Annotated in this window: 49 protein-coding genes and 1 pseudogene (1 of these 50 only partly in view); 24 read left to right on the top strand and 26 right to left on the bottom strand. The window is 69.0% G+C overall.

Annotation, left to right across the window (positions count from 1 at the left end; all coding sequences use genetic code 11):
• Window positions 1-178, top strand: the 3' portion of a protein-coding gene (locus tag ABD05_RS27615; protein ID WP_047903136.1) for a DHA2 family efflux MFS transporter permease subunit. The gene continues 1,211 nt to the left of window position 1, outside the view; only the last 178 of its 1,389 coding nucleotides appear in the window; its start codon lies beyond the left edge, outside the window; it ends in the stop codon at window positions 176-178.
• A 9-nt stretch (window positions 179-187) separates the two neighbouring features.
• Here ABD05_RS27615 and ABD05_RS27610 read toward each other — a convergent pair whose 3' ends face one another.
• A complete protein-coding gene (locus tag ABD05_RS27610) occupies window positions 188-568 on the bottom strand; it encodes a DUF4377 domain-containing protein (RefSeq protein ID WP_047903135.1) in 381 nt (126 codons plus the stop codon).
• A 224-nt stretch (window positions 569-792) separates the two neighbouring features.
• On the opposite strand from ABD05_RS27610, the gene ABD05_RS27605 reads away from it, so the two are divergent.
• Together ABD05_RS27605 and ABD05_RS27600 are read left to right on the top strand one after the other, a co-directional pair.
• Complete coding sequence (locus tag ABD05_RS27605; RefSeq protein WP_047903134.1) at window positions 793-1,968, top strand: helix-turn-helix transcriptional regulator; 1,176 nt, start codon at window positions 793-795, stop codon at window positions 1,966-1,968.
• Between the two features lie 187 nt (window positions 1,969-2,155).
• On the top strand, window positions 2,156-3,349 hold the full coding sequence (locus tag ABD05_RS27600; protein ID WP_047903133.1) for a tyrosine-type recombinase/integrase: 1,194 nt from the start codon (window positions 2,156-2,158) through the stop codon (window positions 3,347-3,349).
• Between the two features lie 75 nt (window positions 3,350-3,424).
• Here the strand turns inward: ABD05_RS27600 and ABD05_RS27595 are convergent, their stop codons facing one another.
• The 8 genes from ABD05_RS27595 to ABD05_RS27555 all read right to left on the bottom strand — a co-directional run bounded on the left by ABD05_RS27595 (window position 3,425) and on the right by ABD05_RS27555 (window position 9,327).
• The gene (locus ABD05_RS27595) at window positions 3,425-3,823 is read right to left on the bottom strand and encodes a lysozyme inhibitor LprI family protein (protein ID WP_158361674.1); all 399 of its coding nucleotides are present in this window, start codon (window positions 3,821-3,823) and stop codon (window positions 3,425-3,427) included.
• Between the two features lie 169 nt (window positions 3,824-3,992).
• Window positions 3,993-4,211 carry a YXWGXW repeat-containing protein gene (locus tag ABD05_RS27590; RefSeq protein WP_047903131.1) on the bottom strand — a complete coding sequence of 73 codons (219 nt, stop codon included), beginning with the start codon at window positions 4,209-4,211 and terminating at the stop codon, window positions 3,993-3,995.
• A gap of 59 nt (window positions 4,212-4,270) precedes the next feature.
• On the bottom strand, window positions 4,271-5,428 hold the full coding sequence (locus ABD05_RS27585) for a DUF1501 domain-containing protein (protein ID WP_047903130.1): 1,158 nt from the start codon (window positions 5,426-5,428) through the stop codon (window positions 4,271-4,273).
• A 2-nt stretch (window positions 5,429-5,430) separates the two neighbouring features.
• On the bottom strand, window positions 5,431-6,834 hold the full coding sequence (locus tag ABD05_RS27580) for a DUF1800 domain-containing protein (RefSeq protein WP_047903129.1): 1,404 nt from the start codon (window positions 6,832-6,834) through the stop codon (window positions 5,431-5,433).
• 247 nt (window positions 6,835-7,081) lie between these two features.
• Entirely contained in the window at window positions 7,082-7,585 is a 504-nt protein-coding gene (locus tag ABD05_RS27575) for a periplasmic heavy metal sensor (protein ID WP_047903128.1), read from the bottom strand.
• Complete coding sequence (locus tag ABD05_RS27570) at window positions 7,582-8,001, bottom strand: hypothetical protein (RefSeq protein ID WP_047903127.1); 420 nt, start codon at window positions 7,999-8,001, stop codon at window positions 7,582-7,584. Before ABD05_RS27570 ends, ABD05_RS27575 begins: the two co-directional genes overlap by 4 nt.
• Window positions 7,998-8,783: an RNA polymerase sigma factor gene (locus tag ABD05_RS27565; RefSeq protein ID WP_082146239.1), complete on the bottom strand. Its 786-nt coding sequence runs from the start codon at window positions 8,781-8,783 to the stop codon at window positions 7,998-8,000. Before ABD05_RS27565 ends, ABD05_RS27570 begins: the two co-directional genes overlap by 4 nt.
• 244 nt (window positions 8,784-9,027) lie before the next feature.
• Entirely contained in the window at window positions 9,028-9,327 is a 300-nt protein-coding gene (locus ABD05_RS27555) for a YXWGXW repeat-containing protein (protein WP_034180189.1), read from the bottom strand.
• A 325-nt stretch (window positions 9,328-9,652) separates the two neighbouring features.
• Between ABD05_RS27555 and ABD05_RS27550 the strand changes: the two genes are divergently transcribed.
• Together ABD05_RS27550 and yddG are read left to right on the top strand one after the other, a co-directional pair.
• Entirely contained in the window at window positions 9,653-11,338 is a 1,686-nt protein-coding gene (locus ABD05_RS27550) for a purple acid phosphatase family protein (RefSeq protein WP_047903126.1), read from the top strand.
• 446 nt (window positions 11,339-11,784) lie between these two features.
• The gene (yddG, locus tag ABD05_RS27545; RefSeq protein WP_148669147.1) at window positions 11,785-12,735 is read left to right on the top strand and encodes an aromatic amino acid DMT transporter YddG; all 951 of its coding nucleotides are present in this window, start codon (window positions 11,785-11,787) and stop codon (window positions 12,733-12,735) included.
• A gap of 68 nt (window positions 12,736-12,803) precedes the next feature.
• On the opposite strand, the gene ABD05_RS27540 is transcribed toward yddG, so the two are convergent.
• Together ABD05_RS27540 and ABD05_RS27535 are read right to left on the bottom strand one after the other, a co-directional pair.
• On the bottom strand, window positions 12,804-13,436 hold the full coding sequence (locus ABD05_RS27540; RefSeq protein ID WP_047903124.1) for a LysE family translocator: 633 nt from the start codon (window positions 13,434-13,436) through the stop codon (window positions 12,804-12,806).
• A gap of 126 nt (window positions 13,437-13,562) precedes the next feature.
• On the bottom strand, window positions 13,563-14,459 hold the full coding sequence (locus tag ABD05_RS27535; protein ID WP_047903123.1) for a LysR family transcriptional regulator: 897 nt from the start codon (window positions 14,457-14,459) through the stop codon (window positions 13,563-13,565).
• 426 nt (window positions 14,460-14,885) lie between these two features.
• On the opposite strand from ABD05_RS27535, the gene ABD05_RS27530 reads away from it, so the two are divergent.
• Window positions 14,886-15,734 carry a sulfite exporter TauE/SafE family protein gene (locus ABD05_RS27530; RefSeq protein WP_047903122.1) on the top strand — a complete coding sequence of 283 codons (849 nt, stop codon included), beginning with the start codon at window positions 14,886-14,888 and terminating at the stop codon, window positions 15,732-15,734.
• A 409-nt stretch (window positions 15,735-16,143) separates the two neighbouring features.
• Here the strand turns inward: ABD05_RS27530 and ABD05_RS27525 are convergent, their stop codons facing one another.
• Window positions 16,144-17,094: a LysR substrate-binding domain-containing protein gene (locus ABD05_RS27525; protein WP_047903121.1), complete on the bottom strand. Its 951-nt coding sequence runs from the start codon at window positions 17,092-17,094 to the stop codon at window positions 16,144-16,146.
• On the opposite strand from ABD05_RS27525, the gene ABD05_RS27520 reads away from it, so the two are divergent.
• The 3 genes from ABD05_RS27520 to ABD05_RS27510 all read left to right on the top strand — a co-directional run bounded on the left by ABD05_RS27520 (window position 17,093) and on the right by ABD05_RS27510 (window position 19,434).
• Window positions 17,093-18,529: a D-serine ammonia-lyase gene (locus ABD05_RS27520; RefSeq protein WP_082146238.1), complete on the top strand. Its 1,437-nt coding sequence runs from the start codon at window positions 17,093-17,095 to the stop codon at window positions 18,527-18,529. The genes ABD05_RS27525 and ABD05_RS27520 overlap by 2 nt on opposite strands.
• A 53-nt stretch (window positions 18,530-18,582) precedes the next feature.
• Entirely contained in the window at window positions 18,583-18,840 is a 258-nt protein-coding gene (locus tag ABD05_RS27515; protein WP_006478949.1) for a hypothetical protein, read from the top strand.
• Between the two features lie 294 nt (window positions 18,841-19,134).
• Entirely contained in the window at window positions 19,135-19,434 is a 300-nt protein-coding gene (locus ABD05_RS27510) for a DUF4148 domain-containing protein (RefSeq protein WP_047903119.1), read from the top strand.
• Window positions 19,435-19,531: 97 nt separating this feature from the next.
• Here the strand turns inward: ABD05_RS27510 and ABD05_RS27505 are convergent, their stop codons facing one another.
• Complete coding sequence (locus ABD05_RS27505) at window positions 19,532-21,313, bottom strand: GGDEF domain-containing protein (protein WP_047903118.1); 1,782 nt, start codon at window positions 21,311-21,313, stop codon at window positions 19,532-19,534.
• On the bottom strand, window positions 21,310-22,440 hold the full coding sequence (locus ABD05_RS27500) for an extracellular solute-binding protein (protein WP_047903117.1): 1,131 nt from the start codon (window positions 22,438-22,440) through the stop codon (window positions 21,310-21,312). The genes ABD05_RS27505 and ABD05_RS27500 overlap by 4 nt, the downstream gene beginning before the upstream one ends.
• A 335-nt stretch (window positions 22,441-22,775) precedes the next feature.
• Between ABD05_RS27500 and ABD05_RS37965 the strand changes: the two are divergent.
• The 5 genes and pseudogenes from ABD05_RS37965 to ABD05_RS27480 form a co-directional block, all read left to right on the top strand.
• Window positions 22,776-22,964 (top strand): annotated as a pseudogene (locus ABD05_RS37965) (MFS transporter); the annotation flags it as partial.
• A 106-nt stretch (window positions 22,965-23,070) separates the two neighbouring features.
• Complete coding sequence (locus tag ABD05_RS27495; RefSeq protein WP_047903116.1) at window positions 23,071-24,504, top strand: aminotransferase-like domain-containing protein; 1,434 nt, start codon at window positions 23,071-23,073, stop codon at window positions 24,502-24,504.
• 106 nt (window positions 24,505-24,610) lie between these two features.
• The gene (locus ABD05_RS27490; RefSeq protein ID WP_047903115.1) at window positions 24,611-25,006 is read left to right on the top strand and encodes a hypothetical protein; all 396 of its coding nucleotides are present in this window, start codon (window positions 24,611-24,613) and stop codon (window positions 25,004-25,006) included.
• Between the two features lie 205 nt (window positions 25,007-25,211).
• Window positions 25,212-26,996 (top strand): nitrite/sulfite reductase, encoded by a 1,785-nt coding sequence (locus ABD05_RS27485; RefSeq protein WP_047903114.1) that lies wholly within the window; start codon window positions 25,212-25,214, stop codon window positions 26,994-26,996.
• Window positions 26,993-27,436 carry a DUF934 domain-containing protein gene (locus ABD05_RS27480; protein WP_047903113.1) on the top strand — a complete coding sequence of 148 codons (444 nt, stop codon included), beginning with the start codon at window positions 26,993-26,995 and terminating at the stop codon, window positions 27,434-27,436. The genes ABD05_RS27485 and ABD05_RS27480 overlap by 4 nt, the downstream gene beginning before the upstream one ends.
• Window positions 27,437-27,515: 79 nt before the next feature.
• Here ABD05_RS27480 and ABD05_RS27475 read toward each other — a convergent pair whose 3' ends face one another.
• The 3 genes from ABD05_RS27475 to ABD05_RS27465 form a co-directional block, all read right to left on the bottom strand.
• Entirely contained in the window at window positions 27,516-28,799 is a 1,284-nt protein-coding gene (locus ABD05_RS27475; RefSeq protein ID WP_047903112.1) for a virulence factor family protein, read from the bottom strand.
• The gene (gene mprF / locus ABD05_RS27470) at window positions 28,796-31,390 is read right to left on the bottom strand and encodes a bifunctional lysylphosphatidylglycerol flippase/synthetase MprF (protein ID WP_047903111.1); all 2,595 of its coding nucleotides are present in this window, start codon (window positions 31,388-31,390) and stop codon (window positions 28,796-28,798) included. Before mprF ends, ABD05_RS27475 begins: the two co-directional genes overlap by 4 nt.
• A gap of 508 nt (window positions 31,391-31,898) precedes the next feature.
• Window positions 31,899-32,813, bottom strand: a complete 915-nt coding sequence (locus ABD05_RS27465; RefSeq protein WP_047903110.1) for a LysR family transcriptional regulator — start codon at window positions 32,811-32,813, stop codon at window positions 31,899-31,901.
• 95 nt (window positions 32,814-32,908) lie between these two features.
• Between ABD05_RS27465 and ABD05_RS27460 the strand changes: the two genes are divergently transcribed.
• Together ABD05_RS27460 and ABD05_RS27455 are read left to right on the top strand one after the other, a co-directional pair.
• Window positions 32,909-33,346: a GlcG/HbpS family heme-binding protein gene (locus ABD05_RS27460; RefSeq protein ID WP_047903109.1), complete on the top strand. Its 438-nt coding sequence runs from the start codon at window positions 32,909-32,911 to the stop codon at window positions 33,344-33,346.
• A gap of 4 nt (window positions 33,347-33,350) precedes the next feature.
• Complete coding sequence (locus tag ABD05_RS27455; protein WP_047903108.1) at window positions 33,351-34,127, top strand: SDR family oxidoreductase; 777 nt, start codon at window positions 33,351-33,353, stop codon at window positions 34,125-34,127.
• A gap of 135 nt (window positions 34,128-34,262) precedes the next feature.
• On the opposite strand, the gene ABD05_RS27450 is transcribed toward ABD05_RS27455, so the two are convergent.
• From ABD05_RS27450 to ABD05_RS27435, 4 genes are read right to left on the bottom strand one after another with little or no spacing between them, the layout of a single operon-like run.
• Window positions 34,263-38,450: a bifunctional nitrate reductase/sulfite reductase flavoprotein subunit alpha gene (locus ABD05_RS27450; RefSeq protein WP_047903107.1), complete on the bottom strand. Its 4,188-nt coding sequence runs from the start codon at window positions 38,448-38,450 to the stop codon at window positions 34,263-34,265.
• Between the two features lie 16 nt (window positions 38,451-38,466).
• Window positions 38,467-38,811 carry a nitrite reductase small subunit NirD gene (gene nirD / locus ABD05_RS27445; protein WP_047903106.1) on the bottom strand — a complete coding sequence of 115 codons (345 nt, stop codon included), beginning with the start codon at window positions 38,809-38,811 and terminating at the stop codon, window positions 38,467-38,469.
• A 38-nt stretch (window positions 38,812-38,849) separates the two neighbouring features.
• The gene (gene nirB / locus ABD05_RS27440; protein ID WP_047903105.1) at window positions 38,850-41,441 is read right to left on the bottom strand and encodes a nitrite reductase large subunit NirB; all 2,592 of its coding nucleotides are present in this window, start codon (window positions 41,439-41,441) and stop codon (window positions 38,850-38,852) included.
• Between the two features lie 21 nt (window positions 41,442-41,462).
• A complete protein-coding gene (locus tag ABD05_RS27435; RefSeq protein ID WP_047903104.1) occupies window positions 41,463-42,791 on the bottom strand; it encodes an MFS transporter in 1,329 nt (442 codons plus the stop codon).
• Window positions 42,792-43,432: 641 nt separating this feature from the next.
• Here ABD05_RS27435 and cobA point away from each other — a divergent pair.
• The 7 genes from cobA to ABD05_RS27400 all read left to right on the top strand — a co-directional run bounded on the left by cobA (window position 43,433) and on the right by ABD05_RS27400 (window position 49,424).
• Window positions 43,433-44,194 (top strand): uroporphyrinogen-III C-methyltransferase, encoded by a 762-nt coding sequence (gene cobA, locus ABD05_RS27430; RefSeq protein WP_047903845.1) that lies wholly within the window; start codon window positions 43,433-43,435, stop codon window positions 44,192-44,194.
• Between the two features lie 165 nt (window positions 44,195-44,359).
• The gene (locus ABD05_RS27425; protein ID WP_047903103.1) at window positions 44,360-44,953 is read left to right on the top strand and encodes an ANTAR domain-containing response regulator; all 594 of its coding nucleotides are present in this window, start codon (window positions 44,360-44,362) and stop codon (window positions 44,951-44,953) included.
• Window positions 44,954-44,958: 5 nt separating this feature from the next.
• Entirely contained in the window at window positions 44,959-46,011 is a 1,053-nt protein-coding gene (locus tag ABD05_RS27420; RefSeq protein WP_047903844.1) for a CmpA/NrtA family ABC transporter substrate-binding protein, read from the top strand.
• A gap of 112 nt (window positions 46,012-46,123) precedes the next feature.
• Complete coding sequence (locus ABD05_RS27415; RefSeq protein ID WP_047903102.1) at window positions 46,124-46,723, top strand: uracil-DNA glycosylase family protein; 600 nt, start codon at window positions 46,124-46,126, stop codon at window positions 46,721-46,723.
• 61 nt (window positions 46,724-46,784) lie between these two features.
• Window positions 46,785-47,567: a YkgJ family cysteine cluster protein gene (locus ABD05_RS27410; protein WP_047903101.1), complete on the top strand. Its 783-nt coding sequence runs from the start codon at window positions 46,785-46,787 to the stop codon at window positions 47,565-47,567.
• A gap of 90 nt (window positions 47,568-47,657) precedes the next feature.
• Entirely contained in the window at window positions 47,658-48,599 is a 942-nt protein-coding gene (locus tag ABD05_RS27405; protein ID WP_047903100.1) for a helix-turn-helix transcriptional regulator, read from the top strand.
• 126 nt (window positions 48,600-48,725) lie between these two features.
• Entirely contained in the window at window positions 48,726-49,424 is a 699-nt protein-coding gene (locus tag ABD05_RS27400) for a fumarylacetoacetate hydrolase family protein (protein ID WP_047903099.1), read from the top strand.
• A 98-nt stretch (window positions 49,425-49,522) separates the two neighbouring features.
• Here ABD05_RS27400 and ABD05_RS27395 read toward each other — a convergent pair whose 3' ends face one another.
• From ABD05_RS27395 to pdxR, 4 genes are all read right to left on the bottom strand, one after another.
• Entirely contained in the window at window positions 49,523-50,068 is a 546-nt protein-coding gene (locus ABD05_RS27395) for a DUF4303 domain-containing protein (RefSeq protein ID WP_047903098.1), read from the bottom strand.
• Window positions 50,069-50,194: 126 nt separating this feature from the next.
• The gene (locus ABD05_RS27390) at window positions 50,195-51,406 is read right to left on the bottom strand and encodes an MFS transporter (RefSeq protein ID WP_047903097.1); all 1,212 of its coding nucleotides are present in this window, start codon (window positions 51,404-51,406) and stop codon (window positions 50,195-50,197) included.
• A 227-nt stretch (window positions 51,407-51,633) separates the two neighbouring features.
• Window positions 51,634-53,226: a trypsin-like peptidase domain-containing protein gene (locus tag ABD05_RS27385; protein ID WP_047903096.1), complete on the bottom strand. Its 1,593-nt coding sequence runs from the start codon at window positions 53,224-53,226 to the stop codon at window positions 51,634-51,636.
• A 215-nt stretch (window positions 53,227-53,441) separates the two neighbouring features.
• The gene (gene pdxR, locus ABD05_RS27380; RefSeq protein WP_047903095.1) at window positions 53,442-54,914 is read right to left on the bottom strand and encodes a MocR-like pyridoxine biosynthesis transcription factor PdxR; all 1,473 of its coding nucleotides are present in this window, start codon (window positions 54,912-54,914) and stop codon (window positions 53,442-53,444) included.
• A 244-nt stretch (window positions 54,915-55,158) separates the two neighbouring features.
• On the opposite strand from pdxR, the gene ABD05_RS27375 reads away from it, so the two are divergent.
• Window positions 55,159-56,361 (top strand): GNAT family N-acetyltransferase, encoded by a 1,203-nt coding sequence (locus tag ABD05_RS27375; protein WP_047903094.1) that lies wholly within the window; start codon window positions 55,159-55,161, stop codon window positions 56,359-56,361.
• 24 nt (window positions 56,362-56,385) lie between these two features.
• Here ABD05_RS27375 and ABD05_RS27370 read toward each other — a convergent pair whose 3' ends face one another.
• Entirely contained in the window at window positions 56,386-56,871 is a 486-nt protein-coding gene (locus tag ABD05_RS27370) for a DUF3331 domain-containing protein (protein ID WP_047903093.1), read from the bottom strand.
• Window positions 56,872-57,204 lie beyond the last annotated feature (333 nt).

The raw sequence follows: 57,204 nt of genomic DNA, 5'->3' as shown, positions 1-57,204 counted from the left end.
CGTGTCGATCGGCGGCGGGCTCGTCAACCTGTTCGCGGCCTGGTGGGGCTCGATGGGGCGCGGGTTCATGCTGTCGTTCGCGTGCATGGGCGCCGTCACTCTGCTGTCGTCCGTCGTGTTCCGGCGGATCGATACGGCCGCGCCGCCGGCCGGTGCGGCGGCACGATCGTCCGCGTGAACGCGACCGTCAGTTCGCCTGGCGGCGCTCGACAACGCGCTTGAGCACCCAGCGGATCGACGAACCGTCGGCCGGCGGCTGCGCGACGCGGTATTCGTCGATTTCGAGCGTGTACAGGTAACCGGGCTGGTACGCGAAGCCCTCGATGCCCGCGTACCACAGGCTCCACGGCTCGCCCGGGCTGCTGCGCACCTGCAGGCATTCCATCGGCGCGACGCCCGTGCAGCGTGCGGATTGCGGCGCGACATAGACGGTCTTCGTCACGGGCCGGCTGTCGGCCGGGCGGCCCGTGTTCGACGCCGTGGCAGCCGCGTCGGTCTGGCATCCGGCGAGGAGCATGGTGCCGGCAATGACGGCGGCGCCGAGCAGCGCCCTGGATTGGCGAATCATCTGGTGTTCCTCTGGAAGCGTTGGAGGGGCGTTTAGACGGACAGCGCGGCGGGAAAGTTCACAAATAGCTTACAGAAGGCGATCCGCCACCCTCATTCGTGCGATGTCGCGCGTGCGCCGACACGTTACCGTGTTCCCGTTCAGCCGCGCGCATCGCCGCCGGCGGTCCGCACATGCACGCCGGGCGCCTCGCGGCCCGTCGGCCGCAACAGGAGACAACCCGAATGACCACGGCGCCCCCGGCCCTTCCGCCGCACCTCGCCCGATCGAAACTGACGCTCGAACAGTTCGACACGCTGCTCACGACAATCTACGAAGGCCCGCTGGAAAACGTGCCGTGGGGCGGCGCGCTGGAACAGATCCGCGCGCACCTGCACGCGAACTACGTGACGATGATCCTGCGCTGGCCGGCCAGCGGCCACGCGGGGCTGATGATCAATGCGTCCGAGCACAGCGCGCCGCTGACGGGCGTCGCGTCGTACAACAATTATTACTACGCGCTCGATCCGTTCGTGAACCTGCCGACCGACCACGTCGTCACCGTCGACGAGCTGCTCGGCCTGGGCGTGTGGCGCAGCAGCACCATGTATCGCGAGTTCATGAAACCGCACGACGTCGGCTACCTGATGGGCGCCGACCTGCGCACGCATGACGGCATCGAGTGCCGTTTCCGCGTGTGCCGTCCGCATCGCGGCGACGCGTTCTCGGCGACCGACAAGGCTGCCTGCAACGCGCTGCTGCCGCACCTGAAGCGCGCGGTGCGGCTGCACGCGAAGTTCGGGATGGTCGAATCCGAACGCACGCTGTATGCGAGCACGATCGACCGCATGCTCGTCGGCACCGCGATTCTCGACGAGCGCGGCGCGATCATGAAAACCAATTCCGTCGCGGACGAGATCTTCGCCGAATGCGACGGCCTGCGCGTGCGCGGCGGCGCGCTCGAGGCGTCGTATCCGCTGGAGGACCGCAAGCTGCAGAAGCTGATCCGCCAGGTGCTCGCGGAACGCGCGGGCGGCGTGCCGTCGGTCGTGCAGGCGATCGCGGTGCCGCGCCCGTCCGGCAAGGCGCGGCTCGGCGTGCTGATCCGCGCGGTCCCGTTGAGCGAATGGTCGGAGGACAATCCGCGCCGGCCGGCGTGCGCGGTGTTCATCCGCGATGCCGAGCGCAAGTCGCAGGCGTCGCACGACATCGTGCGCAAGCTGTTCGACCTCACGCCGGCCGAAACCGCGCTGGCGCTCGCGCTCGTCAACGGGCAGACGCTCGAGGAAGCGGCCGACGCGCTCGCGATCAGCAAGAACACCGCGCGCTCGCACCTGCGTGCGATCTTTTCGAAGACCGGCGTCACGCGACAGGCGACGCTGGTGCGGACGTTGCTGAACAGCGTGCTGTCGCTGGGGTGAGGCGTTCGCGCCGCGCGATACGTTCGTCGTGCGGTCGCGTCGCTCATGTCGCCGGTCTGTCAATCGCCGTCGGCGGCCGATTCACCGCATGACGATCGTGTACCATCGGCGCTTCCCGATACGCTTTGTCGCGCTGCGTTCGTCCGCCTGACCACGCCCGCGCGGCATGCACTGCGCTCCCCTCCGCATGACCTCACCCGTTCCGTCCGACGCCGCGCTGCGTCCGTTGCCGATCGATACGCTGACCGTGCCGGCCGCACTCGACGGACGCGCGGGCACCAACCGCTCAAACAGCGCGCATCCGCAGATCGCCGCGACCAACGATCTCGACGCCGTGCGCGCATGGCTCGCGCGCTTCGTCGATACGCCGACCACATTCCAGAACTACCGCAAGGAAGCCGAGCGCCTGCTGCTGTGGGCCGTGATCGCGTGCGGCAAGCCGCTGTCGTCGCTCACGCGTGAAGATCTCGTCGTCTACCGGCAGTTCCTGTTCGCGCCGGCGCCGGCCGACGTATGGTGCGCGAACGGCGGCCGCAAGCACCCGCGCGACGACCCGCGCTGGCGGCCGTTCTACGGGCCGCTGTCGCCGGCCAGCCAGCGGCAGGCGCTGGTGATCCTGAACGTGATGTTCTCGTGGCTCGTGCAGGCCGGCTACCTCGCCGGCAATCCGCTGGCGTTGTCGCGGCAGCGGCAGCGTCGTCCCGCGCCGCGCGTCACGCGCCATCTCGGGCAACCGCTGTGGCAGTCGGTCAAGGACACGATCGCCGCGATGCCGCGCGACGACGCGCGTGCGTGCTTCCACGCGGATCGCGCGCGCTGGTTGTTCACGGTGCTGTATCTCGGCGGGCTGCGCATCACCGAAGCGGCCGACACGACGATGGGCCAGTTCTTCTGCCGGCGCGACGCGAACGGGCACGATCGCTGGTGGCTCGACGTGACGGGCAAAGGCGGCCGGCAGCGGCTCGTGCCGGCCACCGACGAGATGATGGCCGAACTGTCGCGCTACCGGCGCGCGCACGGCCTGCCCGCGCTGCCGTCCGACGGCGAACCCACGCCGCTCGTGCTGCCGCTCGGCCAGGCGCGCAAGCCGCTCACACGCGCGGCGCTGCACCGGATCGTGAAGCAGGTGTTCCGGCACGCGGCCGACCGGCTGCGCGCGAACGGCGCAGCCGGCGACGAACAGGCGCGCGTGCTCGAACAGGCGTCCGCGCACTGGCTGCGCCACAGCGCGGGCTCGCATATGGCCGACGGCCGTGTCGACCTGCGGCTCGTGCGCGACAACCTCGGTCACGTGTCGCTCACGACGACGAGCCAGTACCTGCACGCGGATGACGACTGGCGGCATCGCGAGACGGAGGAGAAGCACCGGATCGGGTGGTAGGTTGCAGACGCTCCGCGTGCTGCGCGCGAGTGCGGGCCGCCGATGTCGACGCCGGCTCGTATTTCGCCCCGATGCTCAGTGAACGAGTTCGAGTCCGCCGAGGCCGCCGTTGCTGCGGCACTTCGCGCGGTCGCTTTCCGCCGGCACGTCGATCTGGCCGCACAACGCGTCGATGCGCTTGCGGTAACTGTCGATCAGGCACTGCGTCGTCGTGCAGCGGTTGCGCGCCTTCAGCCACACCTTCTGGCTTGCGACGAACTGGTGATATTCGGGCGGATCCTCGACCGGATAGTTGGCGAAGTCGTCCACGACGTGCTTGTAATCCGCGTTGAGCGCATCGTCGAGACGCGACAACGCCGGATTGCCGCAGATTTCGCGCTCCACGAACGTGGACGCCTTCGCGCAGTCGAACGACGCGGCCTGCGCGCCGGTCATGCCGGCCGCGACGGCCAGTGCAACGAGCCATGCCTTCATGTGGGTGCCGTAGAAAAAACGGCGGCCGCGCATCGGCTCGCCGTGACGGACGAACGGGAATGCCCGCCGTCGGGATCCGGAAGCTTAGGCCAATGCGCATCGCGGTTCAATACGCCGCCTCGCTTCCCGGCACCCGTGCCGCGCGGCACGCGGCGGCACGTCTCACCCGTCAGTACACGGCCACCCAATGCCCGGGCACCCATGCCCAGTGATTGCCGGCCCACCGGTAATGCCCCTTCGCCCAGCGATAGCCGGGGGCCGGTGGCGGCGGCGCCACTTCGACGAGCGGTGCCGGCTGCGGCGGCCGCACGGGTTCCACCACGCAGGCGGACATCAGCACGGCACTCGCGCACACCAGCACGGCAAGCGAAACGGATCGGATCTTCATCTTCGATTCTCCCTTGTTGTGTAATCGGTCGGCACGGTCGAACGCCGAAACGCACCGCGTCACGCAACCCCGCGAATCAGGCCGGTCATCGGCCGCGTCTCGCCGCTTTCCGCGAACAGCGCGGAGGCGGTGCGGCGGGGATTGAGCCGCAGGCTTTCGGCGGCCGCCCCCGCGATCAGCGCATCGAGCGACGCGGTCGGTTTCAGGTCGCGCCCTTCGTACAGATCGCCCGGCCGCAGCCCCGGCCAGTCGGCGATCACGCGGCCGCCCGCGACCGCGCCGCCGGCGAGCATCGCAACCGACGCCTGCCCGTGATCGGTGCCGCCCGTGCCGTTCGCCGCGGCCGTGCGGCCGAACTCGGTCGCGACCAGCACCGTGGTCTGCTGCCATGCGGACCCGAGGCCGTCGCGCAGCGCGGCGAGCATCGTGTCGAGCGCCTTCAGTTGATTCGCGAGTCGCGCGTTCTGCGCGCTGTGCGTGTCCCAGCCGCCCGTTTCGATCATCGCGATCCGCGGGCCGTCGTCGCGCGCGAGAAACGTCGCGGCAAGCTTGCCGACGCCCGCCGGGTCCTGCCGCGCATGCGCGTCGCCGGCGAGGCCGCGCGCTTCCATCGCCGACTGCCACAGCGGGCCGAGCTGCGCGTCGGCCTCGTAGAGCGCCGACACGCGCGCGAGCAGGTCGTCCGGCGCGGCCGGCAAACCGGACGGCGCATACGAAGCGGCCTGCACGGTGCCGCGCAACGCGAGCGGCACGGTCGGCGCGAACGCGATCGCGCTTTCGCGCGTCGCCGGCAGCAGCGCGGCGAGCCGGTTCAGCCAGCCGTCCTTCACCTGATAGGGCGCGCGGCCGCCTGTTTCGAGCACGTTCTGCCCGTCGAAATGCGAGCGGTCGCGATACGGCGACGCGATCGCGTGGACGAACAGCGCCTGCCCGTCGCGGTACAGCTGCGCGGTCTGCGCGAGCGACGGATGCAGCGCGAACGTGCCGTCGAGCCGCGTTGCGGCCGCGGGGTCGATCGCGAGCGCGCCGCGCAGCGACGCATACGCGGGTTCGGCATACGGGACGACGATGTTCAGGCCGTCGGCCGCGCCGCGCTGGATCACGAACACGAAGCGCCGGTCGGTCTCGACGTTCGCGAACACGATCCGCGGCGCGACGAGGATCGCGCCTGCGCCGGCCGCGGCGATGCTGAGGAATTGTCGGCGGGACAGTGCCATGTTCATCTCCGTTGGAAATCGGGCGATACGAGCAGCAGCGCGAGCGACGTGGTGGCGCTTTCGGCGCGCGACAGCGCGGTCGCCGTCGGCGCGCTCATCGAGCCGGCGAGCAGCGTGTTGCCGAGCGTGCGCGGGTCGAGCCGGTCGCCGGTGCGCGCGGCCAGACGCTGCGCGATCTCGACGCGGCGCACGAGCGCGTCGGGTGCGGCCCAGCTCGCGGCCACGTCGTCATAGCCGGCCGGCGAGCCCGGCCGCCACACCGGCTGGCCGAGCTGCGCGAGCAGCGGCGCGGCCTTCAGGTCGCCCCGATCGTCCATCTCGCGCCAGCCGAGCCCGCGCAGCGACGATACGGCCCACTCCCACGGCGTCTTGAACTTGCGATTGACCGGCGACCACGCATCGGGCGCATCGACGAGTGCGCGATAGACGGTCGGCAAATCGCCGCCGCTCGCATCGAACGCGCGGGCCAGCCGGTCGGTCAGCACGGGCGGCGGATTGTCGGCGACGAAATGACGGGCAAGCTGGAACGCGACATGCCGGCCCGTCGCGTCCGACCGCGCGAGGTCGTGGAGGATCGCGCGCGCCTGCGCTTCGCCCGGCTGGTCGTAGGTGCGCCCCATCACCGTGCGCGTGCCCGGTTCATGCAGCTTCGGACGGAACACGAACGCGCCGGGCGCGGCATCGCCCGGCTGCGGGCCGCGTCCGCCTGCGATGCTCCAGCCCGTCAGCGCGCGCGCGAATTCCGTCACGTCGGCTTGCGTGTAGCCCGTGCGCACGCCGAGCGTGTGCAGCTCCATGATTTCGCGCGCGAGGTTCTCGTTGAGCCCGCGTTTCGCGGATGGGTTGCGCGCTTGCGCGCGCAACGCCGCAGGGCTGTCGGGGCCGACCGAACGCGCCTGGTCGAGGAAGATCTGCATCGCGGGATGCTGTTCGACGGCCACGAGCATGTCCTCGAAGCGGCCGAGCACGTGCGGTCGGATCGCGTCGCGTTCGAACGCGCCCGCGTACGCAGCCACCTGCCCCTTGTCGACCGACACCGCGAAATGGTTCGCCCAGAAATGCACGAGACGCTCGACGAACGGCGCAGGCGTGTTCAGCGCGCTGTTCAACCGTGCAGCGACGGCGCTGCGATACGCGTCGTAGCCGTCGCGCCGGATCGATTGCGCGGTCGCGCGTTTCGCGGCCGCATCGTCGCCCGTCATCGCGTTGCGCGCGTTCGCGAAGCGCGTCGCAAGCGCGACCGCGTCCGGTTCGCCGGCCCACGCGGCGGGCCGCGCGTCGTAACGGTCAAGTTGCGCGACCAGCGCCGCCTTCGGGTCGGCAGGCGGCGCTTCGTCGGCCCGCGCGCCGAGACCGAAGCGGTTCAGCGCGATCGCGGCCGACGTGGTGTCGTTCGGGTGGTCCATGACGGGCTCTCTTGCGGTGCGTACCCACGTTTAACGCGGGCACGCCGGGAAATCCGTCGCGGGGATGGCGAATATTTTTTTGGATCGGGGAAGAGAGGAACGGCAGAGTCGGTGGCGGTGACGCGCGGTAACGGCGCAAGTCATCGACGCGCAACAGCGAAACGATTCATCCCGTGCACGCATTGCGCGTGACCGATCGCGAGAGTCGGCGACACGCGTATCGCGTGTCGCCCTGCCTGATGCTTACTTACTCGCTCGCCGGCGCGTCCGGCTTCTTCTGCAGTCTCGGCGGCAAACGCCAGTTGCCGCTGTGCTGCAACCCGTCGACGAACTTCACGCGCTCTTCGGGCGTCAGCGTCGCCGCGAAATCGACGACGCTGCGCTCGACCTGCGCACGCATCGCAGTGTCGGCCGCGCGCGTGCGATCAAGTGCGGCGTCGATCGCCGCGCGATCGAGTTGCGGCGCGGCGAGCAGGTCCAGCACGGTGATCCGGCCGTCGCGCCCTTCCCGCGCGAAATCGCGGCCGTTCTTGCGCGCGGCCTTCAGCGCGGCGGCAAACTCGCGCTGCCGCGTATCGGACAATTCGTCCGCCGCGAAACGCAACGCAGTGCGTTGCGCGGGCGCGCCCTCCGCGTGCAGATCGCGATGCGTCGAGAACCACTGATACGCGCCGCCCCCGATCGCGCCGAGCATGAACACGTTCAGCACGACCGAGCCGACGAGGATGAATTTCCAGCCACGTTCGCTCATTCGTCGCTCCCGTCGACGCTCGGGCCACCGAACGTCGTCGTCAGATAGCCCGGTTCGTGCAGTGACGTCGGCACGCTGCCGAGCATCAGCATCGACACGGCCACCGCGCCCGCCAGCGCGCCGGCCAGGCCGACGCCCGCGAACGCCGCGCCCGACCACCACACGGTGCCGCGCCGTCGCGCGCGTTGCGGCGCGGGCGCCGTCGCGACGATGCGCTCGACGAGTGCCGGCGCGGGCGGCATGACCGTGTCGTACGCGAGCCATGCATCGAGGTCGGCGGCATCGTCCAGTGCCAGCAGCGCATCGCGCGGGTTCGCGCGCGCCCACGCCTCGGCGGCCGCGCGCTCGCCGTCCGGCCAGCGCCGCGCGTCCGAGCCGTACGCGGCGACGATGGTACGAAATCGTTCGGGTGTCATCGCTTGTCCTCGCTAGGTGGGTCGCCGGCCAGTTGCGCGCGCAGGTTGCGCCTCGCGCGGGCGAGCAGGCTTTCGAGCGCATCGACGGTGATGCCCATCAGGTTGGCCGCTTCCACATTCGACAGTTCCTGATAGTACTGGAGCACGAGCGCTTCCCGCTGCCGCGGCGGCAACGCAGCGAGCGCCTGCCGCACGCGCGCATCGCGCGAGCGCAGCTCCGCATGCGCGGCCGGCTCCGGCTGCGGGTCCGGCACGTCGGGCAACGTATCGACGGGCTCCTCGCGCCGGCCGCGCAACCGGTCGTAGCACAGGTTCAGCACGACGCGATGCAGCCACGTATCGAAGCGCGCCTCGCCTTCGCGCCAGCGCGGCGCCTGGTTCCAGATTCGCAAGAACGTCTCCTGCGCGACGTCCTCGGCTTCGTTCCGGTCGCCGAGCATGCGCGTCGCCAATGCGAGCAGCCGCGGCAGCTTGCGCGCGACGAGCACGCGCACCGCCGATGAATCGCGCGCGCCGACGCGCGCGACGAGTTCCGCGTCCGGATCGCGGTCGCCGCGATCGCTCAACGCCGCCTGCTCCGTCGCGCAGCGCGATTGCGCCGCCCTGTGCCGGCAGGTCTGCCCGCCGCCCGGCTGAAGCTCATCGTCGTGCTCTCCTTGCATGCGTCGGGCCATCGCCGCGCGACGCCACGCCGACGGTTCGGCGGCACCGTGCGCATCATGCGCGGCGTCGCACACGGCGTCAGCCATGTCCGTTTCATCGACATCCGTGTCGCGCGGCATATCGATCCTGTCGGCCGGTCACGCGTCGCCCGGTGGTCGCGCGACCGTCAGCCGGCGCGCTCAATATACGACGACCGGCGCGGGCCGGTAATACACCGGACGCGCCGGCACCACGACGCAGCCGGCCAGCACGATGGCCGCGGCCGCCAGTATCACGATGGTTCGAAAAGGCATGGCTTCGACTCATGACGTTGCGTGAAGGATCCGCCGCGCCGGCACGACGTGCCGCGCGGCGGCGTGCGCATCAGGCCCAGTGGCCCGGCACCCAGCGCCAGGCCGGGCCGCGCGCGGCCCAGTGTCCGGGCACCCAGTGGTAACCGACGCGCACCACTTGCCAGTGGCCCGGAATCCATACGTAGCGGCCCTGCCGCCAGTGCCAGTGGCCCTGGTCCCACACGTAGCCCGCGCGCGGCGCCGGCATCACTTCGACGCGCGGCGCCGGCGGTGCGTAAGGCGCGACGATGACGGCCTGCGCGAATGCGGCGGACGCCGCCAGCGCAGCCACGCATCCGGCGGCAAACCGCAATGGAACAGAAAGTTTCATGAAAGACTCCGAAGTAACGGGCATCGACCGGAAGCAGTCGTTCATGCGTTAAACGGAGCGGGCGAGAGAAATCCGTCGCGATGTTGGCGAATAAATTTCGGGTGGACCGAACGCGCGTTGGCGCGGGCCGGATGCCGCGCAATGCACGAGCCTGCGTATCGGCCGCCGCGCACGCAGGATTGCCGTGCTGTCACAACCCGGCAAAACTGCCCTTCGACAATGCGTGTCACCGGGATCCCGCTCGTTTCCGGCCCACGCCCCGGCCGCGCTCGCGCATGGCCGCGCGGTTCCCTATCTCGCGCCCCCATCAACGAAAACTACGACCATGTCGAACCAGGACACTCTCCCTGATCAGCCGAACGAGCCGGCCGCCTCGGTGTCTCGTCGCGGCTTCCTGAAACTGGCCGGCGTATCCGGCCTTGCCACCGCTGCCGGCGGGCTCGCGGCCGCCCGGGCCGCCGCGTCGAATCCGGACGGCACGCCCGAACAGGTCCACCTGACGTGGGGCAACGACCCGACGTCCGAAGTCGTGATCTCGTGGGCGTCGCTCGCACCGGCCGTCAATCCGCGCGCGCGCATCGTCGCCGACGGCGAGCCGCCGCGCACGGTGCACGGCGTCCAGCGCCTGTACACCGACGGCCTGAACGGCGAAACCGTGTTCGCGTACCACGCGCGCGTGCACGGGCTGAAGCCGGATACGCGCTACCGCTACGAGATCACGGCCGACAACGACAGCAACGCCGCGCAGCCGTTCTCCGCGAATTTTTCGACCGCGCCGCGCGGCCGCGCGCCGTTCCGCTTCACGAGCTACGGCGATCTCGCGACGCCGAACGGCGCATGGGTGCTGTCGTCGCCGCAGAGCCGCTTCGCGGTGCAGGCCGTCGAGCAGTTCCAGCCGCTGTTCCACCTGCTGAACGGCGACCTCTGCTACGCGAACCTGAACCCCGCGCACCAGCCCGAGGTGTGGCGCGACTTCGGCAACAACAACCAGACGTCGGCCGCGAATCGCCCGTGGATGCCATGCCCCGGCAATCACGAGATCGAGTTCAACAACGGTCCGCAAGGGCTCGACTCGTATCTCGCGCGCTATACGCTGCCGGAGAACGGCACGCACTTCCCGGGCCGCTGGTACAGCTTCCGCGTGAGCTCGGTGCTGTTCGTGTCGCTCGACGCCGATGACGTCGTGTACCAGGACGCCGCCGCGTTCGTCGGCGGCCCCGCTCCGCTCGTACCGGCCGCGAGCACGGGCCGCCCGCCGATCGAGCCCGGCACGTCGTTCTACGTGCGCGGCTACAGCAACGGCGAGCAGACGCGCTGGCTCGAACACACGCTGCGTCATGCGGCGCATGACGACGACATCGACTGGATCGTCGTGCAGATGCACCAGGACGCGCTCAGTTCGTCGAAGACGGGCAACGGTTCCGATAAAGGCATTCGCGAGGCATGGCTGCCGCTGTTCGACCGTTACGGCGTCGACCTCGTGCTGTGCGGCCACGATCACGACTACGAGCGCAGCTACCCGGTGCGCGGCTGCAATCACCGCGCGGGCGTCGACGCGACGACCGGCGAAGTGGTAGAGACGCTGCAGCCGCGTCCGGTCGGCTCGAACGATCCGGACCGCACGAAATTCGACACGAGCCACGGCACGATCCACCTGATCCTCGGCGGCGGCGGCACCAGCGCGCCGCTCGACGTGTACGGCGAAAACCCGTCGACCGGCTTTGCGCGGGCGAAGGTGTTCACGAAGCCGAACCGGCCGGTGCCGGGCACCGCGCCGAACACGTTCGTGCGGCACCCGGCCGATGCGCTCGAGGATGCGATCTGGTCCGCTCGCCGCGATACGGGCACCGGTTACGGGATCGCGGTGTTCGACCACGACCCGGGCAAGCCGGGCGGGCACACGACGATCACGATGCGCTACTACCATGCGCCGGGCGCCGATCAGCACCCGACCGCGCAGTACGAGCTGTTCGAGACGATCGAGCTGAGCAAGAAGCGGCACGAGCGGTGATCGGGCTGGCGCCCGCTGCGGCGGGCGCCGGTTGCATAACCATCGGGCAATGGGCGTGCGATGAAGCGGGTTAGACTGCCCGCCTCGCACACCGGCCCATGAAGATGAGTTTCGAATACCGCATCCACACGCCCCCGTCGGCCGACGCATTCGATGCAATCGCGGATGCACTACGGCAAACGCACGGCGACATCGACGACGCATGACCGGCTACCGCGTTCCGCACACGCACCTGAATCGGCCGCACGCACCCGGCGGTTCCCCCGCCAACGTGCGCCGCTCGGTCGCCCCGGCTCGCCCCCTTTAAACTACGCGTGTCCGGCGTAATGGCCGCATTGCATTGCCGGTTGCGGCCGCAACCGGATTTTTCCGTTCGCGACGACGGTACACGCGAGCGGAACCGAATCATCCGAAATCGAATTTGAATGTTGAAACAGGCAGGAAGCATGAAGCGCAAGAACAAGAACAAGGCAACGCTCGTCGGGCTCGGCGCGGTGCTGTTGTGGGCCTCGGTGGTTGCCCTCGTTCGCGGGGTCAGCGAAAGTCTCGGTGCGACCGGCGGCGCCGCGATGATCTATACGGTGGCGTCCGTGCTTCTGCTGTTTACGATCGGCTTCCCCGACCTGAGCAAGTTCCCGAAAAACTACCTGCTCTGGGGCGGGCTGCTGTTCGTCTCGTACGAGCTGTGCCTGGCGCTGTCGATCGGGTATGCGAGCAACGGCCGGCAGGCGATCGAAGTCGCGATGGTCAACTACCTGTGGCCGAGCCTGACGCTGGTCGCGGCCATCGTGTTCAACAGGCAGCGCTCCAACCTGCTGGTCGTGCCGGGCGTACTGCTGTCGATGCTCGGCATCTGCTGGGTGCTCGGCGGAGACCAGGGCCTCGATCCGGCCGGCATGCTGCGCAATGTCGCGGACAATCCGCTGAGCTATGGCCTCGCGTTCGTCGGCGCGCTGATCTGGGCCGGCTATTGCACGGTGACGGCGCGCATGGCCGACGGCAAGAACGGCGTCACGCCGTTCTTCATGCTGGTCGCCGCGGCGCTCTGGATCAAATTCGCGATCGAAGGCGGCGGCAGCATGACGTTCAGCCTTCACGCGGTCATCTATATCGTGCTGGCGGCATCGGCGCTGGGGTTCGGCTATGCGGCATGGAACACCGGCATCATGCACGGCAACGTGACGATCATCGTCGGCGCGTCGTACCTGACGCCGGTGCTCGCCGCCGCGCTCGCCGCGACGCTGCTGCACGCGCCGCTGTCGATCGAGTTCTGGCAAGGCGCGTTGATGGTGTGCGGCGGATCGATCCTGTGCTGGCTCTCGACGCGCAGCCGGCGCAGTGAAAACGCAGCGCCCGTGCGGGTCGCGAAGAATGCCGAGGGCAATTGCCACGGGTGACGATGCCCCGTGCTTTCGGCGAGCGGCCGGGTCGCTAGCGGCCATTCCTCGAACCTTCGGCCGCCGCTCTAGCGTTGCGATTCCAGCGCGATACGCACCGCCAATCCGGCCAGCACGGTGCCCATCAACCAGCGCTGGACCGACGCCCAGACCGGCCGGCCCGCGAGAAAACCCGCGATGGAACCGGCCATGCACGCGATCAACGCATTGACGCTGACACTCACCGCGATCTGCACGCAGCCGAGCGCCAGCGATTGCGCGAGCACGCTGCCGTGCCCCGGTGAAATGAACTGAGGCAGCAGCGACAGATACATCACCGCGATCTTCGGATTCGCGAGGTTCGTGACGAAACCCATCGTGAAGAGCCTGACGCGGCTGTCGTGCGGCAACTGCCTGACCTGGAACGCTGAGCGGCCGCCCGGCTTGAGCGCCTGCCAGGCCAGGTACGACAGATAGAGCGCGCCGGAAAAGCGCAGCGCGTCGTACGCATACGGCACGGTCAGCACCAGCGCGGTGATGCCGAGCGCCGCGCAAAACATGTAGAAAACGAACCCCAGCGCGACGCCGCCGAGCGACACGAGCCCTGCGCGGCGGCCCTGGCAGATCGAGCGCGAAACCAGGTAGATCATGTTCGGTCCGGGCGTCAGCACCATGCCGAGCGACACAAGTCCGAACGCAAACAGGGTGGGCAAGGCCGGCACGGCAGTCTCCTTCGCGGCAGAGCAGTCAAGTTGACGAGGTTCGAACAATGTATTGCATCTCGACCATCTTCAACATGAATAAACTGTAAGCCGCCCATGAGCGCTTTTCATCGCGCCGGCCACGCGTTACCTGCCCTTTTTCGCGCGTGTCCGGATCGCCTTCCCGGCCTTGACGCGCTGTGCGTCGACGAGCCTCACGAACTCGTCGGTGACTGCGTTGCCGGCCACGTTCCACGACAACCGCACGGAACGATGCAGCCTCGGCGACAGTTCCAGCACGCGGCCGTCGAACGGCGTATACGTGAGCGTGATGCGCGGAACGATCGACACGCCCATGCCGGCTTCCGCCATCGCAAGAATGGTGCGCATCTCGACCACGTTGAACGCGGCCCGAAGCGGCGCACCGCCACGCGCGAAGTAATCCGCGATCAGCGGCCCGCACCCTGCCTTCGAGAAAATGAACGGCGCCGCGGACAAGTGTTTTGCCGACACGCTCTTGCGGCCGTCGAACGTGCCGTCCGCCGCCACCGCGACAAAATCCTCGTCGAGCAGCGGCAGATTGTGTGCGAACGTCTTGGCCCCGGCCACGATGCCGACGTCGGCGGTGCCGTCGTCGATCCACCCTTCGACCTCGCTGTCCGTGCCTTCGAGCAGCACCGCCGACACGCCCTGGTGCATCTCCTTCAACGCCTCGAGCGCGGGGACGACGAACGCCAGCGAGACGCTCGGCAGCGACGCGACCACCAGCTTTCCTTCGAGCTTGCCGCGCGACAGGCTGAACTGCTGGCGCAGCATCTGCGCTTCGCGCACCACGCTCTGCACGTACGGCCACAGGCGTTCGCCCGCCGCCGTCAGGACGACCGGCTGCCGGTCGCGCCAGAGCAGCTTGACCTGCGTGATGTCTTCCAGTTCGGTCAACGCGTGACTGATCGCGGATTGACTGCGGCTGAGCCGGTCGGCCGCGGCCGTGAGCGAGCCGAGTTCGACTACGGCGGCCAGTGCCTGCAACTGGGCAAGCGTCATCGGGTCTCCTTGTTCCAGGGCATCTATGCCGCGCATGAGGCGGCCAATCATCATGAATTATATTGAACCCGACCAAGGAAGCGGCAAACGGCACCGGACCCGGCCCCGCGCTGCGCCGCGATCGAGGCGAACGTCCTCGGCAGCGCATCAGGTAAGATGCACGCTCGATCCGCCGCGCCGATTGCGTGCGCACCGGCCGGCGGCCGAGCATCCAGGTTGAACCACGCCACCGCGTTGCTCATGCTTGCCGGCACGACCAGCCGGCCTGGATCGGGGCCGCGCGCCCGCCGGCCGCACACAAGGCGGTGCGATGCGATCGGATGACCGGTTCAAGCCAAACCCAAACGAATGCGTGCAAAACGCACGCGCCCGCAACGGGCTCCATCGACCGCGCTCGCTGCCGGTGATGCCGCGACATGCCACTCCATGATTCATTTCAATCTGACTGAAGGTGTGCTGGTTTCCAGCCTGCAGGGGCTGACCGCGCTCGATCTGGCCGGCATCGCCGTCGCGCTGCTGCTGGGCGGCATGGCCAAGGGGATCACGGGCATCGGCGTACCGCTGATCGCGATGCCGATACTCAGCCAGTTCCTGCCGATCCGGCATGCGGTGCTCTTGCTGTCGATGCCGATCATCCTCGGCAACATTCCGCAGGCGCTGGAAGGCGGCCAGGTCCTGGCAACGGCCCGGAAGATCGCCGCGCCGATCGCGGGCACCGTCATCGGCAATATCGTCGGCGTGGCGATCCTGCTCTCCCTCAATCCAGCGCACGCGCAGGCGACATCGGGCGCACTGCTGATCGTTGCCGCGACGCTGATGCTCGCCGCGCCGAAGCTCAACCTGCCGGACGCGTGGCAGAAGCCCGTCGGGTTCGCGCTCGGGTTCGGCGCGGCGCTGATGGAGAGCATCGCATCGGTTCCTGGCCCGCTGCTCGCCACCTACCTGATTTCGTCGGGGGCAACAGGACGCGTATTCACGAAGCAGATCGCGATCATCCTCGTGGTGTCGATCGTCACGCTGATCACGACGTTCAGCGGCACCGCGCACGCCAGCGGCGCCGACCTGGCCATCTCGGCCGCGGCCAGCCTGCCGGCCATTGCCGGCATGTGGCTCGTCCGCCCGCTGCGGGACAAGATGTCGCCGCGGATCTTCCGGATGGTCGTCCTGCTGTTCGTGCTCGCCGCGGCATCGCAGATGATCTGGAAATCGGGCGTGTTCAGGCATGGCGGATCGCCTGTCACGCACGTGGACAGCGGGCAGGCGGGCAAGAAATAGCGGTCGGCGCGACCGCGATCGATCGCGCATGCGTTCTGAAAGCTGCAAAGCGTAGTATTCGCGGACCCGGCGTATCGCTCCGCCCGACGGCGCGGACGACACGTGACCGACTTTGCTACCCGCACGGCGATGCCGACGTCGGCGCTGCCCCGTTTTCAGAGACCTGCGATGGAAACCTATGTGTTGCTTGGCTGCGGACTCGGCCTTGGCCTGTTGATCGCCATCTGGGGAATCTGGTCGCTCAGGTAAGCCGCTCCCGCCCCGTTCATCCGCAAGGAATCCGTATGGAGAACGATGGGGAATTGTAGTTTCAGGCAACACTGGTCACCCGATTGCTTCGCAGTCCCATTCAACTGGCCGTCGTCGAACCTTCCGCAACGAAAACACCGCGCAATCGAAGCAACCTCGGTCACCGGTATCCATTCCCGCTCGAAAGCCATTGCGACCGGGCTTCGTCGAAGCGCGCGCACTCGGCCTTGAGCCAGTCCGAAAAGGCCGCGGTACGCGGATCGTCGGGATTGCGCGACAGCAGCATGTAGCGCGCCGGCGCGCGCACGTGCGTGCCGAACACGTCGACCAGCCGTCCGCTCAGGATCTCGTCATGCACCAGCGCTGCGCGGCCCATCGCGACGCCCTGGTGGTTCAGCGCGGCCGTGATCGCCAGGCTGGAGAAATTGAACTGCGGGCCGTCCAGATGCGCGATCCACGCCGGACGGACCTCGTGCAGCCACGTGCGCCACTCCACGAACTCGGGCGCGCCGACCCACGGCGCGGCGTCGTGCAGCAGCACGACGCCGTCGAGCGATTCCCCGCTGGCGAACGACGGATGCTGCGCCAGATACGCAGGCGTCGCGACCGGAAACAGGGTTTCGTCGAGGATCGCATCGGCATGCAGCCGGCTGTATTGCACCGGGTCGTAGCGCACCGCCACGTCGATGTCGTCAGTTTCCATCGCCTGCCGGTCCAGTAACTGGAACTCGGCTTTCACGCGAACCGACACGTTCGGCTGTTGCCGGTGAAACTCGGACAGGCGCGGCATCAGCCATTGCAGCGCAAGCGACGGCAGACAACTCACCTGCAGCGGCGCGTTCGGCATCCCGAGCGCCTGAAGCGTGCGATTGATGTCGCCGAGCGCGCCCGACATCGTCCCGAGCAGGATCGCGCCTTTCTCCGTCAACTTCAGCCCGCGCGCCTGACGCACGAACAGCGGATAGCCGAGCCGGTCCTCCAGGTGCCGGATCTGCTGGCTCACGGCGCTTTGAGTCAGGTTGAACGCCTGTGCCGTCTTCGTGAAGCTCAGCAGTCGGCCTGCGGTTTCAAAGCAGAGCAACGCACCGAGAATCGAACCGTCCAGTCGCATGGATATAAGCCAGGCTAATGCTTCCATTAGAAATCGGCGCTTTCGCGCCGTCCGACGGAATCGTAGCATTGCCCGTCACTATTCTGTTAAACGACACCGAGGCCGATCCGTGACCACCACGCTCCTACCCGCCGACCTATTAGCCGAACTGCAATCCCGTCGCCCATTGCTGTGGCTGAACCCCCATGCCGGCAGCCCGTTGCCGCAGGACGCGCCGTCGTTCGACGCCATTGCAATGGCGGAAGCGAGGCTGGCGCGATGCGAGCCGCTGATGGCCGAACTGTTTCCCGAGCTCTCGGCAACCGCGGGAAAAATCGAGTCGCCGTTGATGCCGGCCGATGACTTGCAGCACGCGTTGTCGCACCCGGCCGACGCGCACGGCGCCTGGTTCATCAAACGCGATGACGCACTGCCGGTCGCCGGTTCGATCAAGGCGCGCGGCGGCTTTCATGAAGTGCTGGCGCTCGCGGAGTCGATCGCGATCGAACACGGGCTGCTCGAACCGGCGGGGGACCGGCGGATCCTCGCGTCGGCCGCCGCACGCGCGCTGTTTGCCGCGCACACCGTCATCGTCGGCAGCACCGGCAATCTCGGCTTGAGCATCGGTGTGATCGCCGCCGCGCTGGGGTTCGAATCGGTCGTTCACATGTCGACCGACGCGAAGTCATGGAAGAAGGAGCGCCTGAGAAAACGCGGCGTTCGCGTCGTCGAGCACGACGGCGACTATGCGCAAGCCGTCGCGGCCGGACGATCGCAGGCGCGCAATCACCCGCGCTGCCATTTCGTCGACGACGAAGGCTCGCTGATGCTGTTCCTGGGCTATGCCGCAAGCGCCCGCCATCTCGCTGCGCAGCTCGCCGCGTCGGGTCGCATCGTGGACGCGGCGCATCCGCTCTTCGTCCACATCCCGTGCGGGGTCGGCGGTGCGCCGGGCGGCATCGCCTATGGCCTCGGCGCGCTGTTCGGCAAGCACGTGCACTGCTTTTTCGCGGAGCCCGTTGCTTCGCCGTGCATGCTGGTCCAGCTTGCCGCCGGGGTCGACAAGCCGGTGTCCGTCTACGACGTGGGGCTCGACAACCGGACCGAGGCCGACGGCCTGGCGGTCGCGCAGGCATCGCATCTCGTCAGTCCGCTGATGGCATCGCAATTGTCGGGCGTGTTCACCGTCAGCGACGAGCAGCTCTACGCGCAACTGCTCGCGGTCCGGCGCACCACCGGCGTGGAACTGGAGCCGTCGGCCGCCGCTGCCGTCGGCGGGCCCGGCTGGCTGACGCGGTCGGCCGCCGGCCGCGACTACGTGCGTCGCCACGCGATCGACCTGCGCCGGTCGACGCACGTCATCTGGGCGACGGGCGGCTCGCTCGTTCCGCCGGAAGAGCACCGCCGCTTCCAGTCGCATGCGCAAGCGCTCGCCGGCGCCGCGCCCGGCGCGTGACGCGTTCGGCCCCGCGCCCTGCCCGGTTCCCGAAGACGCGTTAGACTGTCCCGATGGAACAATGCCGTTATTGCCAGAGAATCCGCGATGAATGGGATTGCCACGGGGACGAATGCCGCCGGGCAATCGCAAAGGCGCTGCGCCGGCAGCGTGCGGGCCTGCCGATGGTGCCCGATCGCATCCGCAACGAACTGCCGTCCGGCGCGCCGACCCAGCAGGTGATCGCCGTCCTGTCGCGCCAGCGCCTGCGCGCGCGCCGCGGCAACGAGGAACGCCGCGAGCGCAAGGAAATCGACGACGACGGCGTCTGATCCGGCCGCACCGCGGCCCGCCCGCGCCACCTCCACGTCCACCGTCTCCCCCGTCTCCCCCGTCGCCACCGGGCGCCCGCCCGTCCGCGACACCCGCCCGCACCACCGCGCCCTTGCAAATCCGGCAATACCGAATAGGGACAGAAGGAATTTGTCCCGGGATTATTACCTCAGCGACAACGATCTTTCGTCGAAATCCACGTTTACCCTAGATCGACCGACGCCTACGATGTAATCAACCGCTTACGACATGGTGTCGAACGCGGAAAGCCAACACAAACATCGGAGGTCATCATGAAATCGCTCGTTTCCGCAGTCGTTGCCGCTGTTGCCCTGTCCGCCTCGTTCGGCGCATTCGCCCAAAGCACCGTGACCCGCGCCCAGGTGCGCGACGAACTGGTCCAGCTTGAAGCAGCCGGCTACAAGCCGAGCCAGTCGAGCCCGTACTACCCGGCCGACATCCAGGCCGCGCAAGCCCGCGTGCACGCCGCCGACAATACCGGCTACGGTGCGCAACCGGCCGCGACCGTCCAGGGTGGCGCACCGGCCGCCAAGGTGCAAAGCCCGCGCGACTCGGTCTACTTCGGTCACTGAGCCTGCCGCTGCGCGCCCCGCGCGCAGTCCGTACATGCAACGAGCCCGTCCGCGACGGGCTCGTTGCGTTTGCATCGCGTGTTTTACCGGCCGGCCGTCACCGGCTGCCGCCCGACGCGACGCGGCCGGCGCCGGCCTCGTCCGGCGCGGCGGCGCCGCCGACCAGGTCCTGATAGCGCACGCACGCGCACAGTGCGGACGCCTTCGCCGCGTACATCGCCGCGTCGGCCTTGACGAGCAGTTCCTCGGCCGATGCGCCGTCGGCCGGAAACTCGCTGACGCCGATGCTCGCCCCGACGGCCACACGCCGGTCGCCGAACTCCAGTTCCTCGGCCATCACGATCTGGATGCGCGACGCGACGTCGTCGATCACCTCCGGTGACCGCACGTCCGAAATCAGCACGATGAATTCGTCGCCGCCGAGCCGCGCGACCATGTCGCCGCTGCGCAGCACGAGGCTCAGGCGCTTCGCGACCGCGACGAGCGTGCGGTCGCCGGCCGAGTGCCCGTGCTGGTCGTTGATCTGCTTGAAGCGGTCGAGATCGACGAACATCACGGCCAGCCCTTCGCGCACCGCCGCCGCATGCCGGATCGCGGCATCGAGATGCTCCATGAACAGCAGACGGTTCGGCAGCGCGGTCAACGGATCGTGGCCGGCAAGGTGCGTGAGTTCGAGCTGCTTCGCGCGCAGCATCGCGACCTGCGTGCGGATCTCGACGCGCATGCAGTCGAAACAGCGCGCGAGCACGCCGATCTCGTCGGCACGCCCGACCGGCAGCCGTTCGGCGGCCGGATCGTCGAACACGTGCGTCGCGGCGCGCGCGAGCGTCTGCAGCGGCCGCGTGATCGCACGCGCGAACAGGATCGCGAGAATCACCGCCAGCAGGCTCGACACGAGCACCATCCGGACGATCCGTTCGCCGAGCATGCTGGCCGGCGCCAGCACGTCCGCAAGCGGACGCGCCATCCCGAGCACGACGAAGCGGTTGCCCTCGTCGTGCCCGAACGGCGTGCGTGCGAACGCGAACATCTGTCCCGGCGCCTCGTCGGGCTGCTCGAGGCCATTGAGCGTCACGTTCGTGCGCGCACTGTCGAACAGCTCGCGCGTGACGGCAAAGCGGTCCTGCATCAGCACGCGCCGGCCGCGATCGAAGCCGAACGCCTGCGATGGATCGGGATGCAAGAGGAAATCGCCCCACTCGTTCGCGAGATACACCGCATAGTCTTCCGGCAGATCGCGTTCGAGCCGGTCGAACACGCGCGACAGCTCGACGTCGACGACAAGCGCGCCGACCGTCTGGCCCGACGCGTCGATGACGGGCGTGCCCACACGCAGGATCGGCAGCCCTTCGGCCGCGTGCGAACCCGTCTCGTGGTTGATCGCGATCGGCGACAGGTAGATATGGCCGGGCGCCGTCGCGAGCGTATCGAATACGTAGGAAAACTGTCCTTTTTCCTGGAACACGCTTTCCGGCATCACGACGATGCCGCGCGCGTCGCGATCGACGCGAATGCGTTCGAGCCCGAATTTCCCGCTCGCGATCAGGCGAATCTGCAGGTATTCCTGATGATTTCTCATGAAGCTGTAATACACCTGCTCGAGCCGCTTGCGTCGCGCGCTGTCCGGATTGTCGCTGCCCGCGACGAGCGGGGACGACGGCAACTGCGCGAGCACGAGCGCATCGTCGGCGACGTCGGACAGCGCGGTCGTGAAGCGCTGCCCGAGCAGTTGCGTCGACATCAGCAGGCTGTGCTGCGCTTCCTGCACCAGCATCGTGCGGTTCGCGCGATACGTGTAATAGCCGGTCGTGCCGGACGCGATCACGCCGATGCATGCGAACAGCACCGACAGCTTCGACGTGAGCCCGAGCCGGATCATTTTTCGAATTGCTCCGGACGGTCGCCCGACACGATGCGGCCCCACAGCGATTCGCGCCGCGCAATGTCCTCGACGGGCTGCAGCCACACGAGATGCTGGTGCCCGGCATCGAGCCCGAGCGGCGGCTCGAGCGTGTTCGCGAGCCCCTGGCGCTCGGTCAGCAACGCGCCGATCGCCGGTTCGAGCATGTAGTTGATCCACGCGAACGCAAGTTCGGGATGTTGCGCGCCGCGCGTGACGGCCCAGCAATCGAGCCATGCAAGCGCGCCTTCGTCCGGGATCACGTAGCCGACGTCCGCGCCGGCGCGACGCAGCAGCTCGACCTGCTGCGTGCCGTAGTTGCCGAACATCAGCGCCGCGCGATGCTGGACGAACAGCGCAGTCGCCTCTTCAGGAAGCGTGTAGTACGTCAGCAGGTTGCGGCGCAGGTCGATCAGCTTGCGCGCGACGTCGAGCGTCTGCGCGGGCGACAGGCGAAACGGATCGGGATACCCGAGCGCCAGCGCCGTGAACGAGAAATTGTGCTGCGCGCTGTTGAAGTCGAGCACCTTGCCGCGGTAGCGCGGATTCCACAGCTCGCGCATCGAGCGCGGCGCGGAAGGAACCTGCTTGCGGTCGTAGATCAGCCCCATCGACGAATACGTGAACGGGATCGCGTAGGTCGCGCCGTCCTGCACGAGCCCGCCGATCGTCGCGAGCTGCTGGAAGTTCGGCAACTGCCGCCGCCGGTTCGGGATGCGCGCCAGGTCGATCGGCGCGAGCAGACGTTCGTGCGCGTAACGCTGGATCTCGGCCGTGTTCGCGGCCAGCAAGTCATACGGCGGCGGCGCCGCGCTGTGCATCCGCGTCCACAGCGCTTCGTCGGAATCGACGAACGTCACTTCGACACGCACATGAAACTGCGCCTCGAATGCGCTGACGACATCGCGATCCGCATAGCCTGGCCATGCCAGCACGCGCAGCACGTTGTCGTAAACGGTTTCGGGAGAGTCGGCGAAGGCCGACAGGTCGGGCGCAAGCAAGCCCAGTATCAATATGACGAACAGCCTGCGCACGGCGCCGCGTGCGCACGCACGCGCGCCGATTCCCCTGATCAATCGGACCCCGTATGAATCGCCCGGCTGCATTCGACTATCCTTTTTCGAGTCGATGCGATATCACGCAACGAAACCATAAAAAGTATTGGCGCGCAATTGGAAATAGCCGCACGCGGCAGGCGTCGCGCATGCCGACGGCGACGTGCCCGGCTCGGAGTCGATCCGGAATCGATGCGGGCGCAAGAACGCGGTTAGTCGGGCGACGAATGATCGGATGAAAGCGCGTTGCCGGACGCTGGCCGGTTCGCATTGCGATGACGATTGCGATGACGACGCACCGCATGCGTCGCACGCGCACCTGCGACCGTCGACGCCGATTGCGCCGGTCCGCCTCCGTCCGCGGGAATGACCGTCAACGCCACGCCTGCGTGAACTTCTCGATCTGCTTCTTCATCACGTGGTTTCCGAGTTACCTGCTGCAGTCGCGCGGCTTCTCGCTCGCGTCGCTCGGCACGTGGGGCATGCTGCCCGCGCTGCTCGCGATTCCCGGCGGCTGGCTCCGCGGATATGTGTCGGACAGCCTGCCCCGGCGCGGCCGACGAACCGTCGCCGCGCCGCCCGCGCTTTCCTTTTCGGGCCGCGCATCGGACAATGGCCCGCGCCCGCCGGCGCGGCGCCACTCCGGCCCACGCGCGGCGACGGCGCGCCCCGTCCACGCCGATGAAACGCTACGAAACCCTCGCCCACACGATCGCCGACGATATCCGCAACGGCAACCTCGCGGTCGGCACGCGCCTGCCGTCGCTGCGGCAGATCATCGCGCAGCATGGCGTGAGCCAGTCGACGGTGTTTCGCGCGTACTACCAGCTCGAACAGTGGGGGCTGATCCGCGCGCGCGAACGCTCGGGCTACTACGTCGCGCCGGGCGCAACACCGCAGGCAGGCCCGGCCGCGAAGCGCCGCGCGAGCCGTGCCGGCGCATCGCGCAAGGTGGACATCAGCGACCTCGTGTTCTCCGTCCTCGACGCCGCCACGCAGCCCGGCATCGTGCCGCTCGGTTCCGCGTTCCCGTCGCCGCAACTGTTTCCGCTGCCGCGCCTCGCGAAGTCGCTCGCGCAGGCCACGCGGCTCGTGAGCCCGTGGAGCACGGTCGTCGACCTGCCGCCCGGCAACGAGGCGCTGCGCCAGCAGATCGCGCGGCGCTATCTCGCGACGGGCGTGTCCCAGCCGATCGACGAGATCGTCGTCACGAACGGCGCGCTCGAAGCGCTGAACCTGTGCCTGATGGCCGTCACGCGGCCCGGCGACGTCGTCGCCGTCGAAGCGCCCGGTTTTTATGCGGCGCTGCAGGCGATCGAGCGGCTCGACCTGCGCGCGGTCGAGATTCCCGTCGATCCGCGCACGGGCCTCGATCTCGATGCGCTCGCGAACGCGCTCGACCGGCACGACATCCGCGCGTGCTGGTTCATGACCAATTTCCAGAATCCGACCGGCGTCACGCTGTCCGCCGAAAAAAAGCGCGCGCTCGTCGACATGCTGGCGGCGCGCGAAGTGCCGCTGATCGAGGACGACGTCTACGGCGAGCTGCATTTCGGCCCGGACTATCCGCTGCCCGCGCGCGCGTTCGACCGGCATGGCCTCGTGATGCACTGCAGTTCGTTCTCGAAGACGCTCGCGCCCGGCTACCGGATCGGCTGGGCCGCCGCCGGCCGGTTCGCGGAGAAGGTGCAGCGGCTCAAGCTGATGACGACGCTGTCGGCGAGCATTCCCGCGCAGGTCGGCATCGCGAACTATCTTGAGCACGGCGGTTACGATCGCCATCTGCGCAAGCTGCGCGGGGCGCTGCACTCGCAGCTCGACCGGATGGACGACGCGCTGCGGCGCTGGCTGCCTGCCGGCGTCGAGTGGGTGCGGCCCGAAGGCGGGTATTTCCTGTGGCTCGCGTTCCCCGACGCGATCGACGCGATGGAACTGCATCGCCAGGCGATCGCGCGCGGGATCAGCTTCGCGCCGGGGCCGCTGTTTTCGGCCGCGCACGGCTTCGAGCGCTGCGTGCGCGTAAACTTCGGCCATCCGTGGAGCCGCGACATCGAACGCGCGATCCGCGTGCTTGGCGAGCTGGTCGCGCAGCCGTCGGTGCGCAAGGGCGGTTAATGCGCACGCTGGGCACGATGCGCGCCGCTAACGCACGGGCCACGACCATGCAGCCAATCCGCGCGCGGGTTACATTGCCGATCTCACCGCCTCTTCACGATTTTCCATGAGCCAACTGCCCTACCTCGATCACGACGCGCTGTTGAAACTGACGGACGAAGCAGCACACGTCACGCAGCCGTGCACGTGCACGAAGACCTCGCTCGCCGGCTGGACGAGCCTGCCGCTGTCGCTGCAGGACACGCAACTGATCGAAGTGGGCACGCTCGCGCCGCCCGGCGATGCGGAGCCGACCTATGCGGAACATCATCCGACGGGTACGCGCTACGCGTCGGACGACGCGCCGATCGCGCTGCGTCATTTCCCGTACAACCGCTGCAACGTGAGCCGCTGCCGCTCGTGCGGCCGCCTGTTCCTGCGCTATCAGGAAGGCGGCGGCTACTTCATCGACCAGCGCATCCGCGCGCTCGATCCGGCGCTCGTCGTCGACGCCGACGCATAAGACACCTCAACCGGCCACGGGCATGCACGCATGCCCGGCCCGCGCCGGCGCCGCGTCCGCCATCTGCTGCGCCCTTTTCGTCCCGATCTGCTGCTTGTCCCGCCGCACCGCGTTCCCTACGCTGTCTTCCGTTGCCCGACATCCGTCGCAACGCCCCTTCGAGCCGTGCGCATGCCGCGCCGCGGCTCCTCTCGCGTATCACGTCATGTATCGATATACCGATTTCGACCGGGCGCTCGTGCTGAGCCGCGCCGCCCAGTTTCGCGACCAGCTCGAACGCTGGCAGCACGGCACGCTGAGCGAAGACGCGTTCCGGCCGCTGCGCCTGCAGAACGGCTGGTATGTGCAACGCCACGCGCCGATGCTGCGCGTCGCCGTGCCGTACGGCGAGCTGTCGAGCGCGCAGCTTCGCGTGCTTGCGCGGATCGCGCGCGACTACGACGTGCCCGACGACGCCACCTACCGCGCCGCGAGCGACGCGCAGGCGCTGCTCGGCACGCTGCGCCTGCCGACCCGCAGCGCGCACTTCACGACGCGCACCAACGTGCAGTTCAACTGGATTCCGCTCGCGAAGGCGGCCGACGTGATGGACCTGCTCGCGACCGTCGACATGCACGGCATCCAGACGAGCGGCAACTGCATCCGCAATATCTCGTGCGACGAGCGCGCGGGCGTCGCGCCGGACGAGATCGCCGATCCGCGCCCGTTCGCCGAAGTGATGCGCCAGTGGACGACGCTGCACCCCGAATTCGCGTTCCTGCCGCGCAAGTTCAAGATCGCGATCACCGGCGCGGCCGAAGACCGCGCGGCGACCGACTGGCACGACGTCGGGCTGAAGCTCGTGCGCGACGACACGGGCGAGCTCGGCTTTCGCGTGAGCGTCGGCGGCGGAATGGGCCGCACGCCGATGATCGCGACGCAGCTGCGCGCGTTCCTGCCCTGGCGGCACGTGATGAACTACATCGAGGCGATCGTCCGCGTGTACAACCGCTACGGGCGGCGCGACAACAAGTACAAGGCGCGGATCAAGATCCTCGTCAAGACCGAGGGGCAACGCTACATCGACGACGTCGAGGAGGAGTTCCGCCAGATCGTCGGCCATGACGGCGGCCCGCACACGATTCCTCAGGCCGAATTCGATCGCGTCGCCGCATCGTTCGTCCCGCCGCGGCTCGAGCCGCGCACGCTCGACCTGCACGACGCGATTGCACGCATGTCCGCGCAGGCAAGCCGTCATCCCGCATTCGCCCGCTGGCTCGCACGCAATGTCGCCGCGCACCGCGACCCGGCGCTGCGCATCGTCACGCTGTCGTTCAAGCGCCGCCTGCAGGCACCCGGCGATGCGTCGCCGGACCAGCTCGACGCGCTTGCCGATCTCGCCGACCGCTACTCGGCCGGCGAGGCGCGCGTCACGCATACGCAGAACGTCGTGCTGCCGTGGGTACACGTCGACGACCTGTTCCTGCTGTGGGAAAACGCACGCGCAATCGGTCTCGCCAGCGCGAACGTCGGGCTGCTGACGGACATGATCGCGTGCCCGGGCGGCGACTTCTGCGCGCTCGCGAACGCGCGCTCGATCCCGATCGCCGATGCGATCGCCGAGCGCTTCCAGGATCTCGACCTGCTGCACGACGTCGGCGACATCGACCTGCACATCAGCGGCTGCATCAACTCGTGCGGCCACCATCACAGTGGCCATCTCGGCATCCTCGGCGTCGACAAGGACGGCGCGGAGTGGTACCAGGTGACGCTCGGCGGGTCGGACGGCTCGACCGCGAGCGGCCCCGCGCGGCCGGGCAAGGTGATCGGCCCGTCATTCTCGGCGGACGAGATCGTCGACGTCGTCGACGCGATCGTCAACGCGTATCTCGATGCGCGGATCGATGCGGACGGCCGCAGCGAACGATTCATCGACACGGTGCGCCGCATCGGCGCGGAACCCTTCAAGGCCGCCGCGAACGACGCGCGCCACCAGGCGGAGCACGCATGACGCAAGCCAGCGACAACGCAAGCACGAACGCACGCATCCGGTTGCTGACGCCGGCCGAACACGCGGGCGACACGCAGCAGCACGACGACGCGACGCTGACGATCGGCAACGACGAGGAACTGCCGCCGCTCGCCGCACGGATCGCGCAGGCTGCACGCATCGACCTGCAGTTCCCGTCGTTCACCGACGGTCGTGCGTACAGCCAGGCGTACCTGCTGCGCAAGCGCTTCGGCTTTGCCGGTGACCTGCGCGCGACCGGCGACGTGCTGGTCGACCAGTTGCTGCTGATGGAGCGCACGGGGTTTTCGAGCGCGGTGCTCGGCGACGACACGGATTTAGCGGCCGCGCGGCGGCAGCTCGACCGGTTTCCGGGCTTCTATCAGCGCGATGCGAGAACGGCAACGCCGCCGCACGACACGGCAACGCCAGCCGGGAAATGAAACGGGCGGCACGATGGCCGCCCGTACGATGAACCGGAAGCAAACCGGCCAGCGCCCGCCGCGAAGCGGGCGCCTTCGTTCAGCGCGCCGCCACCGGCTTGCCGAACCCGCCGAGGATCTTCTTCTCGAGCGCGATGTAGTCGCGGCCGAAATGGTGATCGCCCTGCGTCTTGATCACGTCGGCGCCCGTGTTCGCGAGTGCCGGGCACATCGTGTCCTTCTCTTCCGCGCCATAGAAGCACTGCACGAGCTGCGGCGGCACCTTCGCGATTTCCGGCGCGACCTTCAGCGCGTTGTCGCTCGCGGGCATGCCGAGCCAGCCCGTCACGCGGATCTGGAAATCGGCGGACGGCGCGAAGCCGAGCAGCGACATCACCGCGACCTTGTCGCGCAGGTCGGCCGGCAGCCGGTTGTACGCGAACGGCATCACGTCGGCGCCGAACGAATAGCCGACCAGCGCGACGCGGTTCGCGTGCCAGCGCGCCATGTAGGTGCGCATCACGCGTGCGAGATCGCGGCTCACCTGCGCGGGCGGCTTCTCGCTCCAGAAATAGCGCAGGCTGTCGATACCGACCACCGACACGCCGTCGCGCTGCAGCGCCTCGGCGATCGTCTTGTCGAGATCGCGCCAGCCGCCGTCGCCCGAGATCACGATCGCGAGCCGGTCGCTGCCGCCCTTGGCCGGCAGCTCGACGAGCGGCAGGTCCGACACGTCGAGTTCGTCGCCGCTGCTGCTGTTGTCCCGCAGGTGCGACGTGACGAGCGACACGAGCTTCGTGGTGTCGCCCGCGGCGGCCGTTTCAACGAAGCCGGGCATCGCGCGGCGCACGATCGTCGGATCGGGCGGGCACGGCTTGAAGCGCGGATCGAGCTTCGCGGTCGGGTTGACCGATACGACGCCGGCGATCGTGTTCTCCGGCGCCATCGACAGGATCTGCTTCGCGATCGCGCCGCCCTGGCCCACGCCCGCGACGATCGGCGTGAAATAGCGCGACGACTGCGCGAGGCGTTCGAGCTGGTGGCTGACCGCCTCGGCGTCGCCGTCGAGGTGGTGGCAGGTCTCCTGCTTCGCGGCGAGGTTCTTCGCATAGCGTTCGGAATCGACGCCGACCGTCATCGCACCGGCCTTCGCGAGTGCGTCGGCGGCCTGCTGATCGGCGGCATTCCAGCCGGCCTCACGCGAGAACAGCACGACGAAGCCGCGCAGCGGCCCGCTCGGCTTGGTCACGGTAACGGGCCCGTAGCGGCCGCCCGACACGGTTTCGGCCTTCACTGCGACCGGCTGCGTCGCGCACGCGACGCCGGCCAGCATCATTCCCGCGCAGGCGGCTGCCGCCCGCGCGATTCTGTTCTTCAACATCATGAACGCCGACCTCCAGCCAGCAATGACAGATCCGCAAGCGTGACGAACACGCCGACCGAGCCCGAGGCCGCGAGGTAACGCGGCTCCCAGTGCGGTTCGAACTTGCTCTTGAATGCGCGCAAGCCGCGGAAGTTGTAGAAGCGGCCGCCGAAGCGCCAGACCATCAGCCCGAACCGGTGCCACGGCGACGGCATCTTCGCCGCCCCCATCCCCGAGAACGGCGCGATGCCCAGGCTCAGCTTGCGGAAACCCGCTTCCTTCAGATGCAGCGCGAGCTGCGTAAACAGATACTCCATCGCGTACGGCGACGCGTCCGGCAGATGGCGCATCACGCCGACCGTCGCCTCGGTGTTGAGGTCGGTCGTCATGAACGTGACGAACGCGATCGGCTTGTCGGCCTGCCGCACGAGCATCACCGACTGCGTCGCGAGATAGCCGTCGTGGAACGCGGCAACCGAGAAGCTCTTCTCGCGCGCGTCGCGGCTGTCGAGCCAGCCGTCGGAGATGTCGCGCAGCGCCGGCAGCGCGACCGGCACGTCGCCCGGCGCGATCACCTCGACCGTCAGCGCGTCCTTGTCGCCGCGGCGCAGCGCGTAGCGCAGGTGCGAGCGATTCGAGCCCTTCAGGTCGAACTGGTCGAGCGCGATATGCGCTTCCTCGCCGAGCTTCATCAGCGTGAGCCCCGCGTCGAGATACAGCGGCAGCGCGTTCGCGCGCACCTGGTAGAACGCCGCGCGGCCACTGTGCGCATGCGCGAGCGCAATGAACTTGCCGATCAGCGCCGGCCATTCTTCGCGCGGCCCGACCGGGTCGTGCAGCGCGGCCCACGTGCGGCCGTACTTCGCGTACATCAGGAACGCCTGGCGCGATTCAGAGAACAGGAACGACTTGTCGCCCATCAGCGCGAGGCCCGCATCGCTGCACTCCTGCGCGCGGATGATCCGTTCTGCGTCGAACAGGTCCTGCGGCACGGGCTTCACGAAACGGCCGGGCGCCGGGCGCAGCAGTTGCCACAGCGCGAACATCGCGACGAACACGCCGGCCGCGAGCGTCGCGCGCAGCGCACGCGGCGCGCGCGCGTCGAACGAGAAATGCGACCACAGCTCGCGCGTGTACGGCACGTCGCGGAACGCGAAGAACAGCACCCACACGGCCAGCATCAGCACCATCGTCACCGACACGAACCAGCTCACCGTGAAGCGCTCGGCGAGCAGCGACGAATGGCGGTTGAAGCGGCGGCGGCTGACGAGCAGCAGCACCAGCAGCGTGCCGAGCACGCCGGCCTCGACGAACGCGAGGCCCTTGGCCAGCGACAGTGCGAGGCTCGCGAGCGTCAATGCGAAGGTCATCCACCAAGCGCCGTCGAGGCGGCGCAGCAGCCCGCGCGCGACGAACAGCAGCGCGACGCCGAGCACGCTGCAGATCACCTGCGAGCCTTCGAGCACCCACAGCGGCACGAGATGGCGCAGGATCGCGATCCGGTGCCAGAACGCGGGCGTCGCGCTCGAGATCACCAGCATGCTGCCGACCGCGAACGTCACGAGGCTCAGGAACAGCGGCGCGAGTTGCGACACGCGCACGGCCTGCCGCGTCACGAGCCGGCGCCGCAGCGCACGGCCCTCGAAACCGGCCAGCAGGCCGGCCGACAGCACGAGCGGCACGCCGAAGTAGATCGCGCGATACGCGATCAGCGCGGCGACCATCGCATGCGCGGGCACTTCGCGGCCGAGCGTGAAGACCATCGCGGCTTCGAACACGCCGATCCCGCCCGGCGTATGGCCGATCATCCCGAGCAGCAGCGCGGCGGCGTACACGGTGATGAAGGTCGGGAAGCCGACCGGTGCGGCCGGCAGCAATACCCACAGCGTCAGGCCCGCCGCGACGACGTCGAGCACCGCATAGACGACCTGCATGACGAGATCGCGCCGCGCCGGCACGTCGAACGACAGCCACTTGAAGCGCGTGACGACCGGGCGCGCGGTGTTGCCGCACATCGCGACCATCGCGGCCAGCACCACCAGCAGCGCCGCCCCGCTCCACGTGAGCACGCCGGGCGCGACGTGCAGCATCGCGGCGAGCGCCTCCGGCACGCAGACCATGCCGACCGCCGTCATCAGCACCATCGCGAGCGCCAGCGTGCCGCTCGTGAACACCGTCATCCGGCCGATCTGCGCGGGCGTGACGCCCGACACGCCGTACACGCGTGCGCGGACCGCACCGCCCGTCAACGCGCCGAAACCGGTCGCGTTGCCGAGCGCGGATCCGGCGATCGCGCCGATCCACAGCGCGGCGCGCGGCACCTTCGCGGCGACATAGCGCAGGCCGACCGCGTCGCGCGCGACGAGCGCGAGATAGCTGAGGGCCGTCGCGGCCAGCGACGCGCCCCACTCGCCGGTGGACATGTGGCGCAACTGGCGGATCACCGACCGGTAGTCGACGGATTCCGACAGGTGCTGGAAAACCACGATCAGCAGCAGGCCGATGCCGAATGCGAGCAGCGGCGACAGCACGCGCTCGTTGCGAACCAGCGCCGAGACACGGGCGATCGCCGCCGCGGCACGGCCCGGCGACCCAGGGTGGCGGGAAGACATAGGTTGTTCAGTGGTGGTGCATAGCGAGTCACGGCGCGGGTTGGCCCGGCGGCGACATATCTGGTCTGGTTGTTCTGCGTGGGCGGTCGGCCGAAGACGGAGGCAGGTGGCGCCTGGATCAGAACTTACGAGTATACGGAATTTATATTACAGAATCTTTCAGGTCCGCATTGTGCGGTTTTGTGGCGTGCGGGGCGCGTAAACATCGCATCAAAATCGTGCGGCCGATCAACGCAAGGTGCGCATCATACCGGGAACCGGGGCGGTTTTTTCATCGGATGAATGACTTGTGATGCATTTGGGAGAAATCTGCCGGATGCGGCCGCACAGTGGAGGACAAACGGCAAGTCCGTGGCGGTGTTTTGTAATGGGAGACGGGTCGGGTCAAGGTGGATGCAGTTCGTCTCAGTAAAGGGTCGCGGTTCCGTATCCAATCAGCGTCATCGAAGCCATGTCGTTACCTGGAAGCCGAACGACAGGAATCGGTGCCGTCAGTCGGGCGACGGGATTACACCAAGTCTGCGCCGGCCCGCTCGCGCAGCACGTCGATGAACGCGCGCAGCTTCGCCGGCACGTGCTTGCGATTCACGTAATACAGCCACATCGGCGGCAACGTCCGGCACGCGCCCGGCAGCACCTCGACGAGCGTGCCGTCGCGCAAGTCCTGCTCGATCCGTTCGCGCATGAACGCAAACGCGATCCCGACACCCGCGCGCGCCGCATCGATCACCGCGTCGGCATCGTTCGTCACGAACACGCCTTCCGGATCGAGATCGACGTCGCGGCGCCCGTCGTGCAGCAGCCATTTATGCAACCGCCCGCTCTCCGAAAACCGGAAGCGGATGCACGCATGACGCTCGAGCTCCGCGATCGACGCCGGCGCGCCGTACCGCGCCAGATAACCGGGCGACGCAACGAGCGCACACGACAACGCCGGCGCGATCCGCACGCCGATCATGCCCGGCTGCAGCCGGTCGGCGAGCCGGATCCCCGCGTCGAAGCCGTCCTTCGCGATGTCGACCAGCTCGTTCTCGTAGCGGATCTCGAGCCGGACTTTCGGATAGCGCTCGCGGAACGCGGCAAGAATCGGCGCGATCACGAGCGTACGCGCCAGCGGCAGCGCGGTGACGCGCAGCAGCCCGCTCGGCTCGCTGCGCGCGTCCTTCAGCTCGCCGCGCGCCTGCATGACCTGCCGGTATGCGGGCTCCGTCTGCTGCCAGTAGCGCTGCCCGGCTTCCGTCAGGCTCACGCCGCGTGTGCTGCGATTGAACAGCTTCACGTTCAGCTCGCCCTCGAGCTGCCCGATCGCGAGGCTGACGGCAGCCGGCGTCAGGCCGAGCGCGGCGGCCGCCCGCGTGAAGTTGCCGGCGGTCGCGACGGTCATGAACACGTGCAGCCCGGCCATCGGATCGCGTCTGCCCATCATTAAAAAAACTTGAAGCTCCTACGAGCGGAATACGGATTCTCCCATATACCGCAACTGCCTACACTGGCCCTGTCGTCCCACCGGAGCCTCGCATGGACCCGCTCACCGCCGCGCTGCCGCTCGCAGCCGCCCGCCGCACGATCGATGCAGCACTCGCGCATGCCGAGTCGCTGCAGGTCGCCGGCGTCGCCATCGCAATCGTCGATGCCGGCGCGAACCTGCTCGCGTTCGTGCGCACCGACGACTGTTTTCTCGGCGCGATCGATCTCGCGCAGCGCAAGGCGCAAACGGCGGTCCGCTTCCGCGCATCGACCGGCGCGCTCGGCGCGATGTCGGGCGACGGCCCGCTGCGCGGCATCGAACACAGTCACGGCGGGCTCGTCACGTTCGGCGGCGGCGAACCGCTCGTCGACGACAGCGGCCGCTGCGTCGGCGCCATCGGCGTCTCGGGCGGCAGCGTCGACGAAGACACCGCGATCGCCCGGCACTGCCGCGACCGCTTTCAGGCAACCCTCCACTCCACAAGGTAGGCACATGGCTCAGAAACGCATCCTCATCACCGGCGCAGGCACCGGCTTCGGCCGCGAAGTTGCGCTGCGGCTCGCCGAACGCGGTCACGACGTGACGGCCGGCGTGCGCGTCACGGCCGAGATCGACGACCTGACGGCCGCTGCCGCGCAACGCGGCACCGCGCTGCGCGCCGTCAAGCTCGACATCACGTCGGCCCACGACCGCGCCCGCGCGGCCGATCTCGATTTCGACGTACTCGTGAACAACGCGGGCGTCGGCGAAGCCGGCGCGCTCGTCGACCTGCCGGTCGAAATCGTCCGCGAACTGTTCGACGTCAACGTGTTCGGGCCGCTCGAACTGACGCAGCACATCGCGCGCGGCATGCTCGCGCGCCGGCACGGCAAGATCGTATTCGTGTCGTCGATCGCGGGCCTGATCACGGGGCCGTTCACGGGCGCCTATTGCGCGTCGAAGCACGCGGTCGAATCGATCGCCGAGGCGATGCACGCAGAACTGGCGCCGCACGGCATCCGCGTCGCGGTCGTGAACCCCGGCCCGTACAGCACCGGCTTCAACGACCGGATGATGGAAACGCCGCGACGCTGGCGCGATCCTGCCGTCCACACGGTGACGCCCGAACGGCTGACGTTCCCGCTCGAACAGCACGATCCGGAAGAAATGATCGCGAAGATGGTCGACGTGATCGAAAGCGACGGCGGCGCATTCCGCAACCTGCTGCCGCAGTCGTCGGAAGCGTTCGTGCGTGCCGAACAGGCGCGCGCGTGGGATCGGCAGCAGTGACGTAAGCCGGCGGCAGCAAGCGGGTCACACCGCAGCAGCCGTCGACGGCCATGTCGGCAGCCCGGACCGCCGGCTTGCCGGCCACGGTACCAGCCACCAATCCGGCGGAGCTGCGTCAAGCCGCTCCGCCTGCGTTCAATACACGTCCCGCATATAGCGCCGCGCCTTCGCAAGCCGCGCGACATAGTCGTTCGCATCGTCGTCCGACATGCCGCCATGCTCGGCGACGACCGCCTTCAGCGCCGTATCGACGTCCTTCGCCATCCGCGACGCGTCGCCGCACACGTAGAAGTGCGCGCCTTCCTCCAGCCACGCGAACAGCTCGGCGCCCTGCTCGCGCATCCGGTCCTGCACGTAGATCTTGTCGGCCTGGTCACGCGAGAACGCAAGGTCGAGCCGCGTCAGGAAGCCGCTGTCGTGCATCGCGCCCAGCTCGTCGCCGTAGTAGAAATCGGTCTGCGCGTGCTGCTCGCCGAAGAACAGCCAGTTGCGCCCACGCGCGCCGCGCGCCTGCCGCTCGTGCAGGAAACCGCGAAACGGTGCGACGCCGGTGCCGGGGCCGACCATCACGATCGGCACGTCGCCGTTCACCGGCGGCCGAAAATGCGCGGACTTCTGCACGAATACGGGCACGCGGCCGTCGTCCGCGCGATCGGCGAGGAACGTCGACGCGACGCCTTTGCGCGCGCGCCGGCCATTGTGATAACGCACGGCCGACACGGTAAGGTGGATCTCGCCCTGGTGCGCGCTCGGGCTCGACGCGATCGAATAAAGGCGCGGCTGCAGCCGCTTCAGCATCCCGACCAGCTCCGTGCCCGACATGTCGACCGGGAACTCGTGCAGCACGTCCGCAAGCTGTTGCCCCCACAACCATTGCTTCAGGTCACCCTTGCGGTCGTCGCCGAGCAGTGACTTCAGCGCGCCGTTCGCGCTGCGCGACGCGATGAAGGCAAGCGTGTCCGGATGCGGGCGCGTGATGTCGAAGTGGCGCGCGAGCGCATCGCCGAGACGCACGTCGCCGACGCCTGCGATCGACACCGGCGCGTCGGCCTTCAGCGCGGTGACGGACAGCAACTCGTCGACCAGCTCCGGGCAGTTGGTCGGCCATACGCCGAGCGCATCGCCGGTTTCGTATTCGAGGTTCGCACCTTCGGTCGACAGCGACACGTAGCGCGTGTCCTTCGCGGCGCCCGGGCGATTGAGCCGCAGGTTCGCGACGAGCTTCGACGGCGCCGGATGCGCCTTCGACGGCAGCAGCCCCGACGGGCTCATCCCGCCGGACGGCACCGCGTGCAGTGCGGCATCGGCCTCCTTGATCCGCGCGACGACACGTTCGAGCCACTGGTCGGCATCGTTCTGGAATTCGACGTCGCAATCGACGCGCGCGCACAGGCGTGCCGCGCCGAGTTCCGCGAGCCGCGCATCGAGCCGGCGGCCGTGGCCGCAGAACTGGTCGTAGTTGCGATCGCCGAACGCGAGCACCGCGAAATGCACGCCGTCGAGGCGCGCGGCGCTGCCGGCCTGCAGCGCGTCCCAGAACTCGCTGCCGTTGTCGGGCGCATCGCCGTCGCCGAACGTGCTCGTCATCAGCAGCACGTATTGCGCGCCAGCGAGCGACGCGACCGGATAGTCGGACATGCACGCGGTGCGAATCTCGAAGCCCGCGTTCATCAGCTTCGTCGCGTAATCCTCGGTCAGCGATTCGATGTTGCCGGTCTGCGATGCCCACAGCAGCACAACCTTCGGGCGCGTGCGAACGATTCGCACGCCGCCCGGCGCGGCGGCATCGGCCGGCAATGCCGGTGCAGCGGCAACCTGCGAACTCGCAGGCAACGAACGGCTGAACAGGCCCGCGAGCATCCCGTCGAGCCAGAACCGCACCGGCGGCGTGAGCGGCGCGCCGGCCGGCAGCACCGGCACGCTGCCCTCGCGCCGGCCGGCGCTCGCCTTCAGCCCGCTGACGAGGCCGGCCACGTACAGCCGTTCGGTGTCGGTCAGCGGCGGCGGCGCGAGGTCGGTCAAGCCGAGCGCGGCCGCGAAAGTGTCGATGTCTGCCATGTCGGATTCCTGTGAAGCAGTGGCCTGTGCCATCGCCGGAGCGGGCCGCGCGTCGTCGGCGCGCGCATCGGGTTGCGCCGTCTCGTCGTCGGCGGACGCGAACGCATCCGTGTCGACGCGCCGCAGCGCGACCGCGCAGTATTTCAGTTCGGGCTGCTGAGATTCGGCATCGATCGCATCGTTCGTCACCGCGTTGATGCACAGGTCGTCGCCGTACACGTCGTTCCAGTGCATCGGCGCGAAGCAGTTGCCGCGCTGCACGCGCTCGGTCACGACGGCCGGCAGCACCGCGCGGCCGCGCGCCGAGCGGATCTCGACGCTGTCCTTCGCGGCGATGCCGAGTGCGCTCGCATCGTCCGGGTGCAGCTCGACGAACGGGCGCGGGTTCAGCTTGTTCAGCATCGCGACCTTGCCCGTCTTCGTCATCGTGTGCCATTGATGCTGCAGCCGCCCGGTGTTCAGCACGATCGGGAACGTGTCGTCGGGCAGCTCGGCCGGATCGACGTGCGGCCGTGCGAAGAAGCACGCCTTGCCCGACGGCGTCGGGAACGCAATGCGCGGCGCATCACTCCCGTCGGCCGCCGTGCGCAGCGTCTGGCTCACGCCGTCGTTCAGGTAGCGGATCGGGTGCCGCTCGCGCGCGGCGCCCGGTGCGACCGGCCACTGCACCGGGCCGTCGCGCAGCGCCGCATGGCTCGCACCGCGCAGGTCGTAGCCCGTCGCCGGATTCGAGAAGCGGACGATCTCGTCGAACACGTCGGCCGCCGACGCATAGTCGAACGCATCGCCGAAGCCCATCGCGCGCGCGACTTCCGCGACGATGCGCCAGTCGGGCAGCGCGTCGCCGGGCGGTGCGACCGCCGCGTGCATCAGCGTCATGTTGCGCTCGGAGTTGACCATCACGCCGTCGCCCTCGGCCCACAGCGCGCCCGGCAGCAGGATGTCCGCGTAGCGGTTGGTCTCGGTGTCGAGAAACGCGTCCTGCGCGATCACGAGCTCCGCCGTCTGCAACCCGGCGATCACGTTCTGCCGGTTCGGCACGGTCGCGACCGGATTCGTGCAGACGATCCAGCACGCCTTGATGTCGCCGGCCGCCATCCGCGAGAACAGGTCGACGGTGCCCTGGCCGGTTTCCTTGCGCAGCGTGCCGGCCGGCACGCGCCACAGGTTCTCGACGAAGCGCCGGTCGTCGTCGGACAGCACCGAGCGCTGGCCCGGCAGCCCGGGGCCCATGTAGCCCATCTCGCGACCGCCCATCGCGTTCGGCTGGCCGGTCAGCGAGAACGGCCCGCTGCCGGGGCGGCAGATGCGGCCGGTCGCGAGATGCAGGTTGCAGATCGCGTTGGTGTTCCACACGCCGTGCGTGCTCTGGTTGAGCCCCATCGTCCAGCAGCTCATCCACTCCTGCGCATCGCCGATCCATTGCGCGGCCGTGCGCAGGTCGGCTTCCGCGAGCCCGGTGATTTCCGCAACGCGCTCGGGCGTGTAGTCGGCGAGGAACGCGGGCATTGCGTCCCAGCCTTCGGTGTAAGCGTCGATGAACGCGCCGTCGGTGCGGCCGTTCGCGTGCAACAGATGCAGCAGCCCGTTCGTCAGCGCGAGATCGGTGCCGGGCCGGATCTGCAGGAACAGGTCGGCCTTGTCGGCCGTGCCGGTACGGCGCGGATCGACGACGATCAGCTTCGCGCCGGCCTTCACGCGATCCATCATCCGCAGGAACAGGATCGGATGGCAGTCGGCCATGTTCGCGCCGATCACGAAGAACAGGTTCGCGCGATCGAAGTCCTGGTACGACCCGGGCGGGCCGTCCGCGCCGAGCGACTGCTTGTAGCCGGTGCTCGCGCTCGCCATGCAGAGGCGCGAGTTCGACTCGATGTTGTTGGTGCCGACGAAGCCCTTCGCGAGCTTGTTGACGAGGTATTGCGCCTCGATCGACATCTGCCCCGACACGTAGAACGACAGCGCGTCGGGCCCGTGCGCATCGAGCACCGCGCGCAGGCGGCGCGCGGTCTCGGCGATCGCGTCGCGCGCCGGCAGCGGCACGAGATCGTCCTCGCGCGCGCGGCGCACGAACGCGCGGTCGAGCCGCCCCGAGCGGCGCAGCGCGACGTGCGCCGACGAACCCTTCGTGCACAGCCGCCCGAAGTTGGTCGGATGGTCGGAGTCGCCGGACACCTTGACGACTTCGCCATCCTCGACGTGCAGCACCATCCCGCAGCCGACGCCGCAGTACGGGCACACGCTCTTGACGGGGGTGGCGGTCATGCGCGCTCCGGGGCGGTCAGGCCGCGATCCACACGAAGCCGTCCTCGACCCGCGACGGATACGCGCTCACCGACTGCTCGGGCGCTTCGAGGCATTCGCCGGTACGCAGGTCGAAATGCTGCTTGTACAGCGGCGACGCGACGACGACGCGCTCGCCGAGGCTGCCGATCAGCCCGCGCGACATCACGGCCGCCTGCGATACGGGATCGACGTTGTCGATCGCGAACACGCCGCCGTCGGCATGCGCGACGTGAAATACCGCGACCTGCTCGCCGTTGACGAGCGCGCACACGCCGGTGTTCGGCACGATGTCGTCGAGCGGGCACACGCGGGTCCAGGACAGCGGAAGGCGATCGTTCATGATGGGCTCCTTGGAAAAGACGCTGGTGTCGGTCAGGGTCAAACGGTTGCGGATTCGGTCACGGCCTGCGTCGCGCCTTCGACAACGACGGGAATCGTCACGGGCTTGCCGCGCACGCGCTCGTCGGGCGTCGCGGGGCGAATCTGGCCGCGCGTCTCGACGAATTCGATGTTCGCGTCCGGCGCGTCGCTGTTCACGAAGTGGCGGAAGCGCTTGCGCGTCTCGGGATCGGTGACGGCCTTCTTCCATTCGCACTCGTAGGTGTCGACCACGTGCTGCATGTCGGCTTCGAGTTCGGCCGCGAGCCCGAGCTTGTCGTGCACCACGACGTCGATCAGGTAGTCGAGGCCGCCTTCGAGGTTGTCGCGCCATACGCTCGTGCGTTGCAGGCGGTCGGCCGTGCGCACATAGAACATCAGGAAGCGGTCGATGTAGCGGACCAGCGTGTCGCGATCGAGGTCGGACGCGAGCAGTTCCGCGTGGCGCGGCTTCATCCCGCCGTTGCCGCACACGTACAGGTTCCAGCCCTTCTCGGTCGCGATGATCCCGACGTCCTTGCCCTGCGCTTCCGCGCACTCGCGCGTGCAGCCCGACACGCCGAACTTGATCTTGTGCGGCGCGCGCAAGCCCTTGTAGCGGTTCTCGAAGTCGATCGCGAGACCGACCGAATCGTCGACGCCGTAGCGGCACCACGTCGAGCCGACGCACGACTTCACGGTACGCAGCGCCTTGCCGTACGCATGCCCCGATTCGAAGCCGGCCGCGATCAGTTCCTCCCAGATCGACGGCAGCTGCTCGACGCGCGCGCCGAACAGGTCGACACGCTGGCCGCCGGTGATCTTCGTGTAGAGCCCGTACTTCTGCGCGACCTGGCCGACCGCGATCAGGCCTTCCGGCGTGACCTCGCCGCCCGGCATGCGCGGCACGACCGAGTATGTGCCGTCGCGCTGGATGTTCGCGAGGTAGTAGTCGTTCGAATCCTGCAGCCCCGCATGCTCCTTCTTCAGCACGAACTCGTTGAAGCACGATGCGAGGATGCCCGCGACGGCCGGCTTGCACACGTCGCAGCCGAGACCGTGGCCGTGCTTCGCGAGCAGTTCGTCGAACGTCGTGATGCGCTCGACGCGGATCAGGTGGAACAGCTCCTGGCGCGAATGCGGGAAGTGCTCGCACAGATGGTTGTTGACCGCGAGGCCCTGCTTCTTCATCTCGGCCTTCATGATCTGCGTGACGAGCGGCACGCAGCCGCCGCACGACGTGCCGGCGCCCGTGCACGATTTCAGCGCGCCGAGGCTGGTCGCACCGTCGGCGACCGCCGTGCAGATCTGCGACTTCGACACGTTGTTGCACGAGCAGATCTGTGCGCCGTCCGGCAGCGCGTCGACGCCGATCGCCGGCTTCGCGACACCGTCCGACGACGGCAGGATCAGGAATTCGGGCGACTCGGGCAACTCGATGCGGTTCAGCATCATCTGCAGCAGCGTGCCGTATTCGGCTGCGTCGCCGACCATCACCGCGCCGTGCAGGAATTTGCCGCAGTCGGACACCACGAGCTTCTTGTAGACCTGGCGGCGTTCGTCCGCGTACTGGTAGGTGCGGCTGCCGGCCGTCGTGCCGTGCGCGTCGCCGATGCTCGCGACGTCGACGCCCATCAGCTTCAGCTTCGTGCTCATGTCGGCACCGGCGAACGCGACCGCCTCGTTCGTGTCGCCGCCGAGCTGCTTCGCGACCACGCGCGCCATGTCGTAGCCGGGTGCGACGAGGCCGTACACCATGCCGTTCCATGCCGCGCATTCGCCGATCGCATAGATGTCGGCATCGCTCGTGCGGCATGCGTCGTCGATCGCGACGCCGCCGCGCGGGCCGATGTCGAGCCCGCATGCACGCGCCAGTTCATCGCGTGCGCGGATGCCGGCCGAGAACACGATCATGTCGGCATCGAGATGCGTGCCGTCAGCGAACGCCATCCGGTGCGTGCCCTCTTCGCCGTCGACGATCTCGAGCGTGTTCTTGCCCGTATGCACGGTCACGCCGAGCGCCTCGATCTTCGCGCGCAGCATCCGGCCGCCGCCGTCGTCGACCTGCACGGCCATCAGGCGCGGCGCGAATTCGACGACGTGCGTGTCGAGCCCCATGTCGCGCAGCGCCTTCGCGCATTCGAGGCCGAGCAGCCCGCCGCCGACCACGACGCCGCGCTTCGCGTGCGTGCCGCACGCCTGCATCGCTTCGAGATCCTCGATCGTCCGGTACACGAAGCAGCCGGCGCGATCGTGCCCCGGCATCGGCGGCACGAACGGGCGCGAGCCCGTCGCGAGCACCAGCTTGTCGTACGCGAGCGTTTCGCCCGACGCGAGCGTGACCGTATGCGCGGCGCGGTCGATCGATGCGACGCGCGCGTTCAGGCGCAGGTCGATTTGCGGATGACGCTCGAAGAAACCGGGTTCGACGAGCGACAGGTCGTCCGCCGACTTGCCCGCGAAGAATTCGGACAGGTGCACGCGATCGTAGGCCGGACGCGGTTCCTCGCCGAGCACGGTGACCTGCAGCGCCGCCGACGCGCCCGCTTCCGCCGCGACGCATTCGAGCAGCTTGTGGCCGACCATCCCGTGACCGATGACGATGAGTTTCATGATGACGTTTCCTTCGCTCGATCAGTTGGCGGCGTTCGCGGCGGCGGCCAGCGCGCGGTCGCGCAGCTCGGCCTCGCGAGCCTTGTGTTCGTCGCTGAAGCGCACGGCCATCGCGCACAGCGCGGTCGCCGTGACGGCGAGGCCGAGCAGGCTCAGCGTGTGCTGCACGTCGCCGACACCCTTCAGCAGGAAGGCCGCGGCGACCGCGCCGACGTTGCCGCCTGCGCCGACGATCCCCGCGACGCCGCCGAGCGCCTTGCGGTCGATGAACGGCACCAGCGCGTAGGTCGCGCCGCAGGCCATGTGCGTGAACAGGCCGAAGGTCAGCATCGCGACGAGCGCGATGCCGACGCTTTGCGCATGCGAGAACCAGATCAGCCCGAGCCCTTCGCCGACGATCAGCGCGCACAGCAGCGCAGCACGCACGTCGAGGCTGCGGCGCGCGGCGATCTTGTCGGACAGCCAGCCGCCGAGCGCGCGGGCGAACAGCGCGAGCAGCCCGAACATGCCGGCCGCGAGGCCGGCATCCTTCAGCGACAGGCTAAAGTGATCGACGTAGTACAGCGCGGCGATGTTGTGGATGAACACCTCGACGCCGAAGCACGCGCCGTACGTGACGAACAGCATCCACACGCGATAGTTGCCGCATGCGGCGACGAAGCTCGCCCAGCCGCCTTTCTTGCCGCTGTCGACCGTCACGCCTTCCTTGCGCAGCGCGACGAAGTCGCCTTGCGGGCAATCCTGCGTGAAGCGCCAGTACGCCCACGCCATCACGAGCATCGCGACGCCCGGCACGACCAGCGCGACGCGCCACGACGAATCTTCGCCGAAGCCGAGCATCAGGCCGGCGGCGACGAGCAGCGGCATCAGCGCCTGCGTGGCGCCCGCGCCCGCATTGCCCCAGCCGGCCGTCGTCGCATTCGCGGTGCCGACCACGTTCGGCGCGAACATCACCGACGTGTGGTACTGCGTGATCACGAAGCCCGCGCCGATCGCGCCGATACCGAGCCGGCAGATCAGGAACGACAGGTAGTCGTGCGTGAACGACACGGCGAACACGGGGATCGCGCCGAACAGCAGCAGGGCGGCATACACGCGGCGCGGGCCGAAGCGGTCGCACAAGGGGCCGACGAGCAGCCGCACGGCGATCGTCGCGGCCACCGCGGCGATGTTGATGTTGGCGACCTGTGCCGCCGTCAGATGAAATTCGCGTGCGATGAGCGGCATCAGCGGCGCGCATGCGAACCACGCGAAGAAGCACACGAAAAACGCCATCCACGTCAGGTGGAACGCGCGCATCGGCGCGGTGCGGAGGCTGAAGAGATCGATACGGGTAGCTTTGTCGGTCATGTCATCCGCCAAACGAAAAACGGCGTCCTGCGCACCCGGTCTAGTCGAGACCTGATGCGTAGGACGCCGTTGCCCATGAAGCCCGTTGCCGGGCGCGTCTGTAATCGGTACTGCGGACGAATCGCCATTGACGCGTCCGAACCAGCTTACGCAAACGCCGTGCCATGTCGGCCCGAATCGCGCCGGCAACCCCGCCGCGCAAGGCTCGCCGGCCAGCGTGCGCCGCGCTCCGGCACACGGCGCGCGATGCGCCGCGATGCAGCGAGGCACAGTTGTGGTGCGCTGCAGCACTGTCGCCGTGCGACATCGCGGTGCGTACTGACGGGGCACGATGCACGCCGATGCGGCATTGCGTCTCTCCGCGCGCTGCGCCCGCGTTCGTGCGCGCGGCCATCAGGCCCCGCTCCCGCCGCGCCTTGCACCGGTTGGCCCGGATATTGCTGAACCTCGTGCATCACACCGGCAACGGCGCCGGTGGGCAGTCCCCGCAAACCATGCCCGTCGATCGCGACGGGCCCCTCAGGACAACGGCGTCCCTCCCGTGCGCGGCACGGCCGGATGTCGGACTGTTTCGACCGCCCGCCGCCGCCGCGCAGAAACGCGCTATCGACGGCCGCACGCACGCGGCAATGGAACACGACATGACGACTGGCAAAGTCACGCTGCTGGGCGCCGGCCCCGGCGATCCCGATCTCCTTACGCTGAAGGCCGTGAAGGCGCTGGCCGCCGCCGACGTGCTGCTGCTCGACGATCTCGTCGCGCCCGGCATCGTCGAACTCGCGCCGCAGGCGCGTGTGATCCGCGTCGGCAAGCGCGGCGGCTGCCGCTCCACGCCGCAGGCGTTCATCGAGCGGCTGATGCGCCGCTACGCGCAGCGCGGCGCGCACGTGGTACGCGTGAAAGGCGGCGACGCACTGCTGTTCGGGCGCGCCGGCGAAGAACTCGCGACGCTGCGCGCCGCCGCGATTCCCGTGGAGATCGTCAACGGCATCTCGTCGGGATTCGCGGCCGCCGCGAGCCTCGGCATCTCGCTCACGCACCGCGAGCACTGCCAGGGCGTCACGTTCGTCACCGCGCACCGGCAGGACCACGGCGAACCCGACTGGTCGCGACTCGCGGCAACCGGCACCACGCTCGCGATCTATATGGGGATGAGCCGCGTCGACAGCATTGCGGCGGGCCTGCTCGCCGCGCTGCCGGCGTCGACGCCGGCAGCGGCCGTGCAATGGGCCGGCACGCCCGACGAGCGCCGCTGGACCGGCACGCTCGGCACGCTCGCGCGCGGCATCGACGAAGCGCGGCTCGGCAGCCCGGCCGTGATCCTCGTCGGCGGCGCGATCGGCGAAGCGGCCGTGCAGCATGACGATGCCGCGCACGACGCGGCGCTGGTCCGGGCCGCATAACATGCGCTGCATCACGCGGCGCCGGCCGCCTGCCTCTTCCGAATCCATTGACCGCGTTCGCACCGGTCGCCGGTCGCGCACGCGCGGTATCCGGCCCCCATCTCGACTCGGCCGTCACACGCCGTTCGCGCGTCGCGCCGGCCTTCTGCCGCTCCCGCTTGCCTCATGAGTTCGTCCGCCCTGTCCGCCCGCCTGCGCGTGCTGCTCGTCACCGACACCGACAAGCCGATCGGCGAACTCGGCGACGCGCTCGCGCGCCTCGGCTACGAAATGCTGAACGACGTCGCGACGCCCGCGCGCCTGCCGGCGGCCGTCGAGGAGCAACGCCCCGACGTCGTGATCATCGATACCGATTCGCCGTCGCGCGACACGCTCGAGCAGCTCGCGGTCATGAACGCGACCGCGCCGCGCCCCGTGCTGATGTTCAGCCACGACGGCGACCAGGCGCTGATCCGCGCGGCGGTCGGCGCGGGCGTCAGCGCCTATCTCGTCGAGGGGTTGTCGGCCGAGCGACTCGCGCCGATTCTCGAAGTCGCGCTCGCGCGCTTCTCGCACGACGATGCGCTGCGCCGCCGGCTCGCCGACGTCGAGCGCGAACTCGCGGAGCGCAAGCTGATCGATCGCGCGAAACGCGTGCTGATGGACCAACGCAGGCTGTCCGAGCACGATGCGTATGCAGCGCTGCGCAAGCGCGCGATGGATCAGGGCCTGCGCATCGTCGACGTCGCGCGGCAACTGCTCGACGCGTCACCTCAATGAATGCCATGAACACTTCCCCTCCCGCCGCGCCGGAACGCGCGCATCTTCGCCTCGGGTTCGTCGCGCTGAGCGACGCCGCTCCGCTGATCGTCGCGCAGCACCTGAACCTCGGCGCGCCGCACGGCCTGACGCTCGAACTGAACCGCCAGCCGTCGTGGGCCGCCGTGCGCGACAAGCTGCTGAGCGGCGAGCTCGATGCCGCGCACGCGCTGTACGGGCTCGTCTGCGGGCTGCAGCTCGGCATCGGCGGCCCGCAGGCCGACATGGCCGCGCTGATGGTGCTGAACCGCAACGGCCAGGCGATCACGTTTTCGCGCGGCCTCGCCGACGCCTGTCGCGGAAACGGCGACGTGCGCGCGGCGCTCGCGACGCTCGGCCGCAAGCCGCTGCTCGCGCAGACGTTCCCGACCGGCACGCATGCGATGTGGCTGAACCACTGGCTCGCGTCGCACGGCGTCGATCCGCTGCGCGACGTGCGCAGCGTCGTGATCCCGCCGCCCGAGATGGTTGCCGCGCTGGCGAGCGGCGAACTCGACGGCTTCTGCGCGGGCGAACCGTGGCATGCGGTGGCCGAGGCCTGCGGCGCGGGCCGGACCGTCGCGGTCACGAGCGAGATCTGGCCCGATCATCCGGAGAAGGTGCTCGCGGCCCGGCGCGACTTCGTCTCGTTGTATCCGGCCACCGCACGCGCGCTGATCCGCACGCTCGTCGATGCATGCGCGTGGCTCGACAGCGCCGCGCACCGCCGCGAGGCGGCCGACTGGCTTGCGTCGCCCGACGCGCTCGGCGTGCCGGCCCGGCTGATCGCGCCGCGCCTGCTCGGCGACTACGGCGCGGGGCCGTTCGCCGAGCCGCCGCTGCCGATCCGCTTCCACGACGCCGGCGCGGTGAACCGGCCCGATCCGCTCGACGGCCGGTGGTTCCTGGCCCAATACCGGCGCTGGGGCATGCTCGACGGCCCGCTCGACGACGCGGGGATCGCCGCGGCGATCGCGCAAACCGCGTTGTATGATGCTGCGGTCGCCGAAGGCGGCGCGGCGGGCCCGTCGCAGGCGTGATGCAGTCGGCGCGCGCTCCAGGGTCGCGCCACGCCGATCCGGGCCCCCGGCGGTTTCCGGCATGCGCCGCCCGGACGACACCGTCTTGCCACTCCGTCCCCGATCCGAATCGATGCCGAAACGAACGCGCACGCCGCTCGACGTGCTGCTCACCGAAATCCGCGCGTGCCGTGCATGCGAAGCCGAGCTGCCGCTCGGCCCGCGGCCGGTCGTGCGCGCGCATCGCAACGCGCGGATCCTGATCGTCGGGCAAGCGCCGGGCGCGCGCGTCCATGCGAGCGGCATCCCGTGGGACGACGCGAGCGGCAAGCGGCTGCGCGGCTGGCTCGATGTCGATGCCGATACCTTCTACGACGAGACCCGCTTCGCGATCGTGCCGATGGGCTTCTGCTACCCGGGCCGCGGCGCGAGCGGCGACAACCCGCCGCGCCCCGAATGCGCGCAACTGTGGATCGACCGGCTGGTCGCCGAGTTGCCGTCGATCCGGCTGACGCTGCTGATCGGCCAGTATGCGCAGCGGCATTTCCTGCGCGACACGCGCAAGGCGACGCTGACCGACACCGTGCACGCATGGCGTGACTACGGCCCAAACGTGCTGCCGCTGCCGCATCCGTCGCCGCGCAACCAGGCGTGGTTCAAGCACCATCCGTGGTTCGACGCCGACGTGGTGCCCGAGCTGCGCCGCCGGTTGGCGCCGCTGCTCGACCGATGAACCAAACCGCCGGCGGTGTCGCGATGCTGCGCGACACGCCCGATACCCCGATACACGCCCAATGAACGATACCGCCACCGCACCCGACATCGACTTCGCCTGCACCGGCTGCGGCGGATGCTGCCGCGACCTGCGCATTCCACTGACGATCGGCGAGGCGATCGCGTGGCTGCGGCGCGGCGGTCACGTGGAGCTGCTGTGCGACGCGATGCCATGGCTCGTCGAACCCGAGCCCGACAACGCGTTCGCCGCATACAAGCGCGCCCGTTCGACACCCGCGCTCAGCGGCTCGCTGCCCGTGCGCATCACGGTGGTGCTCACCGCCGCCCATGCAGGGCCCTGCCCGAACCTGGGCGACGACCTGCGCTGCGGGATCTACGACGAACGCCCGCTCGTGTGCCGGATCTACCCGGCCGAGATCAATCCGTTCGTGCCGCTGACGCCCGGCGGCAAGGCATGCCCGTCCGACGCGTGGCAGCAGACGCCGCTCATCCGCGGCGGCACGATCGTCGACGCGGACACGCGCGAGAGCATCGTGCGCTCGCGAGCGGCGAGCGAAGCCGAGACGCCGCTGCGCGCACGGCTGAGCGCGGTGCTGGGAATCGACACGGCGGCCGTGGCCAATGAAGGGTTCGTGATTCATGCGCCGCCCGCGCTGCTCGCCGCGCTGACGGATCTGCTCGCGACGCCGATGGTGGCCGCCGATGACGCCATCGCATGGACGCTGGTGTCGAACCGCACGGCGACGACGGATGCGCTCGCGTCGGTCGACGCGACGAGCCGGCTTGCCGGTAGCATGGCGGGCCCGCACGCCCGCTATCTCGGCTTCCATCCGGACGCCTGATCGCCACCGGGCGCGGCCCCGCCCATCCCGACCGCGCCCGGTTCGCTGTACCATCGCGGCTCTACCGCGTCACGAACCGCAGAATCCTTCATGCCCTCCACCGCCCCGCCGCGCCTGTACGGGATGCCCGAACGCAGCGACCGGCTCGATTTCTACATCCGCGACCAGGCGTCGCGCCAGGCGATCACCGAGCCGCACCGGCACGCGTATTTCCAGATCCAGTTCAACCTCGGCGGCGACACCGAGCAGCGGATCGGCGGCGTCACGCGGCCGTTTCCGCGCGGCGCGCTCGCGTTCGTGCTGCCGCACCGCGAGCACCTGATCCCGCATCCGGAAGGCGCGCACTTCATCGTGATCAACTTCAGCCAGGCGTTCCTGCGCGCCGATCTCGACGTCGATCCGCTCGACCTCGAGGACGTGCCCGCGCACCGCTTTCCCGAACTCACGCCGTTCCGCTTCCAGGAGCATCTCGACTTCATCCTGACCGGCGACACGTACGACGAAGCGCGCCGCCTCGCGCTGTGCATGCTCGACACCGATCGCGTGCGCACCTTCGGCTCGACCACGCTGCTGCGCGGCTACCTGCTGCAACTGATCGGGCTCGTCTGCACGCAGTACGCGGGCGCGCTCGACAAGCTCGCGCAGCGCGGCGCCCAGCGCGCGGGCCGGCGCGACGCGCTCGCGCGCGTGCTGCGCCACGTGCGCGCGAACCTGACCCGCGAGGACCTGACGCTCGCCGCGACCGCCGAGGCCGCGTTCCTGTCGCCGAACTACCTCGCGCACCTGGTCCGCAAGGAAACCGGCAGCACGTTCACCGATCTCGTGACCGAGCGCCGGATCGCGCTCGCGCAATCGCTGCTGGCCCACACGAGCCGGCGCATCGCGGACATCGCGCGCTCGGTCGGCTTTCGCGACGAAGGGTATTTCGCGCGACGCTTCCGCGCGCGGGTCGGCGTGTCGCCGAAGGCGTACCGCGACGCGAACGCCGCGTTACCGGACGGCGACGACGCATCCGCAACCGCCGACGCGTAGTTTTGTCCCGGTAAAACGCATTTGCGTCGCATCCGGCCGCCCGCGTGTCCGGTATCGTTGCACGCATGCCGGCCCGTGCGCCGTACAGGCACCGGCATCCGTCTACCTACCGAACGAGGCCATCCGATGTCCGCTTATGTCATCGACGCTGCCGAGCGTCCTTCCGTCGAAGTCGAACAGTCGTCCGCGCGCTTTCCGGTGCGCCGCGTATTCTGCGTCGGCCGCAACTACGCCGACCACGCCCGCGAAATGGGCGCCGATCCCGACCGCGAACCGCCGTTCTTCTTCACGAAGCCGGCCGACGCGATCGTCCCGGCAAGCGGCACTGTCCCGTATCCGCCGCTGACGAGCGATCTCCATCACGAAATCGAACTGGTCGTCGCGATCGGCAAGAGCGGCCGGTCGATCGACCCGGCCGACGCGCTGTCGCACGTGTGGGGCTACGGCGTCGGCGTCGACCTCACGCGCCGCGACCTGCAGGCCGAAGCGAAGAAGCTGAGCCGTCCGTGGGACTGGGCGAAGGGTTTCGACGCGTCGGGCCCCGTGACCGCGCTGCGCGCGGCGACGGCCACCGGCCACCCGGCAGCCGGCCGCATCTGGCTCGCGGTCAACGGCGAAACGCGCCAGCAAGGCGATCTGGCCGACATGATCTGGGCCGTGCCCGACGTCATCGCCTACGTGTCGCGCTCGGTCGAGCTGAAGGCCGGCGACCTGATCTTCACCGGCACGCCGGCCGGCGTCGGCGCGCTGCAGCCGGGCGACCGCGTGACGGGCGGCGTCGACGGCGTCGCGACGTTCGAGTTCGTCGTGGGCGCGAAGCCGTAACGAATCGAAGGGGCGCGCACGCGGGCGGATCCGGCGCCCGCCGTGCGTTGCGCATTGCGCGTCGCGGCTCCGGCCGGCCGCGACGGCATTCCGGTTGCTCAGTCGTACCGGCGCAGGAATTTGTCGACGACGGCCGGCGGATTCAGCGCTTTCGCCGATTCGTTTTCCAGCGCCTCGGCCGCGTCGTCGTCGCTGATCGACACGAACAGCGTGATGGCCGCCCTTGCGTCGCCCGTGCCGAACAGGCCGTCGCGATCGAGCAGCCGCAACGCCTCGATCATGTCGGCGTGAAGCTGCCGGGAAAATTCCGCGAACCTCGACCGGACGAACTGCGGGCTCAGCACTTCGTCGGCCAGCTTGCCGCAGATCGCGTTGAACGGCGACGCTTCCGCCGCCGCGTACGCCCATTCGGAAAAGCCCCACGCGTACCACGGATCCGGATCGTCGTCCGCGACCGCCTGTTGCGCGCGGACCCGGCTCAGCCCTTCGAGCGAATTGGCCGCCGGCACCACCGTCATCGCGCCGCTATCCGTATATAGCGCGAACGCGTAGAAATGCTCGTCCGGGTGCAACGCCCGCAGCGCGTTGAACGTCGCCCGCGCGGCGTCGGCAATTTCCCGCTGGAAATCGGAAAAGTCGGTCATCGCATCCTCGTCCAGTCGCCCTTCGCGCTCGCCGGGGAATACGGCTCGCGGATGGTTCGCCCTCTCCCTGGTTTCGAAGAATTGTCCGCCAATCGCGCGCGGCACGGTAGCGGGCCGCATCCGCGTTCACTGCGCTGCATCACGCGCATCGAACACGCGCACGCAGACGGCCGCCGCCAGCGCGATCGCCGCCGACAGCAGCATCATCGCGAGCGGCGCGTAGCCGGCGTTGCCGGCGGTCAGCACCGCGCCCGTCAGCGACGACAGCGCGGCACCGCCGGCGATCGTCATCGCACCGGCCAGCCCCGACGCGCTGCCGGCCAGGTCCGGGCGCACCGACACGGCACCGGCATGCGCGCCGGGATTGGTCAGCCCGTTGCCGATGCCGACCAGCACGCACGGCCCGAACCACGCGATCGCATGCGTCGCGCCGCCGAACACCAGCGCGAGACCGATCAGCGGCCCCGCGCACGCGACGACACGCCCGCACAGGATCGTCGTCGCCAGCGGGTAGCGGCGCGCGACCCGCGCGGCCAGAAAGCTGCCGCACACGAACCCGGCGGTGATCGTCCCCATGTAGAAACCGATCTCCGCCGGCGCAATCCCGAACAGCGTTTTCGCGGCGAGCGGCGCGCCGGCCAGGAACGCGTAGAACGAGCCCGTCGAAAACGCCATGCAAAGCGCATAGGCCCAGAAACGGCGTGCGCGAAGCAGCGCCGGATACGCGCGAAGCTGCCGTCCGAGACTCGACGACCGGTTCGTGTGCGTTTCGACGAGATCGAACGCGCACCAGCCGAACAGCGCGATGCCGGCCGCACCGAGCAACCAGAAGCTCGCGCGCCAGCCCACCGTCTGGTCGAGCACGCCGCCGAGCGTCGGGCCGAGCATCGGTGCGAACGCGGCCGCCATCGCCGCATAGCCGATCCGGCTCGCCGCGCGGCTACCGCCGCCGGTGTCGCGGATCGTCGCCATCGACACCGGATAGACCGACGTGATCGCCGCCTGCATCAGCCGGCATGCCAGAAACACGTGAATATCGGTCGCCATCGCGCAACCGAGCGAGCCGAGCGCGAACACGCCGACGCTCGTCAGCACGATCGGCCTTCGCCCGAACCGGTCCGACAGCGGCCCCATCACGAACTCGAGCGACGCGGCCACCGCCGCGTACCCGCCGAGCGACAGCGCGACGAGCGCATAGTCGGCGCGCAGGTCGCGCGCGATTGCCGGCAGCGACGGCAGGAACAGGCTCAGCGGCAGCACCGAGAACGCGCACAGCAGGATCAGCGTCGCGTGTCGCGGCGCCGCCGCAGCGGAATCGATCGGCAGGTTCGGTTGCAAGCGGATGCCCTCCGCGCACGCGCCGCATGGCCGTGCGCAATGCAAAAAAAAGCCCCCGAACGAGTCGGGGGCGCATGGGTGCCGGCGCGGTGCCGCTACCGGACCCTGCGCCTGCGTACTACTACGACGACGAATGCCGCTTTCATGCCGGGTGGCTCCTGAATGCCTGACTGACTGCCAGTGATACCGGACGATGTTAGGCGGACGATGCCGGCCGCGTCAACGCCCTAACGAGCGCGCACCGACACGAACTTCCGCGCGTTGTTGCGCTGGATCAGCACCGCGATCACGCTGCCGCCGTTCGCTTCGAGCGACTGCACGTCGTCCGGCGTCTCGAGCAGCGTGTCGTTGATCTCCAGCACCACGTCGCCCGGCTGGATGCCCGCGCGCTGGGCCGGGCCGTGCACCGCGTCGACCATCATCCCGACCGCGAGCCCCGTCGAGCGGCGCTCGTCGTCGCTCAGCGCATGCATCGTCAGCCCGAGACGGTCGCCACCGTCGGCCGCCGCAGCCCCCGGCCCCGGCCCCGGCCCCGGCCGTGCAGCGGCCTTCGGTGCAGCCATGCCGACTGTCGTGCCTGCGTTGCCGGCCGCGTTGCCTGCCCCGTCGTCGGCGCCCGTGATCGTCAGCGTCACCGGCGCGCGCTTGCGGATCACCCGCAGCGACGCCTTCTCGCCGGGTGACAGCGCGGCGGCCAGGTCATTCAATTCGGCCGAACGGCCGATCGCCTTGTCGGCCAGCTTCACGATCACGTCGCCGGGCTTCACGCCGGCCGCGGCGGCCGGCGAACCAGGCGCGACGCCGTTGACGAGCGCGCCCGCCGGACGCGGCAGCCCGAAAGCGGCGGCCAGCCCGATGCCGACATCCTGCACGTCGACGCCGAACGCGTTGACGGACGGCGCACCCTGCGCCGGCGCCTGAGCCTGCGCCTGTTGCGCCTGCATCTGCGTCTGTAGCTGCGCGCGCGCCTTTGCCGCGAACGCGATCGGGATCGCGAACGTCATGCTCGCGTAGCGGTCGGTGCCCGTATAGACCTGCACCGCGATGCCGATCACGTCGCCCGCGCGATTGAACACGGGGCCGCCCGAGTTGTCGGGATTCGGCGCGATATCGGTTTCGAAGAACGGAAACGCGCTGCCGTCCGGCAGCCGGTGCGACGTCGCGCTGACGATGCCGGCCGTGACCGTGTTGCCCGATCCGTCCGGCGCGCCGATCGTCATCACCGGTTCGCCTGCACGCACCTTCGCCGAATCGCCAAGGCGCACGAACGGGAGCTTCGTTGCGTTGACTCGCAACACGGCGACGTCGCTTTGCGAATCGACGGCCAGCACCGTCGCCTTGAATTCGCGGCGGTCGGTGAGCCGCACCGTCACGTCGGCTGCATCGTCGACCACGTGCGCGGACGTCAGGATCAGGCCGTCGGCGCTGACGATGAAGCCCGAGCCGCTGCCCGACACCGCGCGCAGCACCGGGTCGGGCGTCGGCGGCTGCAAGCCCAGCGCGGGCGGCGGCGCGCCGCGCCGGAAGAACGCGGCGAGCGGATCGTCGGTATCGAGGATCGCGAAGGACGGCCCGCCGGTTTGCTGATCGAGCGCGGTCATGATCGTCACGACCGCGGGTCCGTAACGATCGACGATGGCCGGAAAATCGACCGGCATCGCGTAAGGCGCGGCGGCTGGCCTTTCCTTCATGGCAGCCGGTTTGACGGGCGGCGCGAGGGTCGCCGCAATGGCGGCTGGCGGCGGTTGCAAAAAAACGGCGAACACGCCCCCGATCAACGCGGTGCGAAGCACGGCGCGAGCAAGCGTCTGGCGAACCACGGTGCACCTCCCCCGGCAGTCGCGGCATCGACCTGCGCGAGACGCGCAGGCACCCGACAAGCACCGGTACACCCATCCATTTATAGTCCACGCGGCCTGTTCGAACATACGAATCGAAACCCGCATGCCGGGCGGTGCGGCGGCCGCGGAGCCGCGACGGCGCTCGTTCCGGACAAAGTGCGCGATTCGTCAATCCGCACAAGTCCGGCGACCGTTCACTCCCCGCCGGCCCGCTCCGCGATCGCCGACAACGTCCGCAACATCGGCTCGAATGCATCGGCCGACGTATTGCCGAAGCCGAGCACGAGCCCGTTGGCCGCCGACTCCGCATGAATCGAAAAACCCGACAGCGGAAACGGCCCGATGCCGTGCGTGCGCGCCGCGTCGACGATCGCGCGGTCGCGGTAACGCGCCGGCAGCCGCAGCGCAAGATGCAATCCGCACGGCCCGCCCTCGACCCGGTGCGGCACGCTCAGGCTGCTGTCGAGCGCGGCGAGCAGCAACCGCCGCCGGTCGCGATACAGCCGGCGCATCCGCCCCAGATGCCGGCCGTATTCGCCCGTCTCGATGAAATCGGCCAGCGCGAGCTGCACGTGGCGCGTCCCGCCGCGCAGCATCTCCGGCAACACCGTCCGCACGGCGGCCAGCAGCGCCTCGGGCAGCACCAGGAAACCGATCCGCAGCGCCGGAAACATCGTCTTGCTGAACGAACCGAGATAGACGACCGGCGAATCGGGGGCGAGCCCGTGCATCGCACCGATCGGCTCGCCGGTGTGACGGAATTCGCTGTCGTAGTCGTCCTCGATGATCCATGCGCGATGCCGGCGCGCGGCATCGATCAGTGCGAGCCGGCGCGAGATCGACAGCACGGCGCCGGTCGGGAACTGGTTCGACGGCGTCGTATAGACGAGACGCGGCGTCCGCTCGCGCCAGTCGTTCTCTTCCGCACGCAGCCCTTCCGCGTCGACCGGCATCGGCACGACATCGAGGTCGGCCGCCTGCATCGCGGTGCGCGCGCCGCGATAGCCGGGCTCCTCGACCCACACCGTCTCGCCCGGGTTCGTCAGCAACTGCGCGCACAGCGCAATCGCGCCCTGTGCGCCTTCCGTGATCACGATCTGCTCGGGATCGCAGCGCACGCCGCGCGTCACGGCCAGGTGCCGCGCGATCGATTCGCGCAGCGCGCGTTCGCCGAGCGGATCGCCATAGGCGAGCAGGTCGCGGGCGGCACGGCGCAGCGCGCGGTCGATCGCGTGCCGCCACGCATCCACCGGGAAATGCGACAGCGCGGGCACGCCCGGCCGAAAACCCTCCGATTCGCCGCTGCCGACGAGGCTCGGGCGAATCCGGCCGAGCCGCTGCGCGACCGCCGGCGGCGCGGCACGCCGGCGCGGCGGCGCCGGACGCGACAGCCCGACGACGCGCGTGCCACGGCGGTCGGACTGCAGGAAGCCTTCGGCGACGAGCTGCTCGTAGACGGCGGCCGTCGTGTTGCGCGACACGCCGAGCGTCTCGGCCAGCGCGCGCGTGCCGGGCAGCCGCGTGCCGGCCGGCATCGCGCCGCCCAGAATCGCGTCGCGCACGCGGCGCAGCAACTGGCGCTGCAGCGAAGGCGCGCCCGGCGTGCGCGCCAGCGGCGCGTCGAGCGGCAGCAACGGAGAGTCGCCGGAAGGAAAGACAGTCGTCATCGGAACATCGCAGCGTGAAAGTGTCGGAACACGGCGCACGGCCAGTGGCACCTGGCACTTGGCACTTGGCACTTGGCACTTGGCACTTGGCACCTGGCACCTGGCACCTGGCACCTGACTCGTGGCTCGTGGCTCGTGGCACCATAAATTTGCCGATCCCTGGCGCTTCTCATGGTACCTCGCCGCGACTACGATCGTCTGCATGCCGGCATGTCGCCGGCCGCCAACCGAAGCGAGATCGACCTTGTCCACGCTCACCAACGTCTTCCAGCAACCCATCGGCCACCCCGTTCCCGACTGGTCCGCGCGCCCGCGCCCCGAGCGCATCGTGCTCGAAGGCCGCTACTGCCGGCTCGAGCCGCTCGACGCCGAGCGCCACGCGGCCGACCTGTATGCCGCCTACGCGCAGGCGCCCGACGGCAGCGACTGGACCTATCTCGCGCACGGCCCGTACACCGACGAATCGGGCTACCGAGACTACGCGCGCGGCGCACAGGCGAGCGCCGATCCGCTGCACTACACGGTGATCGACGTTGCCACGGGCCGCGCAGTCGGCACGCTCGCGCTGATGCGCATCGATCCGGCCAACGGCGTGATCGAGGTCGGCTCCGTCACGTTCTCGCCGCTGCTCAAGCGCACGCCCGTGTCGACCGAAGCGCAGTACCTCCTGATGAAGTACGCGTTCGACACGCTCGGCTACCGGCGCTACGAATGGAAGTGCGACGACCTGAACCTGCCGTCGCGCAAGGCGGCCGCGCGGCTCGGCTTCCGCTACGAAGGCACGTTCCGGCAGGCGATCATCTACCGCGGCCGCAATCGCGACACCGCGTGGTTCTCGATCATCGACGGCGAATGGCAGGCCGTGCGCGCCGCGTTCGACGCGTGGCTCGCGCCGGAGAACTTCGACGCGCAGGGCGAGCAGCGCCAGTCGCTCACCGCGATCCGCCACGCGCAGGCGAACGCGCGCGACGCGGCCGCCCGCGCGAACGACGCGACGCACGTCACGGTGCGCCCGCTCGTCGCCGCCGACGAAGCGGCGTGGCGCCCGCTGTGGCAGGGTTATCAGAAGTTCTACGACACCGCGCTGAGCGATGCCGTGTTCGCGACGACGTGGGCGCGCCTGATGGATCCCGCCGAGCCGATGTTCGTGCTCGGCGCATTCGACGCATCGGGCGCGCTGGTCGGGATCGTGCACTCGATCTACCACCGCTCGTGCTGGACCGAAGGGTCGTACTGCTACCTGCAGGACCTGTACACGGCACCGGACGCACGCGGGCAAGGCGCGGGCGGCGCGCTGATCGAAGCCGTGTACGAACATGCCCGCGAAGCCGGCGCGAGCCGCGTGTACTGGCTCACGCACGAAACCAACACGACCGCGCGCGCGCTGTACGACAGGCTCGCGAACAATGCGGGGTTCATTCAGTACCGGAAGGATCTGAAGAAGTAACGCGGATCCGCGGCCGGCCGGCGTTCAGTCGAGAACGTCGGCCGGATCCCGCGCACTGTCGTGCCCGGACGCAACGTCCGTCGGCACCGCGCCGGCCGCACCCGGCACCGACGCCGGGCAGATCATCTCGTCGCCATTCGCGGGCACGGGCCGCCGCACCGGCCGGAACACCGGCTCGCCGGGCTCGATCGGCCGTCCCGAGATCGCGCAGCGGCCCGGCTGCAACGCGACGCGCAGGCGCCAGCGCTGCTCGCCGTAATGGCAACGGCCGCTCTCGACCCAGCGAATCAGCAACCCGTCATCACCGGCCTCCAGCACCGTGACGAACAGTTGCGCGCGCAACGGCGACACCGCGGCCGAAGCGTGCTCCGGACCCGGCGCACGGCTGATCGTCTCGAGCGGATGCGCGACGCCGCCGCCGTGCAGAGGCATCGCATCGTGTTCGCCAAACGACGGCGCATCGCACGACGGGTCTTCTTCGCAGATCAGGCTTTCCATGATGTTCGGCATGCTTGATGGATTGACATGCAGGTTGGACGGCACCGGCGACGGCGACCGCGAGCGGCGCGGGTGTCGCCGCGCTTAAAGGCCCTGCGCCGGCAGCGCGGCGGCATCGGCCGCGACAGGCGATTCGGTCATCTCCACCTCCGTTGGGGCCGCCGCGTGCAACGGGATGTCCCACGCGGCCGAGATCGGACTGGCGCACATGATACAAATTGAAGTTCACTTCAAGTAAAGGGAAAGTTGCGCAACGATGCGTTTCGTCGATCGCGGCAATGGGCCGGCGCGACAGCGACGGCATCCTGATCTAAGCTGTCGGCTTCGCCCCGACGACGTTGCGTA

This window comes from Burkholderia pyrrocinia (assembly GCF_001028665.1).
Lineage (GTDB): Bacteria > Pseudomonadota > Gammaproteobacteria > Burkholderiales > Burkholderiaceae > Burkholderia > Burkholderia pyrrocinia.
This window is presented reverse-complemented; position numbering and strand designations above follow the sequence as displayed.

Bases quoted from the DNA above. Each gene is read 5' to 3' on its own strand.
- ABD05_RS27420 (WP_047903844.1), top strand. From the start codon at position 44,959: ATGAACACTTCCCCTCCCGCCGCGCCGGAACGCGCGCATCTTCGCCTC.
- ABD05_RS27500 (WP_047903117.1), bottom strand. From the start codon at position 22,440: ATGCAGCCGGGCGATTCATACGGGGTCCGATTGATCAGGGGAATCGGC.
- ABD05_RS27595 (WP_158361674.1), bottom strand. From the start codon at position 3,823: ATGAAGGCATGGCTCGTTGCACTGGCCGTCGCGGCCGGCATGACCGGC.
- nirD (WP_047903106.1), bottom strand. From the start codon at position 38,811: ATGAACGATCGCCTTCCGCTGTCCTGGACCCGCGTGTGCCCGCTCGAC.
- ABD05_RS27600 (WP_047903133.1), top strand. From the start codon at position 2,156: ATGACCTCACCCGTTCCGTCCGACGCCGCGCTGCGTCCGTTGCCGATC.
- ABD05_RS27570 (WP_047903127.1), bottom strand. From the start codon at position 8,001: ATGACACCCGAACGATTTCGTACCATCGTCGCCGCGTACGGCTCGGAC.
- ABD05_RS27520 (WP_082146238.1), top strand. From the start codon at position 17,093: ATGGATATAAGCCAGGCTAATGCTTCCATTAGAAATCGGCGCTTTCGC.
- ABD05_RS27485 (WP_047903114.1), top strand. From the start codon at position 25,212: ATGTATCGATATACCGATTTCGACCGGGCGCTCGTGCTGAGCCGCGCC.
- ABD05_RS27590 (WP_047903131.1), bottom strand. From the start codon at position 4,211: ATGAAGATCCGATCCGTTTCGCTTGCCGTGCTGGTGTGCGCGAGTGCC.
- ABD05_RS27490 (WP_047903115.1), top strand. From the start codon at position 24,611: ATGAGCCAACTGCCCTACCTCGATCACGACGCGCTGTTGAAACTGACG.
- ABD05_RS27455 (WP_047903108.1), top strand. From the start codon at position 33,351: ATGGCTCAGAAACGCATCCTCATCACCGGCGCAGGCACCGGCTTCGGC.
- ABD05_RS27400 (WP_047903099.1), top strand. From the start codon at position 48,726: ATGTCCGCTTATGTCATCGACGCTGCCGAGCGTCCTTCCGTCGAAGTC.
- ABD05_RS27505 (WP_047903118.1), bottom strand. From the start codon at position 21,313: ATGATCCGGCTCGGGCTCACGTCGAAGCTGTCGGTGCTGTTCGCATGC.
- ABD05_RS27535 (WP_047903123.1), bottom strand. From the start codon at position 14,459: ATGACGCTTGCCCAGTTGCAGGCACTGGCCGCCGTAGTCGAACTCGGC.
- ABD05_RS27465 (WP_047903110.1), bottom strand. From the start codon at position 32,813: ATGGGCAGACGCGATCCGATGGCCGGGCTGCACGTGTTCATGACCGTC.
- ABD05_RS27510 (WP_047903119.1), top strand. From the start codon at position 19,135: ATGAAATCGCTCGTTTCCGCAGTCGTTGCCGCTGTTGCCCTGTCCGCC.
- ABD05_RS27475 (WP_047903112.1), bottom strand. From the start codon at position 28,799: ATGATGTTGAAGAACAGAATCGCGCGGGCGGCAGCCGCCTGCGCGGGA.
- ABD05_RS27405 (WP_047903100.1), top strand. From the start codon at position 47,658: ATGCCCTCCACCGCCCCGCCGCGCCTGTACGGGATGCCCGAACGCAGC.
- ABD05_RS27495 (WP_047903116.1), top strand. From the start codon at position 23,071: ATGAAACGCTACGAAACCCTCGCCCACACGATCGCCGACGATATCCGC.
- ABD05_RS27530 (WP_047903122.1), top strand. From the start codon at position 14,886: ATGATTCATTTCAATCTGACTGAAGGTGTGCTGGTTTCCAGCCTGCAG.
- ABD05_RS27550 (WP_047903126.1), top strand. From the start codon at position 9,653: ATGTCGAACCAGGACACTCTCCCTGATCAGCCGAACGAGCCGGCCGCC.
- ABD05_RS27425 (WP_047903103.1), top strand. From the start codon at position 44,360: ATGAGTTCGTCCGCCCTGTCCGCCCGCCTGCGCGTGCTGCTCGTCACC.
- ABD05_RS27415 (WP_047903102.1), top strand. From the start codon at position 46,124: ATGCCGAAACGAACGCGCACGCCGCTCGACGTGCTGCTCACCGAAATC.
- ABD05_RS27370 (WP_047903093.1), bottom strand. From the start codon at position 56,871: ATGCCGAACATCATGGAAAGCCTGATCTGCGAAGAAGACCCGTCGTGC.
- ABD05_RS27460 (WP_047903109.1), top strand. From the start codon at position 32,909: ATGGACCCGCTCACCGCCGCGCTGCCGCTCGCAGCCGCCCGCCGCACG.
- ABD05_RS27555 (WP_034180189.1), bottom strand. From the start codon at position 9,327: ATGAAACTTTCTGTTCCATTGCGGTTTGCCGCCGGATGCGTGGCTGCG.
- ABD05_RS27575 (WP_047903128.1), bottom strand. From the start codon at position 7,585: ATGAGCGAACGTGGCTGGAAATTCATCCTCGTCGGCTCGGTCGTGCTG.
- ABD05_RS27515 (WP_006478949.1), top strand. From the start codon at position 18,583: ATGGAACAATGCCGTTATTGCCAGAGAATCCGCGATGAATGGGATTGC.
- ABD05_RS27450 (WP_047903107.1), bottom strand. From the start codon at position 38,450: ATGACCGCCACCCCCGTCAAGAGCGTGTGCCCGTACTGCGGCGTCGGC.
- ABD05_RS27610 (WP_047903135.1), bottom strand. From the start codon at position 568: ATGATTCGCCAATCCAGGGCGCTGCTCGGCGCCGCCGTCATTGCCGGC.
- ABD05_RS27565 (WP_082146239.1), bottom strand. From the start codon at position 8,783: ATGCCGCGCGACACGGATGTCGATGAAACGGACATGGCTGACGCCGTG.
- nirB (WP_047903105.1), bottom strand. From the start codon at position 41,441: ATGAAACTCATCGTCATCGGTCACGGGATGGTCGGCCACAAGCTGCTC.
- ABD05_RS27480 (WP_047903113.1), top strand. From the start codon at position 26,993: ATGACGCAAGCCAGCGACAACGCAAGCACGAACGCACGCATCCGGTTG.
- pdxR (WP_047903095.1), bottom strand. From the start codon at position 54,914: ATGACGACTGTCTTTCCTTCCGGCGACTCTCCGTTGCTGCCGCTCGAC.
- ABD05_RS27580 (WP_047903129.1), bottom strand. From the start codon at position 6,834: ATGGACCACCCGAACGACACCACGTCGGCCGCGATCGCGCTGAACCGC.
- ABD05_RS27585 (WP_047903130.1), bottom strand. From the start codon at position 5,428: ATGGCACTGTCCCGCCGACAATTCCTCAGCATCGCCGCGGCCGGCGCA.
- ABD05_RS27395 (WP_047903098.1), bottom strand. From the start codon at position 50,068: ATGACCGACTTTTCCGATTTCCAGCGGGAAATTGCCGACGCCGCGCGG.
- ABD05_RS27410 (WP_047903101.1), top strand. From the start codon at position 46,785: ATGAACGATACCGCCACCGCACCCGACATCGACTTCGCCTGCACCGGC.
- ABD05_RS27525 (WP_047903121.1), bottom strand. From the start codon at position 17,094: ATGCGACTGGACGGTTCGATTCTCGGTGCGTTGCTCTGCTTTGAAACC.
- ABD05_RS27605 (WP_047903134.1), top strand. From the start codon at position 793: ATGACCACGGCGCCCCCGGCCCTTCCGCCGCACCTCGCCCGATCGAAA.
- cobA (WP_047903845.1), top strand. From the start codon at position 43,433: ATGACGACTGGCAAAGTCACGCTGCTGGGCGCCGGCCCCGGCGATCCC.
- yddG (WP_148669147.1), top strand. From the start codon at position 11,785: ATGAAGCGCAAGAACAAGAACAAGGCAACGCTCGTCGGGCTCGGCGCG.
- ABD05_RS27435 (WP_047903104.1), bottom strand. From the start codon at position 42,791: ATGACCGACAAAGCTACCCGTATCGATCTCTTCAGCCTCCGCACCGCG.
- mprF (WP_047903111.1), bottom strand. From the start codon at position 31,390: ATGTCTTCCCGCCACCCTGGGTCGCCGGGCCGTGCCGCGGCGGCGATC.